59 protein-coding genes, 1 tRNA gene, 1 rRNA gene and 1 riboswitch (1 of these 62 running past the window's edge) are annotated in these 52,985 nt (G+C 64.8%); of the genes, 30 read left to right on the top strand and 31 right to left on the bottom strand.

Translation table 11 applies throughout. From position 1 onward, the window contains the following. Positions 1-890, bottom strand: partial view of a precorrin-6y C5,15-methyltransferase (decarboxylating) subunit CbiE gene (gene cbiE, locus PAA8504_RS03995; RefSeq protein WP_108892879.1) — the 5' portion only. It extends 277 nt beyond the left edge of the window; only the first 890 of its 1,167 coding nucleotides appear in the window; its start codon is at positions 888-890; the stop codon falls past the left edge of the window. A 93-nt stretch (positions 891-983) separates the two neighbouring features. On the opposite strand from cbiE, the gene PAA8504_RS03990 reads away from it, so the two are divergent. The 4 genes from PAA8504_RS03990 (at position 984) to PAA8504_RS03975 (ending at position 5,102) form a co-directional block, all read left to right on the top strand. Then, positions 984-1,736 carry a cobalt-precorrin-6A reductase gene (locus PAA8504_RS03990; RefSeq protein ID WP_108892878.1) on the top strand — a complete coding sequence of 251 codons (753 nt, stop codon included), beginning with the start codon at positions 984-986 and terminating at the stop codon, positions 1,734-1,736. Positions 1,737-1,740: 4 nt separating this feature from the next. Further along, positions 1,741-1,838: riboswitch (TPP riboswitch) on the top strand. Between the two features lie 28 nt (positions 1,839-1,866). Next, a complete protein-coding gene (locus tag PAA8504_RS03985; protein WP_108893489.1) occupies positions 1,867-2,868 on the top strand; it encodes a thiamine ABC transporter substrate-binding protein in 1,002 nt (333 codons plus the stop codon). A 1-nt stretch (position 2,869) separates the two neighbouring features. After that, on the top strand, positions 2,870-4,420 hold the full coding sequence (locus PAA8504_RS03980) for a thiamine/thiamine pyrophosphate ABC transporter permease ThiP (protein ID WP_108892877.1): 1,551 nt from the start codon (positions 2,870-2,872) through the stop codon (positions 4,418-4,420). Then, a complete protein-coding gene (locus PAA8504_RS03975; protein ID WP_108892876.1) occupies positions 4,407-5,102 on the top strand; it encodes a thiamine ABC transporter ATP-binding protein in 696 nt (231 codons plus the stop codon). Before PAA8504_RS03980 ends, PAA8504_RS03975 begins: the two co-directional genes overlap by 14 nt. A gap of 54 nt (positions 5,103-5,156) precedes the next feature. Here the strand turns inward: PAA8504_RS03975 and PAA8504_RS03970 are convergent, their stop codons facing one another. The 6 genes from PAA8504_RS03970 to dapF all read right to left on the bottom strand — a co-directional run bounded on the left by PAA8504_RS03970 (position 5,157) and on the right by dapF (position 10,867). Next, positions 5,157-5,972: a cytochrome c1 gene (locus tag PAA8504_RS03970; RefSeq protein WP_108893488.1), complete on the bottom strand. Its 816-nt coding sequence runs from the start codon at positions 5,970-5,972 to the stop codon at positions 5,157-5,159. Positions 5,973-5,986: 14 nt separating this feature from the next. Continuing rightward, positions 5,987-7,330, bottom strand: a complete 1,344-nt coding sequence (locus PAA8504_RS03965; RefSeq protein WP_108892875.1) for a cytochrome b — start codon at positions 7,328-7,330, stop codon at positions 5,987-5,989. A gap of 12 nt (positions 7,331-7,342) precedes the next feature. Beyond that, positions 7,343-7,924, bottom strand: coding sequence for a ubiquinol-cytochrome c reductase iron-sulfur subunit (petA, locus tag PAA8504_RS03960; RefSeq protein ID WP_108892874.1), 582 nt, complete (start codon positions 7,922-7,924; stop codon positions 7,343-7,345). Positions 7,925-8,123: 199 nt separating this feature from the next. After that, a complete protein-coding gene (locus PAA8504_RS03955) occupies positions 8,124-8,723 on the bottom strand; it encodes a glutathione S-transferase (RefSeq protein WP_108893487.1) in 600 nt (199 codons plus the stop codon). Positions 8,724-8,780: 57 nt separating this feature from the next. Next, entirely contained in the window at positions 8,781-10,037 is a 1,257-nt protein-coding gene (gene mtaB, locus PAA8504_RS03950) for a tRNA (N(6)-L-threonylcarbamoyladenosine(37)-C(2))-methylthiotransferase MtaB (protein WP_108892873.1), read from the bottom strand. Further along, positions 10,034-10,867 (bottom strand): diaminopimelate epimerase, encoded by an 834-nt coding sequence (dapF, locus tag PAA8504_RS03945; RefSeq protein ID WP_245897514.1) that lies wholly within the window; start codon positions 10,865-10,867, stop codon positions 10,034-10,036. Before dapF ends, mtaB begins: the two co-directional genes overlap by 4 nt. 92 nt (positions 10,868-10,959) lie before the next feature. On the opposite strand from dapF, the gene PAA8504_RS03940 reads away from it, so the two are divergent. After that, a tRNA-Lys gene (locus PAA8504_RS03940) sits at positions 10,960-11,035 on the top strand. A gap of 24 nt (positions 11,036-11,059) precedes the next feature. Here PAA8504_RS03940 and PAA8504_RS03935 read toward each other — a convergent pair. The 10 genes from PAA8504_RS03935 to dapD all read right to left on the bottom strand — a co-directional run bounded on the left by PAA8504_RS03935 (position 11,060) and on the right by dapD (position 19,610). After that, positions 11,060-11,338, bottom strand: a complete 279-nt coding sequence (locus PAA8504_RS03935; RefSeq protein WP_108892872.1) for a hypothetical protein — start codon at positions 11,336-11,338, stop codon at positions 11,060-11,062. Positions 11,339-11,362: 24 nt separating this feature from the next. Then, positions 11,363-12,271, bottom strand: a complete 909-nt coding sequence (locus tag PAA8504_RS03930; protein ID WP_108892871.1) for a DMT family transporter — start codon at positions 12,269-12,271, stop codon at positions 11,363-11,365. Then, entirely contained in the window at positions 12,271-12,873 is a 603-nt protein-coding gene (pncA, locus tag PAA8504_RS03925; protein WP_108892870.1) for a bifunctional nicotinamidase/pyrazinamidase, read from the bottom strand. The genes PAA8504_RS03930 and pncA overlap by 1 nt, the downstream gene beginning before the upstream one ends. A gap of 105 nt (positions 12,874-12,978) precedes the next feature. Further along, complete coding sequence (gene rnr, locus PAA8504_RS03920) at positions 12,979-15,237, bottom strand: ribonuclease R (protein ID WP_108892869.1); 2,259 nt, start codon at positions 15,235-15,237, stop codon at positions 12,979-12,981. Positions 15,238-15,256: 19 nt separating this feature from the next. Next, entirely contained in the window at positions 15,257-15,679 is a 423-nt protein-coding gene (locus PAA8504_RS03915) for a GNAT family N-acetyltransferase (protein WP_108892868.1), read from the bottom strand. Beyond that, the gene (dapE, locus tag PAA8504_RS03910) at positions 15,676-16,806 is read right to left on the bottom strand and encodes a succinyl-diaminopimelate desuccinylase (protein WP_108892867.1); all 1,131 of its coding nucleotides are present in this window, start codon (positions 16,804-16,806) and stop codon (positions 15,676-15,678) included. Before dapE ends, PAA8504_RS03915 begins: the two co-directional genes overlap by 4 nt. Positions 16,807-16,869: 63 nt before the next feature. Next, entirely contained in the window at positions 16,870-17,190 is a 321-nt protein-coding gene (locus PAA8504_RS03905; protein ID WP_108893485.1) for a DUF8846 family protein, read from the bottom strand. Positions 17,191-17,283: 93 nt separating this feature from the next. Then, positions 17,284-17,538 carry a GlsB/YeaQ/YmgE family stress response membrane protein gene (locus PAA8504_RS03900; RefSeq protein WP_108892866.1) on the bottom strand — a complete coding sequence of 85 codons (255 nt, stop codon included), beginning with the start codon at positions 17,536-17,538 and terminating at the stop codon, positions 17,284-17,286. Between the two features lie 143 nt (positions 17,539-17,681). After that, positions 17,682-18,713 carry a sodium:calcium antiporter gene (locus PAA8504_RS03895; RefSeq protein ID WP_108892865.1) on the bottom strand — a complete coding sequence of 344 codons (1,032 nt, stop codon included), beginning with the start codon at positions 18,711-18,713 and terminating at the stop codon, positions 17,682-17,684. A 60-nt stretch (positions 18,714-18,773) separates the two neighbouring features. Beyond that, on the bottom strand, positions 18,774-19,610 hold the full coding sequence (gene dapD, locus PAA8504_RS03890; RefSeq protein WP_108892864.1) for a 2,3,4,5-tetrahydropyridine-2,6-dicarboxylate N-succinyltransferase: 837 nt from the start codon (positions 19,608-19,610) through the stop codon (positions 18,774-18,776). Between the two features lie 79 nt (positions 19,611-19,689). Here dapD and PAA8504_RS03885 point away from each other — a divergent pair, with 79 nt between their 5' ends. Continuing rightward, positions 19,690-20,541 carry an LOG family protein gene (locus PAA8504_RS03885; protein WP_108892863.1) on the top strand — a complete coding sequence of 284 codons (852 nt, stop codon included), beginning with the start codon at positions 19,690-19,692 and terminating at the stop codon, positions 20,539-20,541. Between the two features lie 60 nt (positions 20,542-20,601). On the opposite strand, the gene PAA8504_RS22755 is transcribed toward PAA8504_RS03885, so the two are convergent. The 4 genes from PAA8504_RS22755 to PAA8504_RS03870 form a co-directional block, all read right to left on the bottom strand. Next, a complete protein-coding gene (locus tag PAA8504_RS22755; RefSeq protein ID WP_219928901.1) occupies positions 20,602-20,784 on the bottom strand; it encodes a tyrosine-protein phosphatase in 183 nt (60 codons plus the stop codon). After that, a complete protein-coding gene (locus PAA8504_RS03880; RefSeq protein ID WP_219928900.1) occupies positions 20,748-21,110 on the bottom strand; it encodes a protein-tyrosine phosphatase family protein in 363 nt (120 codons plus the stop codon). The genes PAA8504_RS22755 and PAA8504_RS03880 overlap by 37 nt, the downstream gene beginning before the upstream one ends. A 73-nt stretch (positions 21,111-21,183) precedes the next feature. Then, positions 21,184-22,368: a dual-specificity RNA methyltransferase RlmN gene (gene rlmN / locus PAA8504_RS03875; protein WP_108892862.1), complete on the bottom strand. Its 1,185-nt coding sequence runs from the start codon at positions 22,366-22,368 to the stop codon at positions 21,184-21,186. 132 nt (positions 22,369-22,500) lie between these two features. After that, positions 22,501-23,028 (bottom strand): invasion associated locus B family protein, encoded by a 528-nt coding sequence (locus tag PAA8504_RS03870; RefSeq protein ID WP_219928899.1) that lies wholly within the window; start codon positions 23,026-23,028, stop codon positions 22,501-22,503. A 174-nt stretch (positions 23,029-23,202) separates the two neighbouring features. Between PAA8504_RS03870 and PAA8504_RS03865 the strand changes: the two genes are divergently transcribed. After that, the gene (locus PAA8504_RS03865; RefSeq protein ID WP_108892861.1) at positions 23,203-24,183 is read left to right on the top strand and encodes an asparaginase; all 981 of its coding nucleotides are present in this window, start codon (positions 23,203-23,205) and stop codon (positions 24,181-24,183) included. A gap of 66 nt (positions 24,184-24,249) precedes the next feature. On the opposite strand, the gene serB is transcribed toward PAA8504_RS03865, so the two are convergent. Beyond that, the gene (gene serB / locus PAA8504_RS03860) at positions 24,250-25,116 is read right to left on the bottom strand and encodes a phosphoserine phosphatase SerB (RefSeq protein ID WP_108892860.1); all 867 of its coding nucleotides are present in this window, start codon (positions 25,114-25,116) and stop codon (positions 24,250-24,252) included. A 107-nt stretch (positions 25,117-25,223) separates the two neighbouring features. Here serB and PAA8504_RS03855 point away from each other — a divergent pair, with 107 nt between their 5' ends. After that, positions 25,224-26,456: an MFS transporter gene (locus tag PAA8504_RS03855; RefSeq protein ID WP_108892859.1), complete on the top strand. Its 1,233-nt coding sequence runs from the start codon at positions 25,224-25,226 to the stop codon at positions 26,454-26,456. On the opposite strand, the gene PAA8504_RS03850 is transcribed toward PAA8504_RS03855, so the two are convergent. Continuing rightward, the gene (locus tag PAA8504_RS03850) at positions 26,453-27,604 is read right to left on the bottom strand and encodes a TIGR03862 family flavoprotein (protein WP_108892858.1); all 1,152 of its coding nucleotides are present in this window, start codon (positions 27,602-27,604) and stop codon (positions 26,453-26,455) included. The two genes, PAA8504_RS03855 and PAA8504_RS03850, sit on opposite strands and share 4 nt — an antisense overlap. 98 nt (positions 27,605-27,702) lie before the next feature. Between PAA8504_RS03850 and PAA8504_RS03845 the strand changes: the two genes are divergently transcribed. From PAA8504_RS03845 to uvrC, 7 genes are all read left to right on the top strand, one after another. After that, entirely contained in the window at positions 27,703-28,635 is a 933-nt protein-coding gene (locus PAA8504_RS03845) for an ABC transporter ATP-binding protein (RefSeq protein WP_108892857.1), read from the top strand. Next, the gene (locus tag PAA8504_RS03840; protein WP_108892856.1) at positions 28,632-29,393 is read left to right on the top strand and encodes an ABC transporter permease; all 762 of its coding nucleotides are present in this window, start codon (positions 28,632-28,634) and stop codon (positions 29,391-29,393) included. The genes PAA8504_RS03845 and PAA8504_RS03840 overlap by 4 nt, the downstream gene beginning before the upstream one ends. Positions 29,394-29,441: 48 nt before the next feature. Then, positions 29,442-30,239 (top strand): S49 family peptidase, encoded by a 798-nt coding sequence (locus tag PAA8504_RS03835; RefSeq protein WP_108892855.1) that lies wholly within the window; start codon positions 29,442-29,444, stop codon positions 30,237-30,239. 1 nt (position 30,240) lies between these two features. Continuing rightward, positions 30,241-30,405 (top strand): hypothetical protein, encoded by a 165-nt coding sequence (locus tag PAA8504_RS21965; protein WP_181375682.1) that lies wholly within the window; start codon positions 30,241-30,243, stop codon positions 30,403-30,405. Then, on the top strand, positions 30,402-31,334 hold the full coding sequence (locus PAA8504_RS03830) for a calcium/sodium antiporter (RefSeq protein WP_108892854.1): 933 nt from the start codon (positions 30,402-30,404) through the stop codon (positions 31,332-31,334). The genes PAA8504_RS21965 and PAA8504_RS03830 overlap by 4 nt, the downstream gene beginning before the upstream one ends. After that, entirely contained in the window at positions 31,331-32,110 is a 780-nt protein-coding gene (locus tag PAA8504_RS03825) for an SDR family oxidoreductase (RefSeq protein ID WP_108892853.1), read from the top strand. The genes PAA8504_RS03830 and PAA8504_RS03825 overlap by 4 nt, the downstream gene beginning before the upstream one ends. Positions 32,111-32,386: 276 nt before the next feature. Then, the gene (uvrC, locus tag PAA8504_RS03820; protein WP_245897513.1) at positions 32,387-34,246 is read left to right on the top strand and encodes an excinuclease ABC subunit UvrC; all 1,860 of its coding nucleotides are present in this window, start codon (positions 32,387-32,389) and stop codon (positions 34,244-34,246) included. A 3-nt stretch (positions 34,247-34,249) separates the two neighbouring features. Here uvrC and PAA8504_RS03815 read toward each other — a convergent pair whose 3' ends face one another. After that, on the bottom strand, positions 34,250-35,200 hold the full coding sequence (locus tag PAA8504_RS03815; RefSeq protein ID WP_108893483.1) for a COG2958 family protein: 951 nt from the start codon (positions 35,198-35,200) through the stop codon (positions 34,250-34,252). 182 nt (positions 35,201-35,382) lie between these two features. Here PAA8504_RS03815 and PAA8504_RS03810 point away from each other — a divergent pair, with 182 nt between their 5' ends. The 5 genes from PAA8504_RS03810 (at position 35,383) to PAA8504_RS03790 (ending at position 39,048) form a co-directional block, all read left to right on the top strand. Then, entirely contained in the window at positions 35,383-36,531 is a 1,149-nt protein-coding gene (locus PAA8504_RS03810; protein WP_219928898.1) for a spore photoproduct lyase family protein, read from the top strand. 74 nt (positions 36,532-36,605) lie between these two features. Continuing rightward, positions 36,606-37,271, top strand: a complete 666-nt coding sequence (pgsA, locus tag PAA8504_RS03805) for a CDP-diacylglycerol--glycerol-3-phosphate 3-phosphatidyltransferase (protein ID WP_108892851.1) — start codon at positions 36,606-36,608, stop codon at positions 37,269-37,271. After that, positions 37,268-37,519, top strand: a complete 252-nt coding sequence (gene moaD, locus PAA8504_RS03800; protein ID WP_108892850.1) for a molybdopterin converting factor subunit 1 — start codon at positions 37,268-37,270, stop codon at positions 37,517-37,519. The genes pgsA and moaD overlap by 4 nt, the downstream gene beginning before the upstream one ends. Continuing rightward, entirely contained in the window at positions 37,519-37,962 is a 444-nt protein-coding gene (locus tag PAA8504_RS03795; protein ID WP_108892849.1) for a molybdenum cofactor biosynthesis protein MoaE, read from the top strand. The genes moaD and PAA8504_RS03795 overlap by 1 nt, the downstream gene beginning before the upstream one ends. 36 nt (positions 37,963-37,998) lie before the next feature. Next, complete coding sequence (locus PAA8504_RS03790; protein ID WP_108892848.1) at positions 37,999-39,048, top strand: YihY/virulence factor BrkB family protein; 1,050 nt, start codon at positions 37,999-38,001, stop codon at positions 39,046-39,048. 226 nt (positions 39,049-39,274) lie between these two features. On the opposite strand, the gene PAA8504_RS03785 is transcribed toward PAA8504_RS03790, so the two are convergent. Then, positions 39,275-39,760 (bottom strand): MarR family winged helix-turn-helix transcriptional regulator, encoded by a 486-nt coding sequence (locus PAA8504_RS03785; protein ID WP_181375681.1) that lies wholly within the window; start codon positions 39,758-39,760, stop codon positions 39,275-39,277. Positions 39,761-40,001: 241 nt separating this feature from the next. Here PAA8504_RS03785 and PAA8504_RS03780 point away from each other — a divergent pair, with 241 nt between their 5' ends. Continuing rightward, positions 40,002-40,523 (top strand): thioesterase family protein, encoded by a 522-nt coding sequence (locus PAA8504_RS03780; protein ID WP_108892846.1) that lies wholly within the window; start codon positions 40,002-40,004, stop codon positions 40,521-40,523. A 299-nt stretch (positions 40,524-40,822) separates the two neighbouring features. Here the strand turns inward: PAA8504_RS03780 and PAA8504_RS03775 are convergent, their stop codons facing one another. The 4 genes from PAA8504_RS03775 to ubiA form a co-directional block, all read right to left on the bottom strand. Further along, positions 40,823-41,125 (bottom strand): phage integrase N-terminal SAM-like domain-containing protein, encoded by a 303-nt coding sequence (locus tag PAA8504_RS03775; protein WP_108892845.1) that lies wholly within the window; start codon positions 41,123-41,125, stop codon positions 40,823-40,825. Positions 41,126-41,585: 460 nt separating this feature from the next. After that, positions 41,586-41,915, bottom strand: a complete 330-nt coding sequence (locus PAA8504_RS03770) for a hypothetical protein (protein WP_108892844.1) — start codon at positions 41,913-41,915, stop codon at positions 41,586-41,588. Then, on the bottom strand, positions 41,912-43,762 hold the full coding sequence (locus tag PAA8504_RS03765) for an OmpA family protein (RefSeq protein ID WP_108892843.1): 1,851 nt from the start codon (positions 43,760-43,762) through the stop codon (positions 41,912-41,914). The genes PAA8504_RS03770 and PAA8504_RS03765 overlap by 4 nt, the downstream gene beginning before the upstream one ends. A gap of 64 nt (positions 43,763-43,826) precedes the next feature. Then, positions 43,827-44,792, bottom strand: a complete 966-nt coding sequence (gene ubiA / locus PAA8504_RS03760) for a 4-hydroxybenzoate octaprenyltransferase (protein ID WP_245897512.1) — start codon at positions 44,790-44,792, stop codon at positions 43,827-43,829. 6 nt (positions 44,793-44,798) lie between these two features. Here ubiA and PAA8504_RS03755 point away from each other — a divergent pair, with 6 nt between their 5' ends. The 5 genes from PAA8504_RS03755 (at position 44,799) to PAA8504_RS03735 (ending at position 48,720) form a co-directional block, all read left to right on the top strand. Continuing rightward, complete coding sequence (locus PAA8504_RS03755) at positions 44,799-45,521, top strand: 16S rRNA (uracil(1498)-N(3))-methyltransferase (protein WP_108892841.1); 723 nt, start codon at positions 44,799-44,801, stop codon at positions 45,519-45,521. After that, a complete protein-coding gene (locus PAA8504_RS03750; RefSeq protein ID WP_108892840.1) occupies positions 45,518-46,429 on the top strand; it encodes a phosphotransferase in 912 nt (303 codons plus the stop codon). The genes PAA8504_RS03755 and PAA8504_RS03750 overlap by 4 nt, the downstream gene beginning before the upstream one ends. Continuing rightward, the gene (locus PAA8504_RS03745; RefSeq protein ID WP_108892839.1) at positions 46,426-46,935 is read left to right on the top strand and encodes a hypothetical protein; all 510 of its coding nucleotides are present in this window, start codon (positions 46,426-46,428) and stop codon (positions 46,933-46,935) included. Before PAA8504_RS03750 ends, PAA8504_RS03745 begins: the two co-directional genes overlap by 4 nt. Positions 46,936-46,992: 57 nt before the next feature. Next, positions 46,993-48,363, top strand: coding sequence for a glutamate--cysteine ligase (locus tag PAA8504_RS03740; RefSeq protein WP_108892838.1), 1,371 nt, complete (start codon positions 46,993-46,995; stop codon positions 48,361-48,363). A 96-nt stretch (positions 48,364-48,459) separates the two neighbouring features. Then, a complete protein-coding gene (locus PAA8504_RS03735; protein WP_108892837.1) occupies positions 48,460-48,720 on the top strand; it encodes a YMGG-like glycine zipper-containing protein in 261 nt (86 codons plus the stop codon). Positions 48,721-48,738: 18 nt separating this feature from the next. On the opposite strand, the gene PAA8504_RS03730 is transcribed toward PAA8504_RS03735, so the two are convergent. Further along, positions 48,739-49,002, bottom strand: coding sequence for a hypothetical protein (locus PAA8504_RS03730; RefSeq protein WP_108892836.1), 264 nt, complete (start codon positions 49,000-49,002; stop codon positions 48,739-48,741). Then, complete coding sequence (plsY, locus tag PAA8504_RS03725) at positions 48,999-49,580, bottom strand: glycerol-3-phosphate 1-O-acyltransferase PlsY (RefSeq protein WP_245897511.1); 582 nt, start codon at positions 49,578-49,580, stop codon at positions 48,999-49,001. Before plsY ends, PAA8504_RS03730 begins: the two co-directional genes overlap by 4 nt. 125 nt (positions 49,581-49,705) lie before the next feature. Here plsY and msrP point away from each other — a divergent pair, with 125 nt between their 5' ends. The 4 genes from msrP to PAA8504_RS03705 all read left to right on the top strand — a co-directional run. Further along, positions 49,706-50,605, top strand: coding sequence for a protein-methionine-sulfoxide reductase catalytic subunit MsrP (msrP, locus tag PAA8504_RS03720; protein WP_108892834.1), 900 nt, complete (start codon positions 49,706-49,708; stop codon positions 50,603-50,605). Next, positions 50,605-51,213, top strand: coding sequence for a protein-methionine-sulfoxide reductase heme-binding subunit MsrQ (gene msrQ / locus PAA8504_RS03715; protein WP_108892833.1), 609 nt, complete (start codon positions 50,605-50,607; stop codon positions 51,211-51,213). The genes msrP and msrQ overlap by 1 nt, the downstream gene beginning before the upstream one ends. 12 nt (positions 51,214-51,225) lie before the next feature. Further along, positions 51,226-52,068 (top strand): histidine phosphatase family protein, encoded by an 843-nt coding sequence (locus tag PAA8504_RS03710; protein WP_108892832.1) that lies wholly within the window; start codon positions 51,226-51,228, stop codon positions 52,066-52,068. Positions 52,069-52,862: 794 nt separating this feature from the next. Then, positions 52,863-52,985: ribosomal RNA gene (locus PAA8504_RS03705) — 16S ribosomal RNA — on the top strand; the annotation flags it as partial.

Genomic DNA, 52,985 nt, shown 5'->3' with positions numbered 1-52,985 from the left:
ACGACGTGCAGCCGGTCCTGCCCCAGCACCTTCGCGTTCTCGCGGATGCGCGTCGCGCGGTCGGATCGACCCTCGACCGCGGTCGCGGTGCAGGACGGGTGGGCCATCAACCACTCCAGCGCGATGGAGCCCGAGCCCGCGCCGATATCCCACAGATGCTCTCCTGGGCAGGGGCCGAGGGCTGATAGGGTCAGCGCCCGCACGGGTCGCTTCGTGATCTGTCCGTCATGGGCGAAAGTCGCGTCCGGCCGGCCGGAGGCGAGGGGGATCGCAGCGCCGCCCGCGGCCTCGATGGCCACGGCCACCGGGGCGTCGAAGGAGCCCGACAGGTCCGTCGTAACACGCTCTCGCGGGCCGCCAAGGGCCTGAAGGGCGGTCACTCTGCTGTCGCCCCAGCCGGTATCGGCCAGATACGCGGCAATGTCCGCCACCGCCGCGCCGTCCCGCAAGGTCGCAACGATACGCTGGCCGGGGGCCAGATGCGGGCGCAGTCGCCCCAGCGGCGCGGCATGCAGGCCAAGGCATACCGTTTGTTCGATCCGCCAGCCCAGTCGCGCCGCGGCGAGCGAGAAGACCGATGGCCCGGGGAAAGCGCGCCATTCGCTGGGGCCCAACCGCTCGGCCAGAACGCTGCCCGCCCCGAACCAGAACGGATCGCCCGAGGTCAGCGCGACGGTCGGTGTCCCGCGATGGGCCAGAAGATGCGGGATGCCATCCGCGAAGGGGACGGGCCATTCGATGCGCTGCGCGTCGGTTTCAGGCAGCAACGCCATGTGCCGCGGTGGCCCTATGACGACCTGCGCGGCTGACAGCGCCGCGGTCGCGGCCGGGGTCAGCCCCGCCGCGCCGTCCTCTCCCACTCCGATGATGGTCAGCCAGGGGCCTTGCATCGCGCTGCTCCAATCTCGTCTTCGCGGAGTGGCACGGGGCGCGCCACGCGGCAAGAGGCTGGCGCCTGCCTGCATCACACGGCAAGAGGGGGCATGACTCATGTTCTTGTTCTGGGCGGAACGACCGAGGCCACCGCGCTGTGCCGTGCGATGGCCGATGCGGGGGTGCCCGGCACGATCTCTTTCGCGGGGCGGGTCGAACGGCCGGTGCGCCAGCCCTTGCCGCAGCGTGTGGGGGGCTTCGGCGGTGTGGCCGGGTTGGCCGCGTATCTGCGCGCGCATCGAGTGACCCATCTGATCGACGCCACCCACCCCTTCGCCGCGCAGATGAGCGCGAATGCCGTTGCCGCTAGCGAACAGGCGGGCGTGCCCCTTCTGGCGCTAACCCGTCCGCCGTGGACGCCGGGGCCGGATGACAACTGGACCCTCGTGACCGACATCGCCGCAGCGGTGCAGGCGCTGGACGTCCCGCCGCGCCGGGTCATGCTGGCCGTCGGCCGGATGCACCTGCCCGAGTTCGCGGCGAACCCGCAGCATTTCTACCTGCTGCGCCTCGTCGATCCGACCGATGGCCCCCTGCCCATGCCCGACACGCATGTCGAAGTCTCACGCGGGCCTTTCACCGAGGAAGGGGACCGGGCGCTGATGCGGGCCAATCGCATCGACATGGTGGTTTCGAAGAACGCCGGCGGGACAGGCGCGCGTGCCAAGCTGGATGCCGCCCGGGCGCTGGGCCTACCTGTCTTGATGATCGACAGACCGCCGCTGCCAACCCGACGCCAGGTGCACGATGTCGCCGACGCGATGGCGTGGATTGCCCTTGCCGACACCGCGAACCCGGCCTAGCTGTCCTCTCACCTCGGGGTGCCCATGTGGCTGAGATGCGAAAGCGAACCCGTTGAACCTGATCCGGCTAACACCGGCGGAGGGAAGGTCGAACACCGGTCCGCACATGGCCGCCTTTCCCCCGCCCGAGATGAAAGGACCGCCCGTGCGACCTATCGCTTCCGTTCTTTGCCTCGGGCTTCTGGCCACCCCCGCGGTGGCGCAGGAGACCCTGACCGTCTACGCGCCCGACTATTTCGGTTCGGAATGGGGTCCCGGCCCCGCCATCAAGGACGCATTCGAGGCGCGTTGCGACTGCGACCTCGAATACCGGATCGGCGACCTGCTGCCCCGCCTGATGCTGGAAGGCGACCGCACCGATGCCGACGTCGCCATTGGCTTCAATACCGACGTCACGAAAGAGGCGCGTGAAACCGGCCTGTTCGCGCCCCACGGGGTCGATACCTCGGACCTGACCATGCCGATCGACTGGACCGACGACGTCTTCCTGCCGTTCAACTGGGGCCACACGGCCTTCGTCTACGACACCACCCGCGTCGAGAACCCGCCTGAAAGTTTCGACGCGCTGCTGAACGCGCCGGATGACGCCTATTCCATCGTGATCCAGGATCCGCGCACCTCGATCTCGGGGCTGGCGATGCTGCTATGGGTCAAGGAGATTTATGGCGAGGATGCCGAGGAGGCGTGGGAGAAGCTGGAGCCGAAGGTCCTGACCGTCACGCAGGGCTGGTCCGAAAGCTACGGCCTGTTCACCGAGGGCGAAGCTGACATGGTCCTCAGCTACACTACCTCGCCCGCCTATCACATCATCGCCGAGGATGATGATACGAAGAAGGCCGCGATCTTCCCCGAGGGGCATTACTTCATGGTCGAGCTGGCCGCCAAGCTGGAAGGCACCGACAATCCCGACCTGGCCGACCAGTTCATGCAGTTCGTCTTGTCAGAAGAGTTCCAGTCGATCATCCCCGAGGGCAACTGGTCCATGCCGGCGAAACTTCCTGAGGATCAGCTGCCCGAGGGCTTCCAGCAGCTTGAGATGCCCGACACCGTGCTGTTCCTGAGCGAGGATGAGGCCGCAGCGATCCGCGACGAGGCGGTCGAAGAATGGCTGTCGGCCTTCGGCGCGGGCTGAAATGCGGGCAACGCGCCCGCTGATACTGCCGGGCCTCGTCGCGGGCGCTCTGGTGGCGATCCTCGTCGCCGGGTCGATCGTGGCGGTGCTGCTCCGCGCGGGTGAGGCGCCGTCGCTGGGGTCGGCGGATTGGGCTGCGGTGCGCTTCACCCTGTGGCAGGCGGCGCTTTCGGCCGTGCTGTCCGTGGGGTTGGCCATTCCGGTGGCCCGGGCGCTGGCCCGCCGCCGCTTTCCCGGGCGGGGCGCCCTGATCCTGCTGGTGGGTGCCCCGTTCATCCTGCCAGTGATCGTCGCGATCCTGGGACTGCTGATGGTCTTCGGCCGTTCGGGGTGGGTCAACGAGATCGGCGCACTTGTGGGGTTGCCGCAATTATCGATTTATGGCGTCCATGGGGTGATCCTTGCGCATGTCTTCTTCAACCTCCCGCTGGCCACGCGCCTGATTCTGCAAGGCTGGCAGGCGATCCCGGCCGAGCGGTTCCGCCTGGCGGCCAGCCTGTCGATGGCCCCGCGCGACATCGCGCGCCATATCGAATGGCCGATGCTGAAAGGCGTGGTCCCGGGCGCGGCGCTGGTGATCTTCCTGATCTGCACCTCCAGCTTCGCAGTTGCGCTGACCTTGGGTGGCGGGCCGCGCGCGACGACCATCGAACTGGCGATCTATCAGGCGTTCCGCTTCGATTTCGACATTGGCCGCGCGGCGCTTCTGGCGCTGGTGCAGATGGCGGTGACCGTGGCGGCGGGGCTGGCTGCCTTTGCCGTTCCGGTGCCGGACGCGATGGGCGGAGGCCTCGACCGGGTGGTGCGCCGGTGGGATCTGGGCCGCCCATGGGGCGACGCTCTGGTCATCGCGCTGGCGGCTCTGTTCCTTCTTGCGCCGCTGCTGGCGCTGACGATCCGCGGCGTGCCGACATTCACCGATCTGCCGGTTTCGGTCTGGTCCGCGGCGGGCCGGTCGATCTGGGTGGCCGCGGCCTCGGCCCTCCTGTGCGTCTGCCTGGGGCTTGCAATCTCGGTCGCCGCGGCACGGACAGGGCGGCGTCGGGCCAAGGGCGTCGAGCTGGCCGGGATGCTGGGGCTTGCCGCGTCGCCGCTGGTGCTGGGGACCGGGCTGTTCATCGTGACATTCCCGTTCTTTCGCCCCGACACCGTCGCTTTGCCGGTCACGGCGGTCGTCAATGCGGTGCTGGCGCTGCCCTTCGCGCTTCGCGCGATACTGCCGGCCGTCGCGCGGATCGAGGGGGATTACAGGCGACTTGCCGATGCGCTGGGCTTCGGTCCCTGGGCGTGGATCTGGCGCGTGCTGCTGCCGCGATTGCGGCGCCCGCTGGGTTTCGCCGGGGGGCTGGCCGCGGCGTTGTCCATGGGCGATCTGGGGGTGATCGCCTTGTTCGCCGACTCGGAAACGGCGACCTTGCCTCTGCAACTTTACCGGCTGATGGGGGCTTACCGCATGGATCAGGCAGGGGGCGCGGCGGTGCTTCTTCTGGGGCTCAGCCTTCTGGCGTTCTGGCTTTGCGATCGGGGAGGGCGTGTCGATGCTGACACTTGAGGGTCTGACGATCCGGCAAGGGACGTTCGAGCTGCGCGCGGATCTGAGCATCCCCAGGGGTGCGCATGTCACCGTGATAGGCCCCTCGGGCGCGGGAAAATCCACGCTTCTGTCCGTGATCGGCGGGTTCTTCGAAGCAACGTCCGGCCGAATCCTCTGGAATGACCTGCGGATCGACGACTTGCCCCCGGGCAAGCGACCGGTCGCGACCATCTTTCAGGATAACAATCTGTTCCCGCATATGACGACAGAACAGAATGTTGCGCTGGGCATCCGCCCCTCTGGTCGGTTGCGCGGCGCTGAACCGCAACAGGTGCGGGGCGCACTGAAGTCCGTTGGTCTGGACGGCTTTGGTGATCGCAAGCCCGGTGCTCTTTCGGGCGGCCAACAAAGCCGCGTGGCGCTTGCCCGTGCGATGGTACAGGACCGGCCGCTTCTGCTGCTGGACGAGCCTTTCGCGGCGTTGGGACCCGCGCTTCGGGTCGAGATGCTGGATCTTGTCACGCAGCTTGCGCGGGACGGTGGGCGAACCCTGATGATCGTCACGCACGATCCCGATGACGCGCGGCGCGTGGATGGGCAGACGATTCTGGTGGCTGACGGGCAGGCCGCCCCGCCGCAACCAACAGGCCCGCTTCTGGACGATCCTCCGCCTGCGCTTCGGGCGTATCTGGGGCCATGAAAAAGGCGCGGAGGATGGCCCCCGCGCCTTTACTGGTCCTTCGGTCCTGACCGCTTATTCTGCCGGAACGTCGTGCTTCGCCTTACGCTTGTAAGGGGCCCAGATGCGCTTGTTGGTCAGATACAGAAGCACCGCCAGCACCCCCAGCATCACGACGCCGGCAAAGCCGGCCTGCTTGCGCGCGGCCAGCTTCGGTTCGGCGGTCCACATCATGAACGCGGCGACATCTTTCGAGACCTGCTCCAGGGTCGCTTCGGTTCCGTCCTCATACCCGACGTCGTCACCATACAGCGGCTGCGGCATCGCGATCCATCCGCCGGGGAAGGCAGTGTTCTCGTACAGCGTCGCGCCTGCCTCGGTCTTCATCTCGCCGGTGTATCCGGTCAGAAGCGAGGTCAGATATTCTGCGCCGCCCATGCCGCGGACCAGCTGGTTGATCCCCAGACCATAGGGACCGTGGAACCCGGCGCGGGCCTTCGCCATCAGCGAGAGGTCCGGCGCGTTCGACAGGCTGGATTCAGGGAACTTGTCCGTGGGCACGGCATCGCGGAAATCCCCTTCGCCGTCCAGAAGCGCCTCGTCCCACACCTCGTATTGGGCGGCATAGGCACGGACCTGATCCTCCGGCAGGCCGGGCCCCCCGTCATCGGCCAGGTTGCGGAACGCGACGTATTGCAAGCCGTGGCAGGCCGAGCAGACCTCGGTATAGACTTGAAGGCCGCGCTGCAGCTGGAACTGGTCGTAGGTCCCGAACGGCCCTTCGAACGAGAAGTCGTAGTCGATGACATGGCTGTCTTCGGACCCGGCGGCGTGGGCCGCCCCGGCCAGCCCAAGCGCCACGGCGAGCGAGAGCGTCAGTTCTTTGATCATCATCTCTTTCTTCCTCACTCGGCCGGGTTCACGACGGTCGTAGTACCGCCGGTGTTGGGCGCGTAGTGCTTGCCATAATCTTCCTCGATGGTCGACGGCTGCGACAGCGGCTTCTCGATCACGCCAAGAAGCGGCAGGATGACCAGGAAGTACGCGAACCAGTAAGCCGAGGCGATCAGCGAGATCGAGCTGTAAGGCTCCTCGGCGGGCATCGCACCGACCCACATCAGGACGAAGAAGTTCACAATGAACAGGGCGAACCACCACTTGAACATCGGGCGGTAGCGACCCGACCGCACCGACGAGGTGTCCAGCCACGGCGCCAGCGCCATGACCGCGATGGCCCCGAACATGGCAAGCACGCCGAAGAACTTCGCGTCGACGATGCCGCCGGTGATCCAACTGGCCGCCATCACGACCCAGACGTCCGCGGTGAAGGCGCGCAAGATCGCGTAGAAGGGCAGGAAGTACCACTCCGGCACGATGTGCGCGGGGGTCTGCATCGGGTTCGCCTCGATGTAGTTGTCGGGATGCCCGAGGTAGTTAGGCATGAAGCCCACGATGGCGAAGAACACCACCAGGATCACGGCCAGCGCGAACAGGTCCTTGATGACGAAGTAGGGCCAGAACGGAAGCGTGTCCTTCTGAGCGTCTTCCTTCGACGTGCGGCGCACCTCGACCCCGGTGGGGTTGTTGTTGCCGGTGGTGTGGAAGGCCCAGATGTGGACCATCGTCAGACCCGCAAGGATCATCGGCATCAGGTAGTGCAGCGAGAAGAAGCGCGTCAGCGTGTATTCCCCGACGGCCGGTCCGCCCAGAAGCCAGGTCTGGATCGACTCGCCCACGAAGGGAATCGCGCCGAATAGGCCCGTGATGACGGTCGCACCCCAGAAGGACATCTGACCCCAGGGCAGGACATAGCCCATGAAGGCGGTGCCCATCATCAGAAGATACATCAGGATGCCGATGATCCACGTGACCTCGCGCGGCTCCTTGTAGGACCCGTAATAGAGGTTTCGGAAGATGTGGGCATAGACGGCCACGAAGAACAGCGATGCGCCGTTTGCGTGCATATAGCGCAGCATGAAGCCACCGTTCACGTCGCGCATGATGTGCTCGACGCTGGCGAACGCGTTCTCGGTCGACGGGATGTAGTGCATGACCAGCACCACGCCGGTGACGATCTGAAGGACCAGCGTGAAGGTCAGGACGATGCCCCAGATCCACATCCAGTTCAGGTTCTTGGGCGTGGGGATCATCACCGTGTCGTACAGCAGGCCGACGATCGGCAGCCGCTTGTGCAGCCAGCGTTCGCCGCCGCTGTTGGGCTTGTAGTGGTCGTGCGGGATTCCAGCCATGATACGGTCTCCTTATCCCAGAACGATTTCGGTTTCGCCGTCGAACCGGGCGACGGGGACGGGCAGGTTTTCCGGCGCGGGGCCGCGGCGAATGCGGCCTGCCGTGTCGTAGTGCGAGCCGTGGCAGGGGCAGAACCAGCCGTTGAAGTCGCCCGCGCCATCGCCCAGGGGCACGCAGCCCAGGTGCGTGCAGACGCCCATCATGACCAGCCATTCTTCCGGCGTCTCACCCTCGACCCCTTGGCTCAGGGCGCGGTTGGGGTCGGTCGCGGGGGCGGTGCCGTCGATATTGGCATTCCGGGCCAGCGGGTCAGGCAGGGTCGAGACGTCGACGCTGTTGGCTTCCTCGATCTCGGCCTCGGTGCGGCGGCGGATGAAGACGGGCTTGCCCAACCACTGGACGGTCAACTGCGTCCCCGGCTCCAGCCCGCCGACGTCCACGCGGATCGACGACAAGGCCTGCACGTTGGCGGCCGGGTTCATCTGGTTGATGAGGGGCCAGACCGCGGCACCGGCGACGACCGCGCCTGCCCCGGCCGTGGCGTAATAGATGAAGTCGCGGCGGGTGGTGCCGTGATCGTCTGCGTGTGACACGTCTCTCTCCTTCTTGCAGGCCGGGATGAAGGCGGACGAACGGCGTCGACCGGGCGTCATCCGGAGCGTTGCTTGGGTCTCTAGCGTCTCGTCCCCCGCTGGTCCAGCGGGCAAAGCCGCGCAGGGACCGTCTTCGTAGGCCGCGCGGTCTTTCGATCAAGTAAATTGGTGCCGGATCGGCGCGGCTAGGGTAGCCTGCTCAGGCGTCGGGGGGCGTCGCGGTGAAGGAGGGGCGGTCGGCCATGCGGGCCGCGAATGCGGCAAGACCGGGGCGGGTGGCGCGCCAGTCGCGGTCAGGGTGGCGGAAATCCAGGTAGGGCAGGGCGCATCCGATGGCGATCTGGCCCATGTCGAGCGGCCCCGCCAGATGGCTGAGCCAGCGGTTCTCCAGCGTGTCGAGGGCGCGAGTGATCTTGGCCCATTGCGCCTCGACGAACTCGGGAACCTGCATTCCTTCGGGGCGGACACGCCATTCGTAGACCATCAGCACCGCCGCATCCATTATGCCGTCGCCCGTCGCCTCAAGCGTCAGCACGTCCCAAATCCGCGATTCGGGATAAAGACTCGCCCCCGCGCGGTGTGCCAGATACCGGCAGATAACCCGGCTGTCATACAGGGCCGGTCCATCCGGACGCGTCAGGCAGGGGATCTTGCCCAGCGGGTTCTGGTTGGCCGGATTCGGGCTGAGCGGGGTCTGCGCCGAGGGTACAATCTTCACGTCGCCCAATTGGTCGGTTTCGTGCAGCGTGACCATGACCTTGCGGACGAAGGGCGATGCGGCGGCGTGATAAAGATCCATCATGGGACGCACTCTATCCGGAACGGGGGCGCCGCCAAGACCGAAATGACGGGCGTGTCACGCCGCGCGCAGTCGGGTCCCCGAGACGCCGTCGATGCGGGTCTCGACGGTGCGGCCTTCGATGCGATCGCTGTCGAACGCAACTTCTGCGAATTGCTCGGTCCGGCCCATGCGGGGGCTTTCCATCAGAACGCGGTGGGTGCGTCCGACCTGCGCGTTCAGATGAGCAGCGACGGCCTGCTCGCCCGCCGCGCGCAGCCGGGCGGCCCGGTCTTTCACCACGCCGCCGTCAAGCTGCGGCATCCGTGCGGCGGGGGTGCCCTGCCGGACAGAGTAGGGGAAGACGTGCAGCCATGTCAGGCCGCAATCCTCGACCAGCCGGAGGGAGTCGGAGAAATGATCCTCGGTCTCGGTCGGGAAACCGGCGATGATGTCGGCGCCGAAGGTCATCTCGGGGCGCAGGCGGCGGGCCTCTTCGCAGAAGCGGATCGCGTCGCCGCGCAGGTGGCGGCGCTTCATCCGCTTGAGGATCAGGTCCGAGCCGTGCTGGAGCGACAGGTGCAGGTGGGGCATCAGCCGCTCTTCCTCGGCGATGGCGCGCATCAGGTTTTCGTCCACCTCGATCGAATCGATCGAGCTGATCCGAAGGCGCGGCAGGTCGGGCACCAGCTTGAGGATGCGCATGACCAGATCGCCCAGGCGCGGCGTACCCGGCAGATCGGCGCCCCACGAGGTCAGGTCGACGCCGGTCAGCACGATCTCCTCGTAGCCCTGCGCGGCAAGGCGGCGGATCTGCTCGATCACGACACCCGCGGGGACCGAGCGGGAATTGCCCCGGCCGTAGGGGATGATGCAGAAGGTGCAGCGGTGGTCGCAGCCGTTCTGGACCTGCACATAGGCGCGCGACCGGGTGCCAAAGCCGTCGATCAGGTGGCCGGCAGTCTCGGTCACGGACATGATGTCGTCGACCTGAACGCGCTCGGTCTGCCCCGTGAAATCGGGGGCCATGGCAGCCCATGTGGCAGGCTGCATCTTTTCGGTGTTGCCGATGACGCGCGTGACCTCGGGCATGGCCGCGAAGGTCTCGGGCTCGGTCTGGGCGGCGCAGCCGGTGACGATGACGGCAGCACCGGGGTTCTCGCGGGCGAGGCGGCGGATGTCCTTCTTGGCCTTGCGCACGGCCTCGGCCGTCACCGCGCATGTGTTGACCACCACGGCGTCGGACAGGCCATGCTCGGCGGCAAGGGCCTTCATCGCCTCGGTCTCGTACATGTTCAGGCGGCAGCCGTGGTTGGAAAAGACGGGCGGGTTCATTGATGCGCCTCCAGCCAGTCGGGGGTTAGAAGCCCGTCGAAGACATGGGCCGTGGGTCCGGTCATCCACACACCATCATCGCGCCAGTCGATAAGAATCGTCCCGCCATCGAGGTCGATGGTCACGCTGCGCCCGGTCAGACCCCGGCGATGTGCCGCGACCGCCACCGCGCAAGAAGACGAGCCGGAGGCCAGCGTGATCCCGGCACCGCGTTCCCACACCCGCATGCGCAAGCGGTCGGGACCGTTCAGTTGGGCGATCTGGACGTTCGTGCGCTGGGGGAACAGGGGGTGATGCTCGTGCGCGGGGCCAAAGGTGGACAGGTCCACGCTGGTCACGTCATCCACGAAGAACGTGCAATGCGGGTTGCCCATGCCGGTCGCCATCGGCGCTCCGTCGATGGGCAGGGCGTCGATGTCGACGTCGTCCGCCAGGGGGATTTCGCGCCAGTCGAGGATCGGCGCCCCCATGTTCACTGCCGTCAGGCTGTTCCCTCCGTCGCGCGCGGTCAGCAGGCCACGTTCGGTCCGCAGGTGCAGTTCGATTCGGCCGGTCGTGTCCATCAAATGGCGAGCGATGCAGCGAGTGGCGTTGCCGCAGGCTCCGGCCTGCGAGCCGTCGGCGTTCCAGAAGACCAGTCGCGCGTCTGCTTCGGTATCCTCGTGAATCGTGGCCAGTTGATCGAATCCCACGCCGCGCCGGCGGTCGCCCACGGCACGGGCTAGATCGGGCGTCATGACATCTTCGCCCTCGCGCAGGTCGAGGACGACAAAGTCGTTGCCGAGGCCGTGCATCTTCATGAACGGAAGGGGGGCGGAGCGCTGGATCATGGCTTGCGCCATATAATGAGAGCACGACATGAAGAAAAGCGCCGGCTTTGCGCTTGACGCCCCGGAGAGGCCCCGTTATTTCGCCCGCCAGTGAGCCGATAGCTCAGTTGGTAGAGCAACTGACTTTTAATCAGTAGGTCCAGGGTTCGAGCCCCTGTCGGCTCACCACTTCCGCTTCGACGTTAGGCGTGTTTATCGTTTGGGAAACTGGATGATCCCCGCCGATCGTCCGGGATTGGTGTCCATGCCGGTTGCGCCCCGAATCTCGGTATGCAGCTTTCCCATTTCGCGTGTGAGGCTTTGATACCGTGCGGTAATGTCGTCGCCGCAATTCTGTGCCAGCATCGATCCGCCCCATTCCATGAGGTACAGCGACATCCGTATGATGGTGTCGCATTTCTCGTCATGATCCAGCGAATCGACCTGCTCGAGCAGGACATTGGCCGTCTCGGAGATATCGTCGGCTATCATGTCGGTCTCCGCACGAGATTTACGCTACGACACTGTGTCAGCTTTTTCCCGGTTCACAAGCGACGTCTCGTCACAGACTGCTGAACTTTCAGGCGGTGGTGCCTTGGAAAACTGCACCGCAAAGATACCGGCCATGATGATGGCGACCCCGATCAGATCGAAAAGGCCCAGCGCCTCGCCCAGGATGAGGGCCGCGATCGCGACCCCGAGAAATGGATTGAGGAAGTGGAACGTCGCCGCGCGGACCGGCCCGATGCGGCGCACCAGCGTGAACCACGCAAAGGTCGCCAGAAGCCCCGGGACCAGCGTCGTGTAGGCGAATGCGATCAACAGGGACGCGGACCAGTCGACGTCCCACGGCTCGAGCGCGGCGCCCACCAGCATCTGCAGGCCCACCACCATCAGGACATTCCCGCCCGAGGATGCACCACGCAGCGAAAGGGTCGCCACGGTCAGGGCCAGCACGCCCGCGATACAGTACGACAACCCGATCATGTCGACGCCGCCCGAAATCCGGGTGCCCATAATCAGGGTGACCCCGGTCAGCCCGGCGAGCAGGCCGGCGATCCCCAGCGGGCGCAGCCGTTCGCCCAAGGCCAGCCACCCGGCCAGCGCCACCAGAAGCGGCATTGTCGATGCGATGATCGAAGCGAGCCCCGCGTCGATCGTGCGCATCGCCACGAAATTCAGGCCAAGATACAGCGCGTTCTGGCACAGGCCAAACACGAAGGTCGCCCGCCATTGTGCCCGGCTCAGATGCCAGGACTGCCCCATGGCGCGGGCGATGGCGACGCCGATGGCGCCAGAGATCAGAAAGCGAAACGCCAGCGCCGTCAGTGGCGGGGCGTCGGCGACGATGAATTTGGCGCTGGTGAACGCCGAGGACCACATGACCGCGAAGGCAAGCCCCAGAAGAAGCGCGCGCAGATCCATCAGGGCAGCCGGACGCCGGCATTCTCCATGTCTTTCATGGACGCGTCCCGCGAACCGTCGAGGTCGATGGCCGCCGACAGGTCGGGGCGCAATGTGACGTCGAACCCAAGGCGGGCGGCATCCTGCGCCGAGTAGTTCACGCAGAAATCAAGGGCGAGGCCGACCATCGTCAGCTTGTCGATGCCGCGAGTCCGCAGATAGCCTTCCAGTCCCGTCGGGGTCGTGTGGTCATTCTCGAAGAACGCGGAATAGCTGTCGATCGCCGGATTGAAGCCCTTGCGGATGATCAGGTCGCCGTCCGTGCGCAGCCCCGGCACGAACTCAGCCCCTTTTCTGCCTTGGACGCAGTGGTCGGGCCACAGGACTTGCGGGCCGTATGGCATCTCGGTCATTTCCATCGGAGACTTGCCGGGGTGCTGCGACGCGAAGGACGAATGCCCGGCCGGGTGCCAGTCCTGCGTCAGGATCACGGTGGCGAAGTCGTCCATCAGCGCGTTGATCCCGTCGACGATCTGATCGCCGCCGGGCACGGCCAAGGCGCCATCGGCGATGAAGTCGTTTTGCATGTCGATGACGAGGAGGGCGTGGGTACGGTCGCGCATGGCGTGTTCCTTGGTTGGTCGCTCGCGATCCTGCATCCGTAGCGAAGAGCGTCAAGGCGAATGGCGGCGGGTCCACGGGGCCTGATCCATGCACCCGACCCGCTTCTATCCCCGGCGGGTGCGCTTGACCTTCCGCTCCTTCGCGGCCTTCCGGGCCTTTGCCTTTCCCTTCGCCCGCTTGGGGGTGCTGCGCCGCGAGGTCCGACCGCCCGGCGCGATGCTCGCCCCCTCGGCCGCGACGAGGTCCAGCACCAGCCCCCCGGTGGTAGGCACGGCTTCCGCGATCCGAACCGTCACGCGCTGCCCCAGGCCCAGGACGGTGCCGGACTCGGCGCCCATCACGGTCTGTGCCTCGGGGTCGTGGTGGAAATACTCACCGCCCAGCGCCCGCATGGGGATCAGGCCGTCTGCGCCGGTCTCGTCCAGCTTCACGAACAGGCCGAAACGCTGCACGCCCGAGACGCGCCCCGTGACCTCCTCGCCCAGCCGTTCGGACATGAACGCGGCAAGGTAGCGGTCGGTCGTATCACGCTCGGCCACCATCGACCGCCGCTCGGTCTGGCTGATCTGTTCGGCGGTCTCGGGCAGGCGTTCGATGTCGATGGGGGTCAGCCCATCCTTTCCCCATCCATGCGCGCTGATCAGCGCGCGATGCACCACTAGGTCGGCATAGCGCCGGATGGGCGAGGTGAAATGCGCGTAGTTCCGCAAGGCCAGGCCGAAATGGGCGAAGTTGTCGGGGCTGTAATAGGCCTGCGTCATGGCGCGCAGGGTGGACATGTTGATCAGCTCGTCGAACTCGGTCCCGTGGGCTTGCGTCAGAAGGCCGTTCAGGTGACGCGTCTGAAGCACCTGGCCCTTGGCCAACGTCAGGCCCGAGGCTTGCGCCACCTCGCGCAGGGCTTCCAGCTTTTCGGGGTTGGGTTCCTCGTGAACGCGGAACAGCAGGGGCGACTTGCGCTTCACCAGTTCCTCGGCCGCCGCGACATTGGCCAGCACCATGAATTCTTCGATCAACTTGTGCGCGTCCAGCCGGTCGCGGAACGCGATGGAGGTGACGCGTCCCTCGGGCGACAGCTCGATCCGCCGTTCGGGCAGGTCAAGATTCAGCGGCTGGCGGCGGTGACGGGCCGCCTGCAAAGCGGTGTAGGCGTCGAACAGGGGGCGGATCACGGTGTCCAGAAGCGGCGCGGTCTTGTCGGTCGTCTCGCCATTCTGTGCGGCCTGCGCGTCTTCGTAGGACAGCGATGCGGGCGAGCGCATCAGGCCGCGGTGGAACTCGTGGGCGATCTTGTTGCCCTCGCGGTCCAGCACCATGCGCACGGCAAGGCAGGCGCGGTCCTCGCCCTCGTGCAGCGAACACAGGTCGCCCGACAGCGCTTCGGGCAGCATCGGAACGACCCGGTCGGGGAAATAGCTGGAATTGCCGCGCAGCCGCGCCTCGTGATCCAGCGCCGATCCGGGGCGGACATAGTGGGCGACGTCTGCGATCGCGACCCACAGGACGTGGCCGCCCTGGTTCTTCGGGTCGTCGTCGGGCGCGGCGAAGACCGCGTCGTCATGGTCGCGCGCGTCCGACGGGTCGATGGTGATCAGCGGCAGGTCGCGCAGATCCGTGCGGTTGCCCAGCGGGACCGGCTCGGCGGCTTCGGCCTCGGCGATGGTCTCGTCGGGGAAGACGTCCGGGATGCCGTGCTGCCGGATCGCGATGAGCGACACGGATTTCGGCGCGCTGGGGTCGCCTAGCCGGTCGATGACGCGGCCGCGGGGGAGGCCCATACGGTCCTTGGGGCCCGCACGCTCGGCCTCGACCAACTCACCGTCCTTGGCGCCTTGGGTTTCACCCGCGCGGATCAGCCATTCCTTGTCCGAGCCCTTGTCGATAGGCACGATCCGCCCGCCATCGCTGGTGCCTCGGAAGATGCCCAGCATCCGCGCATGGGTCTTGGTCAGCTTGCGGATCAGGCGCCCTTCATAGGCGTGGTCCTGCCCCTCGACCTTCGTAAGACGCAGCAGCACCCGGTCGCCGCGGCCCAACGCGACGTCGGACTTACGCTCGACCAGCAGGATGCGCGGTTCGGGGCCGTCGCCCTGCCATTCCATCGGACGCGCGTAGACATCGCCGTCGCGGTCCGGCCCCACGACCTCGCAGACCGACACGGGGGGCAGTGCCTCGGGGTCGCGATAGGTCTTCTTGCGCTTTTCGAGGTGACCTTCTTCCTCCAGCTCCTTCAGCATCCGCTTGAGGTCGATCCGCGCCCCGCCCTTGATGCCGAAGGCCCGTGCGATGTCGCGCTTGGCGGTCTGGGTCGGATTGTCAGCGATCCATCTCAGGATGTCGGACTTGGTGGGAAGATCGGTCATGAAAGCCTTTCGGGCGCGGCTAGAGGGTCAGCCGCATGTCGCGATGGGGAATGCCGGCATCGTCGTAGATCGGGCCCTCGGGCTCGAACCCCATGGGACGGTAGAACTCCAAAACGTGCAACTGGGCACCCAGCTTGACCGTCTCGATCCTTGGCGAATCGCGCAGGATCCCGATGGCGACGTCCATGAGCTGGCGGCCGATGCCGGTGCCGCGGTATTGCGGCAGGACGCAGACCCGGCCGATCTTGGCCTCGGGCGGGTCGCGGAACATCCGCAGCGTGGCGATGGGTTGACCGTCCTGCTGGGCCAGGATGTGCAGGGCTTCGGCGTCGCGGCCGTCCCATTCCAGGTCTTCGGGCACGTTCTGCTCGTCGATGAAGACGGCGCGGCGAAGCGCGCGGCAGGCATTCAGGTCGTCGGTGCGGGAAATCAGAAGGGTCATGCGAAGTAGCCCTTGATGATGCGGGTATAGATGCCCGCAAGCTGGCGGATATGGTCGATCTCGACCCGTTCGTCGGTCTGGTGCATGGTGGCGCCCACCAGACCGCATTCGACGACCGGGCAGTGGTTCTTGATGAACCGCGCGTCGGATGTGCCACCTGTCGTGGACAGCACCGGAATCCGTCCTGTCTCATGCTCAACGGCGCGCTGTACGATTTCGGTCAGTGGTCCCGGGGGCGTGAGGAAACTCTCGCCCGAGACCGTGATGTCGAGGTCGAAGCGCACGCCGCTTGCATCGGTGGCCTTGCGCGCCTCTTCGTTCAGCCAGTTGGTCAGCGACAGCCCGCTATGGGCGTCGTTGAAGCGGATATTGACCATGGACTTGCAGCGGGCGGGAATGACGTTGTTGGCCTCGTTGCCGGTGTCGAAGCCCGTGACCTGCAGCGTGGTGTGATCGAAATGGTCGGTGCCGTCGTCCAGTTCTATCCCGGTCAGACGTCCTAGCAGGTCCACCATCGCGTGGATCGGGTTGCGGGCGTTCTGCGGATAGGCGGCATGCCCCTGTTGACCGTTCGCCGTGATCCGTGCGGTCAGAGAACCCCGACGGCCGATCTTGATCATCTCGCCCATGTGGGTGGGGCAGGTCGGCTCGCCCACGATGCAGGCGTCCATCGCCTCGCCCGTGGTGTCCATCCAGTCCAGGATCGCAGCGGTGCCGTCGATGCCGTCCCCTTCCTCGTCTCCGGTGATCGTCAGGACCAGCGATCCGGGGCAGGTATCGGCACATTCGATCACGGCGGCGACGAAGGCGGCCACCCCCGATTTCATGTCGCAGGCACCCCGGCCGTAAATCGCGCCATTGCGGATGTCGGCCGCGAAGGGGGGCGAGGTCCATGCCTCCGCATCGCCGGGCGGCACCACGTCGAGGTGCCCGTTGAAACCCAGGACCGGGCCATGACCGCCCGATCGCGCATAAAGGTTGGGGATCCCGTTGCGGTCGACGCGCGTGCAGGTGAACCCGTTATCCTCCAACACCCGTTCGATCAGGGCGATGGCCCCGCCGGAATTGGGGGTCACCGAGTCCTCGCGGATCAGGGCCATTGTCAGTTCGACGGGATCGACGATCATTTCGGTTCCTTGCATTCTGCCCAGGAATCTAGGCGTGCGGCGAGGCACCGCAACGGGTTGGGGTCAGTCCTCGTCAAAGAATGGGGTCGCCTGCGCGACGATCACTGCATTCTCCGACAGGGCGCGATCCATCAATTCGCGCTCCTCGGGGTCGATCTCGTCCCCGTCGGCCAGGCGATCCTCGAGGGTGCCATAGCCGGTCACGTCGAGGGGCGACATCTCGGCCTGTTTCAGGACCGCCACCGTCTCGCGCACGGCTTCGGCTTCGTCCACGCCCGAGGCATAGCACAGAAGCGCTGCGCCGTTGGCATCCTTGGGAAGACCGTCGCCGGGGGCGCGGCCGACCTCGACCAGAAGGGTGAAGACATGTTGCGTGCGGGCCATTGGGGCGGGGTCCGTCAGTTGCGCCGCGGTGTCAACGGCGAAACGCCGCGCCCGGTCGGGGCGCGGCGTCATTTCAGTCAAGATCGGGATGCGTCAGGCGCGACCCTTGATCAGCCGGGCGATCCAGATCAGCAGGCATGCACCGATGAAGCCAGCCACCAGCGACCCTATGATCCCTGTGGTCGCGGTGCCCAGGATCAGCGCCAGCAGGAAGTTGAAGACGATCGCGCCGACGATGCCGAGGATGATGTTCATGATGATGCCCATGTCGGACTTCATGAACTGCTCGGCCAGCCAGCCTGCGAGGCCGCCGATGATGATCGTAAGGATCCAACCGATACCGTTCATTCCATATTCCCTTCGATTCAAGCCGTCCGGGTTTCGCCCATGCAAAACGTCCGATCTGCGACCGGGGACGGCATTCAAGTTTCCGTGCGCCCAACACGCGCCCCGGGCGTCGGGTTCCTGCCACGTGCGACAAGTTGGCGCCGTCAGCCGCCTCGGACCTGCAAGACCACTGCGGTGCCGTAGATGACCATCATCGCAACGCTTTCGACCCCGATCCGACCCGGCCCCTGCCGCTGGCGCAGGATCAGGCCGCCCAGAAGAACAGCCGTCATCAGGATGCCGGTGGACAGCCAGTACAGATCCGTGGTGCCGATGGCGTGATAGATCGACCCGTCGCGATAGGCGATGTCGGACAGAACCAGGAACAGCGTGTCGAACGTGTTACCACCGATGATCCCGCCCACGGCCAGTTGCAGCGCGCCGCGCCGCACGGCCACCAGCGTGGTCACGAATTCCGGCAGCGATGTGACGACCGCGGTGATCAGCGAACCCACAAGGCTGGAGGCCAGCCCGAACCGGTCGATCAAGCTGCCGCCGACCTGGCTGATGACATAACCACCCGCGCCCATGATCGCGACAAGGATAATAAAGGCGCGGATCGGCTTCCACGCGGATTTCTGCGGCTCGTCCCCGTCCTCGGGCTCGTCCTCGCGGGTGTCGGACGTCTTCACCGCGGTCCACATCGGATCCTCGGCCACGTTCGAGGACTTCTTGACCCCGTAGAGGTAGGTCAGGAACAGCACGATCGAGATCGGGTGCACCCCGAAATAGGCGATGTCCGGCCCCGCGATGGCGGTCAGCGGCATGGACAAAAGGATGATCAGCATGACCGCCTGGAACAGGTTGGCCGGCTCGGCCGCCGCGTGTTCGAGGTTGGCGTTTTTATGCAGCGTATCGGCGATCGCCAGGAACAGCGTCTGCGCCGCGATCCCGCCCACCGCGTTCGAGAAGGCGAACGACGCGTCGCCTCCCAGTGCGGCATCGGTCGACACGACCACCCCGGCCAGCGACGTAGCGGCACCCAGGATGATGCCGCCGGCCATCGCCTCGCCCATGCGGGTCCGGTCGGCGATGATGTCGGCCAGTCGCGTGGCCCGGATGGACGAGAAGACGACGGCGGCGCCGGCGGCGAAGAACGCCACCAGAAGCCAGAGCAGCGGAAGTTGTGCGATCATGGTGGAGGGTCCCTTTCGCGTGCCAACGGGTGGCAGGCGATCGGGTTTCCCCCGACCTGATCAGTCGCGCAAAAGATCGTTGATGGCAGTCTTCGCGCGGGTCCCCTCGTCCACGCGCTTCACGATCACCGCGCAGTAGAGGTTGAGGTTGTTTTTCGTCGGCATCGAGCCCGAGACGACCACCGAATATGGCGGCACCTCGCCCATGAAGACCTCGCCCGTTTCGCGGTCCACGATCTTGGTGGATTTGCCGATATAGACGCCCATCCCCAGGACCGATCCCTCGCGGACGATGCAGCCCTCGACCACCTCGGAGCGGGCGCCGATGAAGCAGTTGTCCTCGATGATCGTCGGATCGGCCTGCAACGGCTCCAGCACGCCGCCGATGCCGACACCGCCCGACAGGTGCACGTTCTTGCCGATCTGCGCGCAGGACCCGACGGTGGCCCAGGTGTCGACCATGGTGCCCTCGTCCACATAGGCGCCGAGGTTCACGAAGGACGGCATCAGCACGACGCCCTTGGCGATGAAGGCGGACTTGCGGACAACGCAGTTCGGCACGGCGCGGAAGCCGGCGTCGCGCCAGCGGTTCTCGCCCCAGCCGGCGAACTTGCTGTCGACCTTGTCCCACCAGCCGCCGCCCTGCGGGCCGCCGGGATGGATCTCCATGTCCTTGATGCGGAAGCCAAGCAGGACCGCCTTCTTGGCCCACTGGTTCACGTGCCAATCCGATCCGCGCTTCTCGGCGACCCGAAGCTCGCCCCTGTCCAGCGCTTCCAGCGTGGCTTCGATGGCCTCGCGCGTTTCGCCCCCCGTGGCAGGGGTAATGTCGGCGCGGGCGTCCCACGCGGCTTCGATGGCGGGTTCCAGCTGGGCATGAGACTGATCTGCGGACATTGGGCGCGGGTCCTTTCGTTCGGTGGCTCTGGCCCCGAGGCTATAGGGCGGCTATGTCCGCCCGGCAATGGAGGACCCGATGACCGACCGCACCGCCTCGCCGTTCCGCGACGCCCCGACAGACCGCCGCACCGCGGAAGGCGTGCCGGACACACCGCAGACCCGCGCGCCCGCCTACAAGCTGGCCTTCGCGGACGATGATTTCCTGTGCAGTCCGGACCTGCGCCCGTTGCGCCTGCAGCTCGAGCTGATGAAGCCCGAGATGATCCTGGCCGAGAAAAATATCGAATCGACCATCGTCATGTTCGGCGGCGCGCGGATCATGGAAAACCCCAACGACGCGCGCAGTTCGGCCATGGGGGCCCTGTCGGTCTATTACGATCAGGCCCGCCGCTTCGCCCGGATCATGACCGAAAAGTCGATGCAAACCTACGGGCGCGAGAACGTCGTGGTCACCGGCGGCGGCCCCGGCGTGATGGAGGCTGGCAATCGCGGCGCGGCGGATGCGGGCGGCCAATCCATTGGGCTGAACATCGTCCTGCCGCACGAGCAGGCGCCGAACGAGTACGTCACGCCTGGCCTGTGCTTCAACTTCCACTACTTCGCGATCCGCAAGATGCATTTCCTGATGCGCGCCAAGGCGATCTGCGTCTTCCCCGGCGGCTTCGGCACCATGGACGAGCTGTTCGAGGCGCTGACTCTGATCCAGACCGGCCGGATGGAAAAAATCCCAATCCTGCTGTTCGGGAAGGAGTTCTGGGACAAGGTCGTCAACTTTGCCGCCCTGGCCGAGGCAGGCACCATCGCCGAACAGGACCTCGATCTCTTCACTTATGTGGAAACGGCCGAAGAGGCGTTGCACGCGATCGAGAATTGGCCCGGCGCCGGCGAGGTGCGCGAGACTGTTCCTGGGCGCCCCGACACGGCTTGATCGTTAGCTTCCGGGGAACCCCAGCCAGGGCTCGATCCGCTCCCACGTGACGTTCATGGGCTATGCCTTGCTGACCCAAGGTATGCCGATATGCCCGTACGAGATCGAAAGCTGCGCTTCGGCAGCGTCCTCTCCGCGGCCGTCGATGCCCGCGACATACAGCGCGCAGGTAAGGCCGGTGCGGTCGGCTCCACCCCGGCAGTGGATCAGAAGGGGCTTCGGCGCGTCGCGAATGACCTGCAACAGCCGCTCGATTTCGGGCTGTTCCAGTTCGGACTGGCCGACATGCGAAAATCGATATGCTGGATCCCAAGGCGGTCCGTCACGGCCAGTTCGGCCTCGTGCCAATCGGTGCCGGTGTTGTCGCCCCTCAGGTTCAGAACGCTGGCGATCCCGTTCTTGCGGATCCACCGGATAAGTGCCTGACCGTCAAGCTGGACAGATCGGAACACCGTATCGGGACTGACGACGTGGAAGTTCCCGGTCAGTTGAAGCGCTCCGAGATACACGACAAGCCCGAGAAACAGGAGATCTGCCAAAGCGGCACTGCGCCTGACCAGTTTCTCCATGCGATCCACCCTTGCAGAATGGATCGACGGTCAGACCCGGTTTGACCTTGGGTCAAACGCGGTCCGATGCCGGTCAGGCGCGGGCCTCGGCCTCGATCTGGCGCTTCGACTTGCGCTCGCGCTCGGTCTCGGACTTGAGCTGCCCGCAAGCGGCCATGATATCCTCGCCCCTTGGCGTGCGGATCGGGCTGGCATAGCCCGCCTTGTAGATGATGTCGGCAAAGGCGCGGATGCGGTTGTTGGACGACCTGTCATAGGGCGCACCGGGCCATGGGTTGAACGGGATCAGGTTGATCTTTGCGGGGATGCCCCGGATCAACTCTACCAGCCGGTGTGCATCCTCATCACTATCGTTCACGCCCTTGAGCATCACGTATTCAAACGTGATCCGTTCCGAGTTCGACAGCCGCGGATAGTCCTTCAGCGCGCCCAGCAGCGCCTCGATGTTCCAGCGTTTGTTGATCGGGACCAGCGTGTCGCGCACCTCGTCGGTCGTGGCGTGGAAGGATACGGCCAGCAGGCAGCCGATCTCTTCGGCGGTGCGGGCGATCATCGGGACGACGCCACTGGTGGACAGCGTGATGCGGCGACGCGACAGGCTGATCCCCTCGGGGTCCATCGCGATCTTCATCCCGTCGCGGACGTTGTCGAAATTATAAAGCGGCTCGCCCATGCCCATCAGGACGATGTTCGACAGAAGCCGGGTTTCGTCATGGGGATTGCGCCCCGGCTCGGGCCATTCGCCCAGATCGTCGCGCGCGACCAGGATCTGGCCGACGATCTCGCCGGCGGTCAGGTTGCGCACCAACCGCTGGGTGCCGGTGTGACAGAAGGAACAGGTCAGCGTGCACCCCACCTGGGACGAGATGCACAGGGTCCCGCGCGATTCCTCGGGGATATAGACGGCCTCGACCTCATGCCCGCCTGCGATGCGCAGCAGATACTTGCGCGTGCCGTCCTCGGAGACGGCCTTGGTCACGATCTCGGGGACGCGGATGACGAAGTGCTCGTCCAGCTGCGCGCGATATGCCTTGGCAAGGTTCGTCATCTCGGCAAAGTCGCGCACGCCGCGCTGGTAAATCCACGCCCAGACCTGGCCCACGCGCATCTTCGCCTGCTTTTCGGGCGTGCCGATGGCGATCAGCGCCTCTCGCATCTGGTCCCTGGTCAGCCCGACGAGGTTGCGCTTGCCCTCCTCCTCGCCCTTACGGGGCAGGGTCAGCACGTCTTGTGTGATCGGCGTCTGGGGCGCGGACATCGGATTACCTCGGGGTCATGCGGAATAGACGCGATATAAGGGATCGGCGGGGGCGAATAAACCCCGGGCCGCCAAGACGAAAGGCGGCCCGTTTCGGGGCCGCCCGTTTCTTCCTACGCCTTCAGCGCGGGGTCAGTTGCAGCGGCCGCGTGCCTCGTCCAGCGCCGCGGTGAACCCGAACAGCGAGAACGTGTCCTGCGTCTGCGTCCCGCGCGAGGATCGCGCCGTCAGCGTGGCATCGGTGCCGCGCTTCATCGCCTCGACGATCTGGCTGTCGTCCGACGCGCTCGCGGGCCACGCCCATTCCCCTTCCGAGAACAGTTCGAACGTGGTGCCGCCGATTTCCAGCGACACGGTCGACCCGTCGGCGAAGGGATAGCCTCCGGTGAACGATACTTCGCCGTTCACGTCCGATCCGGGCCGGAATGTAACGAACAGCAGGATGTCGCCCCGACGCACCGACACGACCTGTCCACCGCGGGTGTTGACGGTGTTGGTCGGGCTGGACACGCTCCAGCATTCTTGCGGGTCATCCTCGACGAAGACGCTCCATGCCGTTTCGACGGCGACCCTGTTGGTGCTTTCGTCCTGAGCCTGCGCCACCATGGGCGCGGAAAGGGTCAGCGCAAGGGCCGTGACCGATCCGAGAAGTGCTTTCATGCGTTTTCCTGAGCCTCCAGCTCGTCTCTGCCTCTGCCGGCGATGTTCACCCTCTTGCCGGGGCGACGGCGATGCCGGTTCCAATTCCTGTCAAGCGGTGCGACCTTAACTGGAAATGGGCAATTCTTGAAAGCCCTTGCGGCGAAAAATCGCCGCTCTGTGAGAGGACGTGAGATGACGCAAGCGCACCCCCTGGTCGAACTCTGGCGCGGCCCCCTTCTGGAATCGGTTCACGCGGGCCACGCCGTGGTCTGCGACGCCTCCGGAGAGGTCGTCGAAGCCTGGGGCGACCCGGACGCGGTGATCTTCCCGCGGTCCTCGTGCAAGATGCTCCAGGCGCTTCCGATGGTCGAGGCCGGCGTAAAACTGCCGCCCGAACGCCTGGCGCTGGCCTGCGCGTCGCATGAAGGCGCCGTCGTCCATACCGAGGCGGTGCGCGCTTGGCTGTCGGACATCGGCTGCGGCGACGGCGATCTGGTCTGCGGAAACGAAGCGCCGCGCGACCGCGGCCTGAAGCACGCGATGATCCGCGCGGGCGAGACGCCGTGCCAGGCCCACAACCAGTGCTCCGGCAAGCATACCGGCTTTCTGACCTTCCACCGACACCTCGGCGCCGGGGGCGTCTATGTCGATCCCGACGGTCCGGTCCAGAAGGCGGTCCGACAGACGTTCGTGGACGTGACGGGCGAAGACAGCCCCTGCTTCGGCATCGACGGCTGCGCGGCGCCGAACTTCGCGACCACGGTCACGGGTCTTGCCCGCGCCATGGCCCGGTTCGCCGCGGCCACCGGCGGCGATGCGCGATCGGACGCCATGGTCGCCCTGCGCGAGGCGATGATGGCCCATCCCTTCCTCGTGGCCGGCGACGGCAAGACAACCACCCGCTTCATGGAGGCGGCGAAAGGCCGCGCCGCCGTCAAGGTCGGCGCCGAAGGCGTCTATGTCGCGATTCTGCACGAACGGAAGCTGGGCGTCGCGCTCAAGATCACCGATGGCGCAGTCCGCGCGGCCGACACCGCCATGGCCGCCCTGCTGGTCCGCCTCGGCATCCTCGACAAGACGGACTCCGCCGTCGCATCGGTCCTCGATGCCCCGATCCTGAACCGCGCGGGGGTCGAGGTTGGCCTAACCCGCGCCGCCCCCGGCTTCTGCTGACCCGCGCCGGCCATTTCACCCTTGGAAAAATACCCACATCCCGCCGTCAGGGCCCCCCGCGGACCCTCAGGCCGGGGCGAACTCGTCCAGCGAATATCCCTGTAGGAACAGAAGTGCGGTCAGATCGCCGTGGTTGATCCGCAGATCAACCTCGGCGGCGACCGCCGGCTTGGCGTGCAGCGCGACACCGGCGCCGGCCAGTTGCAGCATCCCCAGATCGTTCGCGCCGTCCCCGACGGCCATCGCCCGGTCCAGCCCGATCCCCCGCGCCGCACAGATCTCTCGCAACGCGGCAACCTTCGCCTCACGGCCCAGGATCGGGTCGGCCACACGGCCGGTCAGCGCCCCGCGGTCCTCGATCAGAGTGTTCGCGCGATGCAGGTCGAACCCCAGCCGGTCCGCAACGCGCTGGGTGAACTGCGTGAACCCGCCCGAGACCAGGGCGCAATATCCCCCATTGGCCCGCATCGTTCCGATCAGCTCGGGGCCGCCGGGGGTCAGGGTGATCCGCTCGGCCCAGACCTGCTCGATCACGTCGACGGGCAGGCCCTCCAGAAGGCCCACCCGCTCGCGCAGCGCGCCTTCGAAATCCAGCTCGCCGTTCATGGCACGGGCTGTGATCTCTTTCACGCGCGCGCCGACGCCTGCCATGTCGGCCAACTCGTCGATGCATTCCTGACCGATCATGGTGCTGTCCATGTCGGCGATCAGGATCCCCTTCCGCCGCCCCTCGGCCGGTTGAACGCAAAGGTCGATCCCCATCTTCTGCGCTTCGGCCCAGACCTCCCACCGGTTTTCGGGCACCGCCTCAAGCGTGAACTCGGCCGCTCTGGCGGGGTCCAGCCAGACCGCGTCGCCGCCGCCCCAGGCATTGCGCAACGCCTCGACGAAGGCGGGGTCCAGCGATTGGGCGATCAGGGTTGCGACATGCATGGGCGGGCCTCCGGGACGTTCCCCGGCCGCATAGCCCAAGCCGGACCGCCGCGCGAGGGGTTGCTTCGGACCCCGTTCGCGGGAAAGTGATGCAACGGAGAGTCCAGATGCAGTCACGCACCCCCCTTGTCACGCCGGTCCTGATCGCCGGGTCCATCGTGATCCTCGTCAGCTTCGCCGTCCGCGCCAGCTTCGGGGTCTTCCAGATCCCCATCGGGGCCGAGTTCGGCTGGCCTCGGTCCGAGTTCAGTCTGGCCATCGCGATCCAGAACCTCGCCTGGGGGATCGGCCAGCCGATCTTCGCCGCCTTCGCCGAGCGGTTCGGGGACCGCAAGGCCATCGTCCTTGGTGCCGTGATGTATGCTGCCGGGCTTGTCCTGACGGCCTTCGCCACATCTCCTTTAGGGATGCAGGCGCTGGAGGTTCTGGTGGGCTTCGGCGTTGCAGGCACCGGCTTCGGCGTGATCCTTGCGGTCGTGGGCCGCGCCGCCTCGGATCAGCGTCGGTCGATGGCCCTGGCCATCGCTACGGCGGCAGGCTCGGGGGGGCAGGTGATCGGCCCCCCGGTGGCCGAGGCGCTTCTGGGCGTCGTCGGCTGGGAGATGGTGTTCATCATCTTCGCGGGCGCCGTCCTCGCCTCGCTTCTGGTGCTGCCGATGATGCGCGCGCCCGCCAAGCAGTCGGTCGAGATCGAAGAAACGATGGGCGAACTCCTCTCCCGTGCCTTCCGCGACCCGTCCTATACGCTGATCTTCGTCGGCTTCTTTTCCTGCGGGTATCAACTGGGCTTCATCACCGCGCATTTCCCCGCCCTCGTGACCGAGATGTGCGCTGCGATAGAACCCACGGGCACGCTGGCCGCCATCGGGGTCAGCGATACGGCCGCGTTGGGCGCCGTTGCCATCGGGGTGATCGGCCTGTCCAATATCGGCGGCACGCTGATCGCGGGCTGGCTGGGCAACCTGTTCCCGCGCAAGAACCTTCTGGCGGGCATCTACTTCGCCCGGACGATCATCGCCGCCACCTTCATCAGCTTGCCGATCACGCCCGGATCGGTGCTGGTCTTCTCTGTCCTGATGGGGGCTTTGTGGCTGGCCACGGTGCCGCTGACGGCGGGGCTGGTCGGTCACCTCTACGGGCTGCGCTACATGGGTACGCTGTATGGGGTCGTCTTCTTCAGCCACCAGTTGGGCAGCTTCATGGGTGTCTGGCTGGGGGGCGAACTTTACGACATCTACGGCACCTACACGGCCGTCTGGTGGGTCGGCGTGGGCGTCGGCGCCTTCTCTGCCATCGTGCACCTGCCCATCAGAGAAACCCGCGCGCCGTTGCCGGCCTAGCGGTCCAGCCAGCGCGCGGCCGACAGCCCGGCGTGACGTCCCGTGGCCAGGCATGCGGTCAGAAGATAGCCGCCCGTCGGCGCCTCCCAATCCAGCATCTCGCCGCAGGCGAAGGTGCCGGGGCGGTCCTTCAGCATCAGGCGCTCGTCCAGCGCGGCCCACCGCAGGCCCCCGGCGGTCGAGATCGCCTCGTCCAGCGGGCGCAACCCATCGTGTGGCACAGGCAGGTGCTTGATCGCGGGCGCAAGATCGTCGGGTAGGGGGCGTGCGAACTCGCGCAGAAGGGCGGTCTGCACGGGGTCCAGCTTCAGCTTGCGCAGCCGGTTCGACAGCGATCCTTTCGCGGCGGAAAGCCGGGCGCGCAGCGCGTCGACGCCCAGGTCGGGCTTGAGGTCCAGCGCCAGCGCGCCCCCTTCGCGCACCGCACGGCTGACGGCATAGATGCCCCCGCCTTCCAGCCCGCGCTCGGATACCACGAACTCCCCCCGCTGTGTCGTTCCGCCGACCACCAGCGCGCTGTTCTTTACCGGCTGCCCGAAATGCCGCGTCATGTGCGATGACCAGTCAACCGACAGCCCCGCATTTGCCGGGGCGAAGGGGGCCACCGGCAATCCCTCATCCGCCAGAACGTCGGCCCAGGCCCCGTCCGATCCCAGCCGCCGCCAGCTTGCGCCGCCCATCGCCAGCACCGTGGCCCGTGCGCCGACCGTCACCGCGCCCTCGGGCGTGTCGAACGTCGTTCCGCCGACCCAGCGCCACCGCGTCATCAGCGAGACGCCATACCCGTCCAGCCGTGTCAGCCACGCCCGCAGAAGGGGCGATGCCTTCATCGCTTCCGGAAACACCCTCCCCGTCGATCCCGTAAAGGTTGGCTGGCCCAGCCCATGCGCCCAGTCGCGCACCGCATCCGCCCCGAAATCGCGGACCAGCGCGGGGACCGACCCCGAGCCTGCGCCATAGGCCGCCGCGAATTGCGCCGCGTCCTCGACCTTGGTCAGGTTCAGCCCTGACTTGCCTGCCATCAGGAACTTGCGCGCGGGCGATGGCATGCGATCGGCCACCAGCACGCTGTGCCCGGCCGCCCCCAGCATCTCTGCCGCCATCAGCCCCGCGGGCCCGGACCCGATCACAAGCGCATCCACATCCATGCGCGCCACATAAGATGCGCCTGTGCGGGGATGCAAAGGGCTTCGCGCTTCCCCTTTCGCCACCATCCGCTAGGTTCGCCCCCGAAAGAGAGGGACCAATGACGGCTATTGTCTCGGTCGAGAAGCTTACCAAACAATACGATGGCGGGGTCCATGCGCTGAAGGATGTCGACCTCGAAATCCGCGAGGGCGAGATCCTGGCCCTTCTGGGCCCCAACGGCGCGGGCAAGACGACGCTGATCGAATGCATCTGCGGCATCACCTCGATCAGCTCGGGGCATGTCAGGGTCGGAGGCCACGACAACGTCACCGACTACCGCGCCGCGCGCAGCCAGATTGGCCTCGTCCCGCAGGAAGTGAACTTGGAGCCGTTCGAGACTGTGTGGAACACGGTCCGCTTCTCGCGCGGGCTGTTCGGCAAGTCCGGCGGCGACGATCACCTTGAATCGGTGCTGAAGCAGTTGTCGCTGTGGGACAAGAAGGACTCGCAGACCCGCGCGCTGTCAGGCGGGATGAAGCGCCGCGTCCTGATCGCCAAGGCGCTCAGCCACGAACCGAAGGTCCTGTTCCTGGATGAGCCGACCGCGGGTGTCGACGTCGGCCTGAGGAAAGAGATGTGGAACACCGTGGCCGACCTGCGCGACCACGGCGTCACGGTCATCCTCACCACCCACTACATCGAAGAGGCCGAGGCGATGGCCGACCGGATCGGCGTCATCTCTAAGGGTGAGATCAAGCTGGTCCGTGACAAGGACGCCCTGATGAGCGAACTGGGCCGCAAGCTGTTCATCATCGAACTGGCCGAACCCGCGACCCAAATCCCCGAGGCGTTGCAGCCTTTCGACCTGGCCTTGCAGGCCGACGGGGCCGAGATGGTTTATACCTACGACACCACCGGCGACGGCACCGGGATCACCCGGCTGATGACTGCGCTCAGCGGCACGGGCCTGAAGGTCCGCGACGTGCGCACCGAACAATCCAGCCTCGAAGACATCTTCGTGGGACTCGTCGAAGGGGAGGGGCGGTCATGAACCTTTACGCGATCTGGGCGATCTACCGCTACGAAATGGCGCGCGGTCTGCGCACCGTCACGCAGACGGTCGTGTCGCCGGTCCTGTCGACTTCGCTTTATTTCGTGGTCTTCGGCACCGCCATCGGCAGCCGCATCCAGGAGGTCGAGGGCGTCAGCTACGGCGCGTTCATCGTGCCGGGCCTCATCATGCTGTCGGTCATCACGCAGTCGATCAGCAACGCGTCCTTCGGGATCTACTTCCCGAAATTCATCGGCTCGATCTACGAACACCTCTCGGCGCCTGCATCCTTTCTGGAGATCACGGCGGGCTATGTCTTCGCCGCGGCGACGAAATCGCTGGCGATCGGGGTCATCATCCTGATCACCGCCTTCTTCTTCGTGGATCTCGACATCCAGCATCCGTTCTGGATGGCGCTGTTTCTGGTGCTGACCTGCCTGTCCTTCAGCCTGATGGGGTTCATCGTGGGCATCTGGGCGACCAATTTTGAACAGCTCCAACTTGTCCCCTTGCTGCTGATCCAGCCGCTGATCTTCCTCGGCGGCACGTTCTATTCCATCTCCATGCTGCCCCCGACGTGGGAGACGGTCAGCCTGTTCAACCCGGTGGTCTACCTCGTCTCGGGGTTCCGCTGGTCCTTCTACGGCATGTCCGACGTGGCGCTTGGCTGGTCGCTTCTGGCGATCTTCGGGTTCACCGCGCTGTGCCTCGGGATCGTGTGGCTGATCTTCCGCACAGGCTGGCGGTTGCGGGACTAGGTGCCGCGCGGGCTTATCATCGCGCGCTGCACGCCTAAGTAGGGGGGCATGAAGCTTTTACTGCCCTCCATGTCCCGCAAGCCCCTTGTCGCCGTGATCCGGCTGCAGGGGGTCATCGCGTCGGGAAGCCCCGCGCGGCTGAACGACATCACCCTGGCCCCGATGATCGAGAAGGCGTTCCGCCGCGGCAAGCCCAAGGCCGTCGCACTCGTGCTGAACTCGCCCGGCGGATCGCCCGTGCAATCCTCGCTGATCGCCACGCGCATCCGCCGCCTGTCCGAAGAGAAGGGCATCCCCGTCATCGCCTTCGTCGAGGATGTCGCGGCCTCGGGCGGGTACTGGCTCGCCACCGCGGCGGACGAGATCTATGCCGATCAGAACTCGATCATCGGCTCGATCGGGGTGATCTCGGCCGGGTTCGGGTTCGACAAGTTCATCGGCCGCTACGGGATCGACCGGCGGGTCTATACCTCGGGTGAATCGAAAAGCATGCTCGACCCGTTCCGCCCCGCCAAGGATGAGGATGTGGCCCGCCTGAAAGAGCTTCAGAACCAGATCCACGACACTTTCAAAAGCCAGGTCCGCAACCGCCGGGGCGCCAAGCTTGCCGACGATTCGCGCCTGTTCACCGGCGAGATCTGGGTGGGCGAGCGCGCGAGAGAGATGGGGCTGATCGACGGCATCGGCCATCTGGTCCCCAAGATGAAAGAGCGGTTCGGCAAGGACACCCGCTTCACCGTCTACAAGCAGAAGAAGCCGTTCCTGTCGCGCTTCGGCGCCGCGCTGGCCTCCGACGCTGCGGCGGGGGTCGAGGATCGGGCCGCCTTCGCCCGGTTCGGTCTGTGACATGATCAAGATCGTCTCACTTTTCCTGATCGGTATGCTGGTCATGGCCATGTTCGGGCGGCTGCGCTTTCCCGGGCAAAAGAAGATCCAGTCGATGAAATGTGACGGCTGCGGGCGCTATCGCATCGGCAAGGGTCCCTGCACCTGCGGCAAGGGGCGCGGATGAACTTCCTGCTTGCGTTTCTTGGGCTGGCGATCCTCGTCGGTGCGGGCGATGCGCTGGTCCGGGGGGCGGTGAACCTGTCGCTTCGCCTGGGCGTGCCGGCCTTCATCGTCAGCCTGACCGTCGTCGCCTTCGGCACCTCGGCGCCCGAACTTCTGATTTCGATCGATGCGATCCTGGCCGATGCGCCCGGCATTGCACTAGGCAACGTGGTGGGGTCGAACACCGCCAACATCATGCTGGTTCTGGGCCTGCCCGCGCTGCTGTTCGTTCTGGATACCAGCCGGTCCGAGGTGCAGAAGACCTATCTGACGATGCTCGGCGTAACCGTCCTGTTCATCGCGCTGGGCTTCATCGGCCCCTATACGTGGTGGACCGGCCTAATCCTACTTGCGGTACTGGCGATCATCCTGGCCGACCAGTACCGCGAGGGGGTGAAACAGCGCGTCCGACCCGAGGAAGTCGAGGGCGCCAGTCCCGACATGCCAGGCTGGAAGGTCGCCGCGTTCCTGATCGTGGGCCTGATCGGTCTGCCCGTCGGTGCGCATATCCTGATCGGCAGTGCGCAGGCCATCGCCGAAGGCTTCGGGATCTCGGACGCGGTGATCGGCCTGACGCTGGTGGCCATCGGCACCTCGCTGCCTGAACTGGCGACCACCATCGCCGCGGCCCGCAAGGACGAGGCCGACGTGGCGCTGGGCAACGCCATCGGGTCGAACCTGTTCAACCTTCTGACCATCATCGGAATCGCGTCGCTGGTCGGGGACATCCCCGCGGACGCGTCGTTCCTCCGGCTCGATTTCTGGGTGATGCTGGGCGCGTCGATCCTGCTGGCCCCGTTTATCTTCACCCGCGCGCGGATGGGCCGACTGGTCGGGCTGGCGTTCTGCGCGCTTTACGCAATCTATCTGGGGGCGGTCGTTTCGGCATGACACGGGCACTCGTGACGGGGGGGGGCGCGCGTCTGGGCCGCGCCATGGCGCTCTATCTTGGGCAGCGCGGCTTCGACGTCGCGGTGCATTACAACAGTTCGGATTGCGGGGCCGAGGGTGTCGCGACCGACCTGCGCACCATGGGCCGGGCCGCCGTCCCGGTCCAAGCCGACCTGCTGTCCGAGGAGGCGACCGCCACGCTGGTGGATCGCGCCACCGATGCGCTGGGCGGTTCGCTGACGGTGCTGATCAACAACGCCTCGATCTTCGAGTATGACACGATCCACAGCGCCACGAAGGACAGCTGGGACCGGCACATCGGGTCGAATCTGCGCGCGCCCTTCGTGCTGACCCAGGCCTTTGCCGCGCAGGCTCCCGACGCCGGAACCGACGACGCGGGAGAGCCCGTCGCGAGCGCCCTCGTCGTCAACATGATCGACCAGCGGGTGCGCAAGCTGACGCCCGAATTCATGACCTACACCATCGCCAAGATGGGCCTTTGGGCCTTCACCCAGACAGCAGCGCAGGCGCTGGCCCCTGCGATCCGCGTCAACGCCATCGGCCCGGGTCCGACCCTGAAGGGAACCCGTCAGTCCGAGGACCACTTCGTCCGCCAGCGCGCCAACACCGTTTTGCAACGCGGAGCCAACCCGGACGATATCTGCGCGGCCTTGGGTTATTTTCTGAATGCTCCCGCGATCACCGGGCAACTTTTGTGCGTCGACGGCGGGCAGCATCTGGGCTGGAAGACGCCGGACGTTCTGGGCGTGGAATAGCGGACGCGGCGTCAGTTATTCACTTATGTCATGGAACCGACGCAAAACCCCATGAAAACAAGGCGTTTACGAAGCATTAATAAATAATCATAACAATTTCAGTGACTTGCGATCTGGCCTAAAAAACGGGCAAAGAAACCAAGCCTCGAAATTGCAACGAGAAAACCGACCTCCTCAGCCTTTCCCCACAACTTTATCCACAGAAACGGTGGAGGTCTTTTCTCTTGAGGGCGCCCCCCATATTTTGCAGCCGACCCTAGAATCATGGACCCCCACATGAGCGACGCGCCCCTCACGGGACATGCCTGCATCCACTCGTATCTGAAGACCCTCGACAGCTCGCCGGGGGTCTACCGGATGCTGGGCGACAAGCAGGAGGTTCTGTATGTCGGCAAGGCGCGCAACCTGAAGGCGCGGGTGTCCAGCTATTCGCGTCCTTCGCCGCAACACAGCCCCCGGATAGCGCGGATGATCTCGGAAACCGCGTCGATGATGTTCCTCACGACGAAGACGGAAACTGAGGCGCTGTTGCTTGAACAGAACCTCATCAAGCAGCTGAAACCGCGCTACAACGTGCTTCTGCGCGACGACAAATCCTTCCCGAACATCCTCGTGACCAAGGATCACGGCTATCCGATGATCCGCAAGCATCGCGGCGCGAAGTCCGAAAAGGGCAGCTATTACGGCCCCTTCGCCAGCGCCGGCGCGGTGAACCGGACCCTCAGTCAGCTGCAGAAGGTGTTCTTGCTGCGCAACTGCTCGGATTCGATGTTCGAGGGCCGGACCCGGCCCTGCCTTCTGTACCAGATCAAGCGATGTTCGGGCCCCTGCGTCGGCCACATCTCCGAGGCCGACTATGCCGCCAGCGTGAAGGACGCCGAGGATTTCCTGCAGGGCCGCACCACCCGCGTACAAAGCCAGCTTGCCAAGGAGATGGAGACCGCCAGCGCCGAGATGGAATTCGAGCGCGCCGCCGCCCTGCGCGACCGCATCCGCGCGCTGACCCACGTGCAAGGGTCCCAGGGGATCAACCCTGCGGGCGTGGCCGAGGCCGACGTCATCTCTTTGCATGTGGAAGGCGGGCAGGCTTGTGTGCAGGTTTTCTTCATCCGCGCCAACCAGAACTGGGGCAACCGCGATTACTACCCCAAGACCGGCTCGGGCGCCGAACCGGCCGAGATCCTCGCCGGTTTCATCGGCCAGTTCTACGAGAACAAGGAGCCGCCGCGCATGCTCCTTCTCTCGGACGACATCGAGGAATCCGAACTGATGGAGGAGGCGTTGTCGCAGAAGGCGGGACGCAAGGTGCAGATCCTCGTTCCCCAACGGGGCGAGAAGAAGGACCTCGTCGCCGGGGCGCTGCGCAACGCCCGCGAAAGCCTCGCCCGCAAGATGAGCGAGACGGCCACCCAGGGCAAACTGCTGGACGGCCTGGCCGAGGCGTTCGGCATGGACACCCGCCCTGAGCGGATCGAGGTCTATGACAACAGCCACATCATGGGCACGAACGCCGTCGGCGCGATGATCGTGGCCGGCCCGGAAGGGTTCCTGAAAAGCCAGTACCGCAAGTTCAACATCCGCGGCGACGAGCTGACGCCCGGCGACGATTTCGGCATGATGAAAGAGGTGCTGAAGCGCCGCTTCAAGCGCCTGCTGAAGGAAGACCCCGAGCGCGAGAAGGGCATGTGGCCCGACCTTCTGCTGATCGACGGCGGCGCGGGGCAGGTCAGCGCGGTGCGGCAGATCATGTCCGAGATGGGCGTGGATGACATCACAATGGTCGGCGTCGCCAAGGGGGTCGACCGCGACCACGGCAAGGAAGAGTTCCACCGCACCGGCCAGCGCCCCTTCGCCCTGCGCCATAACGACCCCGTCCTCTATTTCGTGCAGCGCCTGCGCGACGAGGCGCACCGCTTCGCCATCGGCACCCACCGCGCCAAGCGCGCCAAGTCGATGGGCGCCAATCCCCTGGACGAGATCGCAGGAGTCGGCGCCACCCGCAAACGGGCGCTGCTGGCACATTTCGGCTCGGCGAAGGCCGTCGGCCGCGCCTCCCTGTCGGATTTGAAAGCCGTCGAGGGGATCAATGCGGGTCTGGCCGAAAAGATCTATGACCACTTCCACGAACGTGGCTAGGCCTTAGTCATCGGGCAGAAGATCCCAGGTTTCGGGGCGATCGCCGGTTTGATAGAACTGCCGGACCTTTTTGATGAAGTTCCTAAAATCCCCGTTGGCACGCAGCAGACGATTGCAGCTGGCCCAATCCACTGAGGACCGTACGTTGGTGGGGATCAGAATTTGACTCTCCGTAGGATTTTCCGGGTCCAGCTGTATAACCCCGATGCCGTGCAACTGCGACAAGGTTCGCAGTTCCTTCAGAGTCCCGTCCCCGATTTCGACCGCGACCAGATATGCGCTGTTTGCCCACGACGAGTTCGATACGCATTGGAAAAAGCACTCTCGGACATTCGCGCGATTGAGACGCAACTTGACCTCAAATGACCACAGGCGAGCCCGCGCATCACCGGTCTGGCTGACGCAAAGCTTCAGATCGCGGTCCCAGTCGACCGTGACGTCTTCGAACCCGACGACATCCGGGTATAGCCAGCGATTTGTCCCCGCCGCACCGGAATTCGTGCCTTTGCGCTCGTCGATGCGCATCGCATCGACGCCAAGCTCTCGATACGCGAATTCCCCCAGCAGGGGATACAGATCGGCCTCGGACAGCTTGGGCCTCGTCCCCGAAGCTGTCGCGGATTCCTCGCCGACGTCTTCGAGGTTTTCTTGCCCCGCTTCCTCGGCATCTGATTTGGTGGCCCAGTAATACTGCCGGGGCCGCCCGTCCGTTACCCGGATTTCCTCGCATGCCCTTTGCATGGCAGGGCGCTGAGAGCCTATTTCGGCGACGATCTGTTGCAGCAGGTCACGTTCGGTGGACAGGCTGGGACTGTTGTGCAGCTTCGCCTCGCAGGCGTCAGGATGGCGCTCCCTGATCAGTTGGGCCAACTCACGAGCCTTGAACCTATGGTCCGGCTGCTCTCGCAATATCTCCGGTATCCGCTTTGCCAGTTTCAGGGTCGGTATCTTCATCGGCATACGCTTCTCTGTGCATTTTTCTCAAATTATCCGATGCTGCTACGGAGTCTACGGCACGGAAGTCTTTTCCGCTTCGGCAGTATTGCGCCGTCACTGGGAATTCTTCTTTGCGGTCACTGTGTCCCCGCGCCGCTTTGCCGCCGGACCCGTCGCCCTGACGTCCGGGTTCCGATCGCATGACCGACGCCCCGCATATCGCCCCGACCCGTGCTGACGCCCCCCGCGAAGCGCCCGAAACGCTCGAACGGCGGCTGCCGCGTCAACAGACCGAAGAACGGCCCTTCCGCCCCCGGCGCGTGCTTCTGACCCGAGCCGCCCGCGACTGGCCGATGGCGACCCGCGTGGCCGAACGCGCCGCGGCCATGGGGGCCGAGATCGTCGAACTGAAGGGCGACCGGATCACCGGGTTAAAGGACGGCGACCCGCGCGCCGAATACCGCCGGGCCAAATCCACGCTCGCGGTCACCGTTGCCTCGGACAGCAAGATGCGGCCCGAGCCCATCCCGCCCTCTGCCGATTGGCGCTTCGATCTGGCGACCGGATGCCCCGCGCATTGCCAGTACTGCTATCTTGCCGGATCGCTGAAGGGTCCGCCGGTGACGCGGCTTTTCGCCAACCTTCCCGAGATCCTCGACCGGCTCCCGCCTCTGGAAGGGCAGGGGCGCATCACCTCGACCGACGCGGCCCGCGCCGCCGAAGGCACCACGTTCGAGGCGTCGTGCTACACCGACCCCCTCGCGCTGGAACCGCTGTCGGATTGCCTTTCGGACACGATTGCCTGGTTTGGCCAGAAGCACGGCGACCTCAGCCTGCGGTTCACCACCAAGTTCGCGGACACCGAAAGCCTTGAGGCCACCCCACATAACGGGCGCACCCGGATCCGCTTCTCGGTCAATGCGGAAGAAATCGCGCGCCGGTTCGAAGGCGGCACCGCGCCCCTGTCGGCCCGGTTGGCCGCGATGGGCCGGCTGGCGCGCGCGGGTTACAAGGTGGGGCTGACCATCGCCCCGATCATGCCCATCGATGGATGGCAGGACGCCTATGACCGCCTCTTCGCCCAGGCCGCCGCCGAATTGCCCGCGGGTGCTGATCTGACGGCCGAGCTGATCACCCACCGCTTCACCCCCGGCTCGCGCGAGGTGCTTCTGGTGTGGTATCCCGCCACGGGACTGGAGATGGACCCCGAGGTCCGCACCGTGAAGCGCAACAAGTTCGGCGGGCGCAAATACGTCTATCCCGCGCCCCTGATGAAGGACATGCGCCAGACGCTAGAGGCCGGCATCGCGCGACATCTGCCGGGGGCACGCATGCTCTATTGGACCTGACTGGGGACTCCCGCGAAAAAAGGTTTTTCCGCGCGGCCTTTCCCCAAGGGGGGCGCACGGTTATCTTGCCATCCATGCGCTGGACCCTTCCCAACATCCTCACCGTGCTTCGTCTCCTCGCCGCTCCTGGCGTGGCCGTCGCGTTTTTGTATTTCCACCGGCCCTGGGCAGACTGGTTCGCCCTGCTGCTGTTCGTCGGCGCGGCCGTGACCGATTGGTTCGACGGCTACATCGCGCGGTCGTGGAAACAGGAAAGCAAGTTCGGTGCGATGCTGGACCCCATCGCCGACAAGGCCATGGTGATCATCGCGCTTCTGGTGATCGTCGGCTATTCCTCGATGTCGCCCTGGCTGGTGCTGCCCGCGACCTTCATCGTCTTCCGCGAGGTCTTCGTCAGCGGCCTGCGCGAGTTTCTGGGCGCGCAGGCAAAACTGCTGTCGGTCACGAAGTTGGCCAAGTGGAAGACGACGGCGCAGATGGTGGCGATCGCGGTCCTCTTCTCGCGCGACATCTTCCTCTATCACATGATCGACCGAACGCAGGGCATGGACGACGCCACCGTGCAGGCCATCCTGAATGGCCAGATCACCGACGAGGTTGGGCTGGCCTGGCTGGCGCAGATGCGCGACATTGCCGGGTTCCTGGGGGTCACGCTGTTGTGGATCGCCGCCGCGTTGACGCTGATCACCGGCTGGGACTATTTCCGGAAGGCACTGCCCTTCCTCAAGGATCCCGCATGAGCCTCGACATCCTCTATTTCGCCTGGGTGCGCGAACGCATCGGCCTCCCGCGGGAGACGGTGCAGACCCAAGCCGCGACCGTCTCGGACCTCGTGGCAGAACTGACCGCGCGCGAGGCCCGCTACGAGGCCGCGTTCCAGGACCTCTCGGCCCTGCGCGTCGCGGTGGACCAGGAACTGACCGAGTTCGACGCCCCGCTGGCCGGCGCGCGCGAGGTCGCGTTCTTCCCGCCCATGACCGGCGGCTGATGGAAGTCCGCGTTCAGGCCGGGCCCTTCGACATCGGGGCCGAGATCTCGCGGTTCACCGAGGGGCGCACCGACATGGGCGCCATCGTCACCTTTTCGGGCCTTGTACGCGACAGCGCCGCCGGCGACCTGCGCCATATGGAGATCGAGCATTACCCCGCCATGACCGCCCCCGCGATCGAGAAGATCGCGGCCGAGGCCGTCTCGCGCTGGTCTCTGGGCGATGCGATGGTCATCCACCGCCACGGCCGTCTTGCCCCGGGCGAGCAGATCATGATGGTCGCCACCGCCGCCCCCCACCGTGCCGACGCCTTCGCCGCGGCCGAATTCCTGATGGACTACCTCAAGTCCCGCGCACCCTTCTGGAAGAAGGAGGTGACGGCCGAAGGCGCCGCCTGGGTCGCCGCGAAGGACGAGGATGAGGCTGCCCTGACCCGGTGGTAGGCCCACGCGCATCCCGCGCAGAAGCGGAGGTCTGACATGCAGGATGACAACCGCGAAGGCCCCGGACAGGGCAAGGGCGTCACCCCCATGGCCGGAGGCGAACATCCCGCGGCCCCCGTCGACTCGCCCGAGGAACTCGACGAAACGGGCCGCGGTCGCGAGGCCTGGCGCCCCGGCGAAATCGACCTGAAAGGCTGGTCCGACATCTTCCGCCGCGTGGGCGGGCGTGTCGGCCGCGATCTCGTCCCCCTCGTGGCCGCTGGCGTGGCCTTCTTCGGGATGCTGACCCTCTTTCCTGCCATCGCCGCGCTGGCCTCGCTCGCGGGGCTGGTCCTCGATACTGACATCGTCTTCGCCATGCTCGATGCCCTGGGCGGGCTCGCCCCGGCCGAACCCTTGGCGCTGGTGCGCGAACAGGCCGTGTCCCTGGCCGAACAGGGCTCGGGGCGGGCGACGATCACCGCCGTGATCAGCTTCGTGCTGTCGTTCTTCTGGGCCTCGCGCGGGATCGACAACCTCGTCTCGGGGATCAACATGGCCCATGTCGAGGACGAGACGCGCAACCTTGTCATGCGCAACGCCGTCTCGCTTCTGCTGACGGCGGCGCTGGGAGGGATGCTTTTGCTGACCGTCGCGGCGGCCAGTGCCGTGCCGACCCTGGTCAGGGCGCTCGGTTTCGAGGGTCCCAGCCCCCTCATCGTCTCCATCGGGCGCTGGCCGCTCATGGCGCTTCTGTCGATGGCGTCGCTGGGCCTGCTCTACCGCCACGCTGCCGCCCGCCGCCCCCCAAGGTGGAGCTGGGTGACCCCCGGCGCCATCTTCGCCACCGCGCTGTGGCTGGGCGGGTCGGTCCTGTTCTCGGTCTTCGTGCAGAATTTCGGCGCCTACCAGCCCACCTATGGCGCCATCGCGGGCGTGGTGATCCTGAACCTCTACATGTGGCTGACGGCCTTCGTCGTCCTCTTCGGCGCACTCCTGAATGCCGAGATGGAGCACCAGTCCCGCCGCGACACCACTCGCGGCCGCACCCGCCCCATGGGCCAACGCGATGCCGAGATGGCCGACACGCTGGGCAAGCGGGGGTAGGTGCCCTGAGGGGAAACGTCTCAGGCGATTCGCATGGTGTAAGATTCGGCCGCTGCTCTGCGCAGCCGCCTTATGCCCCAAAGCAATCGGTGCCCGATCGGCACGACTGTCGGCGAAGCGCAATCCGCCAATGGTGTCGCGCCCGGTTGCAAAAGCGCGGAATCAAGCGGCAGTGCTCCGACACCCCAATGACGCTTTCCAGACGCTTCGATTGACCACATCGGCGTCACAGCCGTTTCTGCTCGCGCATGTCCTTCAGCAGCGCCGCCGCTGCATTCATGCGCGATTTGACGACGGCAAGTTCATCTCGCGAAAACGCTTTAGCCATTTCCGCGACAACCTTTGTCTGGATGCGAAGGGCATCTTGGGCAAGGGATTGGCCCTTTGGCGTCAGGGACAAACGCCACGCTCTCTGATCCTGCAGGGATTGACTGCGCACTATGATTCCACTGCCCTCGAGGCGCGAAATCAACATGCTTATCCCGCTTTTGGCAGAGAAGCACCGTTGCGACAGTTCACGCTGTGTCAGGCCATCCGACCGCAGGAGGTTCATCAGAACCTCGTGCTCCAGCAGCGACAGGCCGAGCGGGCGAAGGTGCTGCAACAGTGTCGCGGTGCATTCGTTGTAGGCTTGTGCCACCGCCAGCCAAGCCTCGGTGGCACCAGAGCCAGTGGCATCGCGGACCGAATTAGAAGCATCGTTGTCTGGCATAAGGAAAGCATACCCATTTCGTCCGCCACGGACAATTCGTTCCGGCGGCCGCGGCCCCGATGGCATTGGCGCGATCCCCATATCGCAGATGACGACAAGTGCGCCGATCCGACAGCGCACCACCACCTTGCCCTTCCGGATGCAGTTCACCGGGGACGTCGAATGCCAGGCGCGCCGAATACGCTTGCTTGGTTCAAAATTGACCTATATAGTTCAAAGATGAACGTTATAGGTGGGTCGGATGAACTTGTATTTCAGGCTATTCTGGACGCTCCTTCGGGCTTTCTGGCTTCCCAAGCTCACTCTCACAGCTCAGCTCGAGCGTGAGTTTCGAGTGCTTCCAAACGACATCGACGTGAATCTCCACATGAACAATGGCCGTTATCTGACGATAGCCGACCTGATGATCGTCGAGTTCTTCGCCCGAACAGGATTTCTGAAAACTCTGATCCGAAACCGGTGGAAGCCTGTGTTAGGTGGTTCGATCATCACCTACCGGCGGCAACTGAAGCTCGGCGAGAAGTACAAGGTCAGGTATCACTGGATAGGTAGCGACGCCCGCTGGAATTATCTTGCGTTCAAGTTCATAGGCTCGGACGGACGACTCTCGGCCAGCGGCTACTGCAAAGGGGCCGCCGTTTCCCGCATGGGTCTGGTGACGATCGTGGATGCATTCGCGGCGTGGGGGACATCAATTCCCGATGTCATGTTGCCTGACGCTGTTTTGCATTGGAAAGAATGCGAAGCAGACCTGCTGATCTAGGGCGCGCGACAGGTTTTGGCCGTTTGGCCCCGATCGCGATCACGTTCGCCATCAGTACTACACATAAGTTCTAGTATACTGGGCTCTACTGCCGAACCGGCAGTGTCTTGCTGTGCGGTTTGCTGCGCGGGCCCTAAAACGCGGCCAATCATGTATTCTTCGTGCCGATGGATGCGCTGCATGGCCCCGACGAGTTTCGCCTCCTTGTCATCATGACGGGCCTGCTTCTGATATAAGCAATGAGTGCATCAACCATCTGTTTTGGTGCAGGTTGCCGGGCTCGGAACTCGATGCTGAATTCAGGAGCGCCGCAATCTCCTCCACACCCAAGGTGATTGCCAACTTGCCGGGCTCGGTCCGGAACCGCATGATCTCCTCCTGCCCGCAAGCCACTCAGGCGAAAACCTGAGCGCAGAGATCCGGACATTGACCGTCTGTGGCGTCACTTGAGTGTCGGCCACGTGAAGCTGTTGGGCGCAAATATCATCCGGCGTCGTTGTATAGGGCGAGCGTCCCAGGAAAGCGGTGAAAGCCTTGATCGCCCGAATATGGGCCTTCTGGATTTCGCCGCCTATGCCAAGGATAAGCATGTCCTTGATCATCCGCGCACGCCATCTCCTGCCGTGTCATGGGAATCTCGAATCCGGCAAGTGAGAAGGTTCCGCTCCTCAGGCCGGAGAGCTCACCCCGAGACGCGTGGTGTCGAGGTCGGCGTCAAACGCCAGAAGCGCGCGCCCTTCCGCGAAAGCGCCTTAGTCCTCGTCCCTTGTAACCAATGCCCTCCGCTAACCCGGTAAGGGTCCGGTCCAGGTCGACAAGATTTCTTGGCGGGTTCCAGCTGGCCTGAGGTGCGGCTTGTTCGATGGCACCGGGGCGGCAATGCTGTCTCTGGACGCCGGGCGCTGGACCGTGGCGGGGCTGCGCCGGGTCTTGACCCCTGTCCCGACAGATGCCCGGCGCGTGTCCGGCTTATGCTTGGCGCGAGAACGACGTTTGCCAGGCGAATGTCCGACGCACGCGGGACGGGTGTCCGGCGGATGTCCGACGGGTTTTCAAGCCTTGTCAGCCCCGGGCGTTCATCTGCTCGATATACTCGCGCAGCTCTTCCGTCTCGGCACGGGCATCGCGCAGGCCGTCCATCGTGGCGCGCAGCTCGGCCTCCGTCGCATGCAGCTGACCCATCATCTCGGCCTCGCGCTCTTGCAGGTAAGCAATTGCCTGGTCACGACTTTCTTCCGCTTCGTGCATGTGCTGGGCCATCCGGTCCAGCTCCCCCAGATCGGCCTGGCTGACGCGGGTCAGGCGATGCACAAGCCAATTGGCGAACCAACCCAGCATGAACGCGACGAACAGGATGACGGCCGTCGCGATGACGAATTCGGTGCGGTTCATTCGGCTGGTTCGACCTCGGCTGCCTCGGTGTTTTCCGTGTCTTCTTGGGGCCTTAGAAGCGCGAATTCAATACGCCTGTTGGCCTCGCGCCCTTCAGCGGTGTCGTTGTCGGCGATCGGATTCTCTTCGCCATAGCCGTTCGCGACCAAATCCCCCACGGGCACCCGCCGCGCCAGAAGGGCGCCAAGAACGGCCTCGGCGCGCTGCTGGCTGAGGTCACGGTTCATCTCCTCACGCCCTTGGCTGTCCGTGTAGCCGCCCACTTCCATTGGGATATTGTCGCATTTTCGCAGGATTTCAGCGATGGCATCCACACTGGCGCGGGATTCCGGATCGATGGTGGCCGAGCCGGGATCGAAGGTGATTTGCCGGGTCGAAAGGATATTGTTCACCTGGGCCACGCACTCCTCTGGCGAAGGCAGGCCAAGTTCGACGTCGAACCTTTCGTCGTATCTGACATCGACGTCATAGGCGGCATCGTCCCCCAACCGGCCTGTGAACAACCGCGAAATCTGCGACGACGCGTCTTCGGACCCTGACACGCCCGAGACCGAAATCCGCTCCGGCGTGACACGCACCGCACCGTTGTTCAGCAGTGACAGCGCATCCATCGCGGCCAGAAGGCGGGGGTTCCAGCCCGCGGGCACCTCTTGCGTCTGCTCCAATGACAGCGAGACCTGTTCCGTCCCGAAGAGCGCCCGCCCATAGCTGCCGACGGCCGAACGGGCCAGCGTGTCGCCCGCCCTGCCTCGGATTTGGACCATGCCTTCGGGACTGCGGGTCGCAGTGAACTCGGCGGGCCCGGCTTCCGGTTCCACGGCCGCGGCGTCTTCTTGCAAGGCGGTCAGAGTGAATTCCTCTGGCAGGTCGTTGCGCAGCGCTGCGGCGTGGGTTCCGAAATCTTCGGTCGCGGGGCCGGATTCCAGCCGTATTTCCAGGTCCGTAACGGTCAAAGTGCCGGTCTCGATCTCGTCCATGGCCTCGATGGCCTGGGAGACGGCGCCGGGCCAGGCAACCGACGGCACGCCGAGGCCAAGTTGGCAGATCGGATCGTCGATCCCAAGCCCTTGTACCGCCGCGATGATCTGGTCGCGCCCGGTTTCGGTTGCCGCCGAGCACGCCTCGAGGCGGGCTGTCCCTTCCTCGCGCGACAGGCGGAAGAGGAACGGCGTGATGACCGGTCTGGGAATGGATATGTCAAGTGCGACCTCCACCCCGCCGGGGGCAAGACGCGTCAGGGACCGCTCCATGTTCGCGCGGGCTTCGGCGTCGCCGGCCATGGTGGTGACGGCCACCCGGTCCGAAGCGATGGAGATTTTCGACTTATCGGCCAGGGCGAAGGCTTCGACCCCAAAGCGCAGGGCTTCGTTCCAGTTTTCAGGGGCCGGGAAGGCGGCGGCTTGAAGGAGGTCGGTGATCGGGGTGTTCACGGCGTTTCGGGCGATGTCTTCGAGAAACGCAAGACGGTCCATCTCGGCGGGGACAAGGCCGATAAGGCTGACCCCCTCGTCCGATCTAAGTAGCTCGACGGTGAATCGCGGTGCCTCGATTGGGTCGCGTGTGGTGACATCCATCCGGTCTATGACCCGGGCCCCGTCGACGACCTGCCCAGCAAGGGTAAGGGCGCGAAAGCGTTCGGCCTCGTCCGGCGCGGTGCCCCGAAGATCGATCTGCAGGCCGTCGGCTTCGACTTCGGCCCAGTCCAGATCTTCGGCAGCAAGAATCTCGCGGACCACGCGGACTGACCGATCCTCGATCTGTGCGACGGTTAGTGTCGCGGCCCCAACGCAGGCCGCACCGGCCACGCCGAATGTCACGAGAACCGGGAGCAGGGAATTTTTGCGCATTCGGGTCCGAAACTCCGTTTTTTTCGGTGCGTTCAGGTCTAGCCGCGCGTTGTTCGGGGGTCCATCATGCCAGCATGGCGATGGCGAGAAACAGCGCAGCCAGAAGCCCTGTATCCCGATTGGCGCGGAAAAGCTTAAGGCACATCTGCGTGTCCTTCGGGTCGAACTGCCCCATCTGCCATGCCATGTGCCACCCCATCGCCCATGGCGCGCCGAGGGCCAGAACCAGCGTCAGGACGTTGGCGGATGACGCGGCAAGGGTCACGGCAGCCGCCATCAGTAGGCACGAGACCACCATGAAGCCGCGCAGCCAGGGTTTCGGGCGCTCCCCGAACAGGCGCGCCGTGGATTTCACCCCGATCAGCGCGTCGTCCTCGGCATCCTGGTAGGCATAGATCGTGTCGTAGAACAGCGTCCAGGCGATCCCCGAAAGATACAGCAAGACAGCAGGCCACCCGAGCGCCCCCGATAACGCCGTCCAGGCCAGAAGCGCGCCCCAGTTGAAGGCCAGGCCAAGGAAGACCTGGGGCCACCAGGTGAACCGTTTGGCGAACGGATAGATCGTGACCGTCGCCAGGGACAGGATGCCCAGAAGGATCGCGTTCACGTTGAAGGTCAACAGGATCAGGAACGCCATCAGGGCCTGCGCGACGAGCCATGCGAAGGCCTGCTTGGGCGAGACCTGGCCCGACGGGATGGGCCGCGACCGGGTGCGCGCGACGCCTGCGTCGATCTCGCGGTCGGTGATGTCGTTCCAGGTGCACCCCGCGCCCCGCATCAGGAACGCGCCCAAAGCACAGCCGGCCGCAATCCAGAGGCCCTGCCAACCGAACCGCCCCTCGGACAGCGCGGCCAGCAGGACGCCCCACCAGCAAGGCAAAAGCAGAAGCCAGGTTCCGATCGGCCGGTCCGCGCGCGACAGGCGCAGATAGGGCCGAGCGGGCTCAGGGGCCAGGCGATCGACCCAGTTGCCCTTGACGGCATCGGCCACCTGTCCTTTCGTCGCGCCTGTTTCCGCCACGATGGGCATCCTCCTATGGCCTCCACGATCCGGCTTCATGTAGACCATCCGCTTGGGGCGGGGCAAACCGTTCCCCTATCGCAACCGCAGGCGCATTACCTGTTCGGGGTGATGCGCAAGGGCACGGGCGAAGTGGTCGAACTTTTCAACGGCCATGACGGCACCTGGACCGCCGAGGTGACAGAGGCGAAGAAGAAGGCCGGCGCCCTGGCCTGCATAGACAGGATCGCACCCCAGCGAAACGCGCCGGATGTCTGGCTTCTGTTCGCGCCGATCAAGAAGCAGCGCACCGATTTCATCGTGGAAAAGGCGGCTGAACTGGGCGCCGCGCGGATCTGCCCCGTGGTGACCGAGTTCACCAATGCCGAGCGTGTGCGGCAGGACCGTCTCCAGGCGCATGCGGTCGAGGCGGCCGAGCAATGCGGCGGCAATTTCGTGCCTGACGTGACCGAGGCGGCGAAGCTTGGGTCGGTCCTGGCGGAGTGGGATCCATCGCGTCAGATACTGTTCTGCGATGAGACCCGCGTCGGAGTCGCGGACGTGCTGGACGGGAAGCAGGGCGGTCCGTGGGCCATCCTGATCGGACCCGAAGGGGGGTTCTCGGATGCCGAGCGCGCGCGATTGCGCGACCTTCCGTTCGCCCACCCGGTCAGTCTAGGCCCGCGTATCCTGCGTGCGGATACGGCCGCCGTCGCCGCCTTGACACTGTGGCAGCAAGCGCTGGGGGACTGGGCATGAGGGCCGACTGGCTGTTTAACATGATTGACGCCGGGGTGGATGCCCCCGGTGTTCAGAAGCGGTTGCGAGAGGCGACCGGGCTCGATCTGCGGATCGAGGAATGTCTGAAGGTCAAGAACGGCGCAGCGGTCTACCGCGGCACGTTGGACGGGCGGAGGGTGATCGCCAAGCGCGGGCTGCACAACGCGGCCATGGTGCGAGATACGATGGCCGCGTCTCGCGAAAGAATGGCCGATGGTCCTTACCGCGTGGTCGCGCCCATCGCCGCGACGGACGATATCCTGGTGATGGAGCACGCTCCGGGCCGCGAAGTGAAGGGTGTACTGGACGCGCTGGGTGGGGGCAGCGCGCGGCGCGCCGTGTTGACCCGCTGCGGAGAGTGGGCGCGGACCTATGCCGGCACGGATATCGAGACGGGGACGTTCGGCAGCGGGTTCTGGCTGCGCAAACATCGGCAGCCCCATGCCGAAGGATCCTTGCACCCGGAGGTGCAGGTGACGTGGGATGCGTTGATGGGGTGGCTGGAAGACCGGGCCGCGCGGGTGGCTGGCGTGTCGGTGACGCGGGGGCGGTGTCATGGAGATCTGACGCCCATGAACCTTCATCTCGACGACGACGGCGTTCTGTGGGGGTTCGACATCGGGGCAGAGATGCGGCTGCCCCTGGCTCGGGACGTGGCGCGGTTTGTCGTGACATGGTTGCGAAGCTCGGTGTTCGAAGACGGATTCTGCGGCCAAGAGCTGCGGGCGCTGGCCGGGCCGGTCTTGCCCGCATCGGAGTTCGACACCCTGTTGCCATTCTTTCTGGGCGAGACGATCGCCGGGCGTTTGCCCGAGGAGCGGGCCGATAGCGAAAAATGGATGCGAATGCGATGGATGGTGTCCGCCCTGATGGAGACCTTCCCATGATTCGCCCCGAGCTTCTGTCGCAAATCCTTCGCTGGCGCGAGGTCCTCGTCGGTGTCGGGGCCCTTGCCGTGGGGCTGTGGCTGGCCCTGACCAGTTTCGGCGGCACCCGTTGGGTGGGTGTGGTCGTGGCCATCGGCGGGATCGCCATCATGCGCGAAGGCATCATGCGTTTGCGGCGGCCGTCGGACGGGGGCGGTGCCGGCGTCGTGAATGTCACCGAGCGGCAGATCACGTATCTTTCGGGCACCGGGGGCGGGGCCGTATCGCTGGATATCCTGTCGGGCGTCGCGGTCGAACGGGACGGTCGGGGCGGTGCAACGTGGCATCTGATGGACACGGAAGGACGACAGGTCGCGATCCCTGCAGACGCCGAAGGCGCGCGTGCGATCTTCGATGCGCTCGCGGCGATCCCGGGCCTTTCCGAGGAAGAAGCCGTGGCGGCGTTGAAGGCCGAAGGTCGTGGACGGCAGACGATCTGGTCGAAGGGTCCAAAGCGGCTGAGTTGACTTCGCCCCCCGCGAAAGCCAAGTGCGGCTTCAGCGGAATTTTCCAGAGGGCCCATCATGTCCATTCCCCAAACCGGCGGCGGGCCTGTCGAAAGCCAAGACCAACTTGCCGAATACCTCGCGGCGGGCTGCAAGCCGAAGGATGCTTGGCGCATCGGAACCGAGCATGAGAAGTTCGGCTACTGCAAGGATACCCTGAAACCCTTGCCCTACGAGGGCGAGAGGTCGATTCACGCGATGTTGTCGGGTCTGCGGGACGAGTTCAACTGGGCGCCGGTCCACGAGGGCGGCAAGCTGATCGGTCTGGAGAAGGACGGGGCGAACATCTCGCTGGAACCGGGCGGTCAGCTTGAGCTGTCCGGCGCGCCGCTGGAGACGATCCACGAGACTTGTGACGAAGTGAACGACCATCTGGCACAGGTGAAGGCCGTGGCCGACCGCATCGGGGTCGGCTTCATCGGGCTTGGCGCGGCGCCGCACTGGACCCACGACGAGATGCCGTTGATGCCCAAGGGCCGATACAAGCTCATGGACGGCTACATGCAGAAGGTCGGGGAACTGGGCACGCAGATGATGCGGCGAACATGCACCGTTCAGGTCAACCTCGATTTCGCCTCGGAAGAGGATATGATTCAGAAACTGCGCGTGGCGTTGGCCCTGCAGCCGGTGGCGACTGCGCTGTTCGCCAACTCGCCTTTCTTCGAGGGCAAGCCGAATGGCCACAAGTCTTGGCGCAGCCGCATCTGGCGCGACTTGGATGCCGACCGTACCGGTATGTTGCCCTTCGTGTTCGAGGACGGGTTCGGGTTCGAGCGGTGGGTGGACTACGCCCTAGATGTGCCGATGTACTTTGTCTATCGCGACGGGACGTATATCGACGCGCTGGGCCAGTCATTCCGCGATTTCCTGAAAGGTGACCTGCCGGCCCTCCCGGGCGAAAAGCCGACGATGTCGGACTGGGCCGACCATCTGACGACAATCTTTCCCGAAGCGCGGCTGAAGAAATTCATCGAGATGCGCGGCGCAGATGGCGGGCCGTGGCGCCGGCTATGCGCACTCCCGGCCTTCTGGGTCGGCCTGACCTACGACCAGAGCGCACTGGATGCCGCGACGGATCTGTTCCGCGAATGGGATGCCGAGACGCGCGATGCGCTGCGTGTGGCTGCGTCGGTTGATGGGCTGCAAGCGAAGGTCGGTGGTATTTCGATGCTGGATTTGGCGCGGTCCTGCGTCGAGATTGCAGAGGCCGGTTTGAAGGCCCGGGCGCGTCCCGGTGCGGGGGGGATGATCCCCGACGAGTCGCATTTCCTCAATGCCTTGCGTGAAAGTGTCGACGCAGGCGCCGGTCCCGCTGACGATCTTTTAGCCCGCTATCACGGAGATTGGAGCGAAGACGTCACCAAGGTTTTCGCTGAATACGCGTATTGAGGGACCAAGCGGAAATCAGCGCAGATTCCCGCAACATGGCTGGACGCCGGCGCGAAGTGCCGTAGGTATTCCCCAGCATCTTTGGAGGAATGGATCATGAAAAAGATTCTCGTTGCACTGCCCATCGTGGCGTTGATGGCTGGCTGCCAGACCACCAACAACCAGGGCGCGCTGACCGGCGCCGCTTTGGGCGCCGCGACCGGCGCTGCCGTGTCGGGCGATGACGATCGCGTTGCTGGCGCGCTGATCGGCGGTGCCGTCGGCGCCGCGGCCGGGAACTATGTCGGCCGCAACAACAACGGCAACTGCGTCTATGAGAACTCGGCCGGTCAGCGTTACACTGCTGCCTGCCCGTAAGACACCCGGGTCGGCGGGCTATGGCTCGCCGACCTTTGCCTCGAGGACGAAGCGTCTGACGCGGTCCTCGGGCATCTCGCAGGGCTTCAACAGGACCCTGCCATCGGAAAGCCGGTAGATATTCAGGCTGATATAGCCAGTTCCACCTGCTTCATGCGCCACCAGTTTTTCACTTTTCCCCGCCGCATGGGATGACTTTACGGCGACGTATGGTGATCCTTGCCACTCGGCACGAAACGCGCCGTCGGGCAAAGCGTCGAAGGCGGACAGGAATTCCCTCAAGCTTTCTTGCCGATCTTGGGTTCGGTCCCGGCGCGAATGCGGGCGATGTTCGCGCGGTGGCGCAGGAAGATGAAGACGGCCATGATCCCCACCGCCGCCGCGACTGTCGGAAGTCCGAACAACATTGCGAATACCGGCGACAAAAGGGCTGCGACAAGGGCCGAGAGCGACGAGATTCGTGTTACCAGGGCAGTCAAAAGCCATGCCGCACAAGTCAGAAGACCCACGGGCCATGACAAAGCGATGGCCGTACCGAGGAACGTCGCGACCCCTTTGCCGCCCTTGAAGCCCAGATACAGCGGATAGCAGTGGCCCGCGAAAGTGGCGGCCCCTGCGACGAGGGCTGCCGCCTCGCCCAGTAAGGCGCGGGCGACCAGAACCGCGGCCGCGCCCTTCCCGACATCGCAGATCAGGGTCAAAAACGCCGCCAGCTTGTTGCCGGTGCGCAGCACGTTCGTCGCGCCGATATTGCCCGAACCGATCTGACGCAGGTCGCCCAGGCCGAATGCCCGCGTGATGACCAGCCCGAACGGAATCGAGCCGACAAGGTATCCAACGACCGTACAAACGAGCAGCATAAGTGGCCTCTTTTCGTTTGCCGCGACCATGCCTGTGCGCTGGCGCGGCGTCCAGCTTCACCGGCCTTTCATTTGAGTGTCATCGTCCAGATGCTATGTAGCGGATCGAGTAACGAGGAGAGATCATGGCCCGCCGTTGGACGAACGACCTTTCCCGGGGTGATGCGACCCCGAAGCAATGCTATCTGAACCGCCGTCAATTGATCGCAGCCGGGTCATCCGGACTGGCGCTGTCTGCCTGGCCTGCCGCGGCCCAGACCGACGCGCTTGAGCCCAACAGCTTCGAAGAGATCACGACCTACAACAATTTTTATGAATTCGGGACCGGTAAGACCGACCCGAAGGAGAATGCCGGTCAGTTGACGACCTCGCCGTGGGCGGTCGAGATCAACGGCATGGTCGACAAGCCGGGCACGTACGCCTTTGACGACATCATGGCCCAGATGGATATCGAAGAGCGGATCTATCGTTTGCGGTGTGTGGAAGCCTGGTCGATGGTGATCCCGTGGCAGGGGTTCGAACTTGCCGACCTTCTGGCGCTGGCGGGGCCGAACCCCGAAGCCCGTTTCGTCGAGTTCCAGACCCTGATGCGCCCCGAAGAGATGCCGGGGCAGGAATACCCGATCCTCGATTGGCCCTATATCGAAGGGCTTCGAATGGACGAGGCGATGCATCCGCTGACCATCATGGCCACGGGTCTCTACGATGAGCCTATTCCGAACCAGAACGGCGCACCGATGCGCTTGGTCGTCCCGTGGAAGTATGGATTCAAGTCAATCAAATCCATCGTGCGGATCACGCTGACCGACGATCAGCCATCGACGACGTGGAACAAGGCGGGCCCGTCCGAATACGGGTTTTATGCCAATGTGAATCCGACCGTGGATCACCCCCGATGGAGCCAGGCGACCGAGCGCCGCGTGGGTGGCGGTCTGTTTTCCAAGCGGATCGATACCCTGATGTTCAACGGGTATGACGAAGTGGCGCCGCTTTATGAAGGTATGGACCTCGAGGCACAGTTCTGATGACGACAGCGCAACGGGTGAACGTTGCGCTCCGCAAGGTTCCCTCATGGGTCGTCTACCTGATCGGTGCGGTGATCCCGTTCTATTACCTCTATCTGGCGCTGACCGGGGCGATGGGGGTCGAACCCGTCAACAGCCTGGAACGTGCGTTGGGCGAACTGGCGATGCAGGCGCTGGTCGTCGTCCTTGCCGTGACCCCGCTGCGCAAGCTGACCGGCGTCAGCCTGATCATGCATCGTCGGGCGCTGGGGCTTCTGGCCTTCTTCTATGTGGCTTGCCATTTGCTGGTCTGGGGCGTTCTGGATGTCCAGGATCCGGCGCGGATGTGGTCCGATATCGTGAAGCGACCGTATATCACGATCGGTATGGTGGGCTTTGTTCTACTGCTTCCCGTCGCTGCAACATCCAACAATTTCTCTGTCCGTCGGATGGGACCTATGCGCTGGCGCAGACTGCATATGCTCACATACGTGATTTGTGTGTCAGGTGCGGTCCACTACGTGATGGTCCAGAAGGTGTGGGAGATCGAGCCGCTGATTTATCTGGCTCTTGTTCTGGCTCTCCTTGCCTATCGCATACCGACGTTGCGGCGTGAATTCGCCGCCTGAAGAGGACCGCATATGTTTCGAAACATTGTATTGGCGACTGCTTTGACCGCCTTGACCGCCTTGACCGCCCCTGCGCATGCCGCGCCCGATCCCGATGCCGTCGAACCGATCACGACCTTCGTGGGGGAAATGGCGATTCCGATGCCGGGTGGCGGCATCGACAGGTCTCAGATCGATAACGCAATCCGGTTCGAGCCCATTCAGAGCTTCGACGAGATGTTCCTGCGCGATGATGTCGTCTTCCTGATGCGGCATGGTCCGACGGACTGGAGCAAGCTCGACGAGAAGGATGTTGCCCCGACCGATTGTGACAACCAGCGAATCCTGTCTGAGGATGGGCGCGAGGATATGAAGGACCTCGGTGCGCTGCTGGCGTTCAACGACATCAAATTCGGCAAGATTTACGTCAGCGAATGGTGCCGGAACCAACAAACCCTGGAAATGCTGGGCGAGGGGTACGAGACGGCCGAGCCCAATGTCTGGGAGGCCATCCCGACTGAGACCATTTCGGACGTAAACCTGTTGCTGTCCCTGCAAGGCGCCGAGAATGTGACCGGTCTGCGCGGGATCATTTCGAATTGGGATGGTAGCGAAGGCGATGGTCCTGCGCTGATTATATCCCATTTCACCAATATTCAGGAGCTGACCGAGTTCTCTGTCTATGAAGGGGAGATGCTTGTCGTCGATCCAACCAGAAAGAATCGCGTGCTAGGGTATGTAAGGCTGCGCACCGCGTCCCCGGACGTCGGACATTTCGACGTCGAAGCGCCTAACGATATCTACGACTCGGAGGACATAGCGAACGAGTCGAACGAGGCCGGGGATGAAAAGATCGAAGAAGTCGACGGAAACTGATGGGCGAGTTTCTCGTGGCTGTTTGAATCACTTGGCGGGGGTACTGGCCCCCGCCTTCTTCTTTTCCAAAGGGCCGTCACTCGTGCCCTAGCCGCACGCTCGCAGCGTCACGTAGCAAAGTTACGCACGCCGTCGCCGCGGTTTGCAATCTCTGCGCTTCTCCACCATGCAAGAGAAAGGTTAAGTCTTGATGACGAATACCCCGCCTTTTTCTGCAGAAACCGCTTGCGGGGTGTGCGTGTGATCCGTAGAAGGCGCTTCACCGGCGGCGCTGAGGCGCTGGCGGGACGCTGGACGGGGCGGACGGGACTTGGGAAGTTGCTGCTGGAACAGGCGGTTGACGACTTGGAGGCCCTGAAGTTTACGAGGCGGCGCCAAACGGGGCGGATAGTAATTTCGGGACGGTCGCGAAAAAGCGGTTGACACTCGGAAGGACTTGAGGCAAACGCGGCAACCTAGATTGAGGACAAGGCAGGCGGGGCGCGCTGGTAGTTTAAAGCGCATCATGTCGGCTTTTTGTGCCGTGCTCTTTGAAACTGATGGTATCTGAAGAGATATGCGGGCGGTCACGGTTCATTTCGATGGATCAGCTCTCGTATATCGGCCCTCTAGCCTCCGGGTGATGATGAGGGAGACAGCTTCACTGTTTGGTGCGAGTTACTTCGGTGACTTTGACCAAGCAGAAAGCTTTCAGCGGTTATTTCGGGGTACCGGCCTTTAGCGGGTTGGTATTTTGTAGGCCGTTGGAAGATGTGCGAGGGTTCGAGCGTCAAGGATACTGCTTTTGGCAGTTTCAACTTGAGAGTTTGATCCTGGCTCAGAACGAACGCTGGCGGCAGGCCTAACACATGCAAGTCGAGCGCACCTTCGGGTGAGCGGCGGACGGGTGAGTAACACGTGGGAACGTACCCATTCCT

The sequence above is a fragment of the Palleronia abyssalis genome (assembly GCF_900302445.1).
GTDB lineage: Bacteria > Pseudomonadota > Alphaproteobacteria > Rhodobacterales > Rhodobacteraceae > Palleronia > Palleronia abyssalis.
The sequence above is the reverse complement of the archived record's forward strand: the minus strand, read 5'-3'. Positions and strand labels throughout refer to the sequence as shown.

What these genes read in the sequence shown, in the direction of transcription:
- PAA8504_RS03755 (WP_108892841.1), top strand. Translation starts at nt 44,799, where the DNA reads ATGGCCTCCACGATCCGGCTTCATGTAGACCATCCGCTTGGGGCGGGG.
- rlmN (WP_108892862.1), bottom strand. Translation starts at nt 22,368, where the DNA reads ATGTCCGCGCCCCAGACGCCGATCACACAAGACGTGCTGACCCTGCCC.
- serB (WP_108892860.1), bottom strand. Translation starts at nt 25,116, where the DNA reads ATGCATGTCGCAACCCTGATCGCCCAATCGCTGGACCCCGCCTTCGTC.
- PAA8504_RS03905 (WP_108893485.1), bottom strand. Translation starts at nt 17,190, where the DNA reads ATGGCCCGCACGCAACATGTCTTCACCCTTCTGGTCGAGGTCGGCCGC.
- PAA8504_RS03750 (WP_108892840.1), top strand. Translation starts at nt 45,518, where the DNA reads ATGAGGGCCGACTGGCTGTTTAACATGATTGACGCCGGGGTGGATGCC.
- PAA8504_RS03830 (WP_108892854.1), top strand. Translation starts at nt 30,402, where the DNA reads ATGAACTTCCTGCTTGCGTTTCTTGGGCTGGCGATCCTCGTCGGTGCG.
- ubiA (WP_245897512.1), bottom strand. Translation starts at nt 44,792, where the DNA reads ATGCCCATCGTGGCGGAAACAGGCGCGACGAAAGGACAGGTGGCCGAT.
- PAA8504_RS03955 (WP_108893487.1), bottom strand. Translation starts at nt 8,723, where the DNA reads ATGGATCTTTATCACGCCGCCGCATCGCCCTTCGTCCGCAAGGTCATG.
- PAA8504_RS03810 (WP_219928898.1), top strand. Translation starts at nt 35,383, where the DNA reads ATGACCGACGCCCCGCATATCGCCCCGACCCGTGCTGACGCCCCCCGC.
- dapD (WP_108892864.1), bottom strand. Translation starts at nt 19,610, where the DNA reads ATGTCCGCAGATCAGTCTCATGCCCAGCTGGAACCCGCCATCGAAGCC.
- moaD (WP_108892850.1), top strand. Translation starts at nt 37,268, where the DNA reads ATGAGCCTCGACATCCTCTATTTCGCCTGGGTGCGCGAACGCATCGGC.
- PAA8504_RS03710 (WP_108892832.1), top strand. Translation starts at nt 51,226, where the DNA reads ATGTTTCGAAACATTGTATTGGCGACTGCTTTGACCGCCTTGACCGCC.
- PAA8504_RS03970 (WP_108893488.1), bottom strand. Translation starts at nt 5,972, where the DNA reads ATGATCAAAGAACTGACGCTCTCGCTCGCCGTGGCGCTTGGGCTGGCC.
- PAA8504_RS03915 (WP_108892868.1), bottom strand. Translation starts at nt 15,679, where the DNA reads ATGACCCTTCTGATTTCCCGCACCGACGACCTGAATGCCTGCCGCGCG.
- PAA8504_RS03845 (WP_108892857.1), top strand. Translation starts at nt 27,703, where the DNA reads ATGACGGCTATTGTCTCGGTCGAGAAGCTTACCAAACAATACGATGGC.
- PAA8504_RS03850 (WP_108892858.1), bottom strand. Translation starts at nt 27,604, where the DNA reads ATGGATGTGGATGCGCTTGTGATCGGGTCCGGGCCCGCGGGGCTGATG.
- PAA8504_RS03840 (WP_108892856.1), top strand. Translation starts at nt 28,632, where the DNA reads ATGAACCTTTACGCGATCTGGGCGATCTACCGCTACGAAATGGCGCGC.
- PAA8504_RS03865 (WP_108892861.1), top strand. Translation starts at nt 23,203, where the DNA reads ATGACGCAAGCGCACCCCCTGGTCGAACTCTGGCGCGGCCCCCTTCTG.
- dapE (WP_108892867.1), bottom strand. Translation starts at nt 16,806, where the DNA reads ATGATCGTCGATCCCGTCGAACTGACAATGGCCCTGATCCGCGAGGAC.
- PAA8504_RS03745 (WP_108892839.1), top strand. Translation starts at nt 46,426, where the DNA reads ATGATTCGCCCCGAGCTTCTGTCGCAAATCCTTCGCTGGCGCGAGGTC.
- PAA8504_RS03885 (WP_108892863.1), top strand. Translation starts at nt 19,690, where the DNA reads ATGACCGACCGCACCGCCTCGCCGTTCCGCGACGCCCCGACAGACCGC.
- PAA8504_RS03985 (WP_108893489.1), top strand. Translation starts at nt 1,867, where the DNA reads ATGAAAGGACCGCCCGTGCGACCTATCGCTTCCGTTCTTTGCCTCGGG.
- PAA8504_RS03880 (WP_219928900.1), bottom strand. Translation starts at nt 21,110, where the DNA reads ATGGAGAAACTGGTCAGGCGCAGTGCCGCTTTGGCAGATCTCCTGTTT.
- PAA8504_RS03980 (WP_108892877.1), top strand. Translation starts at nt 2,870, where the DNA reads ATGCGGGCAACGCGCCCGCTGATACTGCCGGGCCTCGTCGCGGGCGCT.
- dapF (WP_245897514.1), bottom strand. Translation starts at nt 10,867, where the DNA reads ATGATCCAGCGCTCCGCCCCCCTTCCGTTCATGAAGATGCACGGCCTC.
- PAA8504_RS03935 (WP_108892872.1), bottom strand. Translation starts at nt 11,338, where the DNA reads ATGATAGCCGACGATATCTCCGAGACGGCCAATGTCCTGCTCGAGCAG.
- PAA8504_RS03825 (WP_108892853.1), top strand. Translation starts at nt 31,331, where the DNA reads ATGACACGGGCACTCGTGACGGGGGGGGGCGCGCGTCTGGGCCGCGCC.
- PAA8504_RS03795 (WP_108892849.1), top strand. Translation starts at nt 37,519, where the DNA reads ATGGAAGTCCGCGTTCAGGCCGGGCCCTTCGACATCGGGGCCGAGATC.
- PAA8504_RS03835 (WP_108892855.1), top strand. Translation starts at nt 29,442, where the DNA reads ATGAAGCTTTTACTGCCCTCCATGTCCCGCAAGCCCCTTGTCGCCGTG.
- pgsA (WP_108892851.1), top strand. Translation starts at nt 36,606, where the DNA reads ATGCGCTGGACCCTTCCCAACATCCTCACCGTGCTTCGTCTCCTCGCC.
- msrQ (WP_108892833.1), top strand. Translation starts at nt 50,605, where the DNA reads ATGACGACAGCGCAACGGGTGAACGTTGCGCTCCGCAAGGTTCCCTCA.
- mtaB (WP_108892873.1), bottom strand. Translation starts at nt 10,037, where the DNA reads ATGAACCCGCCCGTCTTTTCCAACCACGGCTGCCGCCTGAACATGTAC.
- msrP (WP_108892834.1), top strand. Translation starts at nt 49,706, where the DNA reads ATGGCCCGCCGTTGGACGAACGACCTTTCCCGGGGTGATGCGACCCCG.
- PAA8504_RS03855 (WP_108892859.1), top strand. Translation starts at nt 25,224, where the DNA reads ATGCAGTCACGCACCCCCCTTGTCACGCCGGTCCTGATCGCCGGGTCC.
- PAA8504_RS03900 (WP_108892866.1), bottom strand. Translation starts at nt 17,538, where the DNA reads ATGAACGGTATCGGTTGGATCCTTACGATCATCATCGGCGGCCTCGCA.
- PAA8504_RS03930 (WP_108892871.1), bottom strand. Translation starts at nt 12,271, where the DNA reads ATGGATCTGCGCGCGCTTCTTCTGGGGCTTGCCTTCGCGGTCATGTGG.
- PAA8504_RS03975 (WP_108892876.1), top strand. Translation starts at nt 4,407, where the DNA reads ATGCTGACACTTGAGGGTCTGACGATCCGGCAAGGGACGTTCGAGCTG.
- PAA8504_RS03815 (WP_108893483.1), bottom strand. Translation starts at nt 35,200, where the DNA reads ATGAAGATACCGACCCTGAAACTGGCAAAGCGGATACCGGAGATATTG.
- PAA8504_RS03895 (WP_108892865.1), bottom strand. Translation starts at nt 18,713, where the DNA reads ATGATCGCACAACTTCCGCTGCTCTGGCTTCTGGTGGCGTTCTTCGCC.
- PAA8504_RS03785 (WP_181375681.1), bottom strand. Translation starts at nt 39,760, where the DNA reads ATGCCAGACAACGATGCTTCTAATTCGGTCCGCGATGCCACTGGCTCT.
- PAA8504_RS03775 (WP_108892845.1), bottom strand. Translation starts at nt 41,125, where the DNA reads ATGATCAAGGACATGCTTATCCTTGGCATAGGCGGCGAAATCCAGAAG.
- PAA8504_RS03870 (WP_219928899.1), bottom strand. Translation starts at nt 23,028, where the DNA reads ATGAAAGCACTTCTCGGATCGGTCACGGCCCTTGCGCTGACCCTTTCC.
- PAA8504_RS03780 (WP_108892846.1), top strand. Translation starts at nt 40,002, where the DNA reads ATGAACTTGTATTTCAGGCTATTCTGGACGCTCCTTCGGGCTTTCTGG.
- PAA8504_RS03765 (WP_108892843.1), bottom strand. Translation starts at nt 43,762, where the DNA reads ATGCGCAAAAATTCCCTGCTCCCGGTTCTCGTGACATTCGGCGTGGCC.
- PAA8504_RS21965 (WP_181375682.1), top strand. Translation starts at nt 30,241, where the DNA reads ATGATCAAGATCGTCTCACTTTTCCTGATCGGTATGCTGGTCATGGCC.
- PAA8504_RS03990 (WP_108892878.1), top strand. Translation starts at nt 984, where the DNA reads ATGACTCATGTTCTTGTTCTGGGCGGAACGACCGAGGCCACCGCGCTG.
- PAA8504_RS03740 (WP_108892838.1), top strand. Translation starts at nt 46,993, where the DNA reads ATGTCCATTCCCCAAACCGGCGGCGGGCCTGTCGAAAGCCAAGACCAA.
- uvrC (WP_245897513.1), top strand. Translation starts at nt 32,387, where the DNA reads ATGAGCGACGCGCCCCTCACGGGACATGCCTGCATCCACTCGTATCTG.
- pncA (WP_108892870.1), bottom strand. Translation starts at nt 12,873, where the DNA reads ATGCGCGACCGTACCCACGCCCTCCTCGTCATCGACATGCAAAACGAC.
- PAA8504_RS03965 (WP_108892875.1), bottom strand. Translation starts at nt 7,330, where the DNA reads ATGGCTGGAATCCCGCACGACCACTACAAGCCCAACAGCGGCGGCGAA.
- PAA8504_RS03790 (WP_108892848.1), top strand. Translation starts at nt 37,999, where the DNA reads ATGCAGGATGACAACCGCGAAGGCCCCGGACAGGGCAAGGGCGTCACC.
- plsY (WP_245897511.1), bottom strand. Translation starts at nt 49,580, where the DNA reads ATGCTGCTCGTTTGTACGGTCGTTGGATACCTTGTCGGCTCGATTCCG.
- PAA8504_RS03770 (WP_108892844.1), bottom strand. Translation starts at nt 41,915, where the DNA reads ATGAACCGCACCGAATTCGTCATCGCGACGGCCGTCATCCTGTTCGTC.
- rnr (WP_108892869.1), bottom strand. Translation starts at nt 15,237, where the DNA reads ATGACCGATCTTCCCACCAAGTCCGACATCCTGAGATGGATCGCTGAC.
- PAA8504_RS03735 (WP_108892837.1), top strand. Translation starts at nt 48,460, where the DNA reads ATGAAAAAGATTCTCGTTGCACTGCCCATCGTGGCGTTGATGGCTGGC.